Genomic DNA, 42,457 nt, shown 5'->3' on the forward strand with positions numbered 1-42,457 from the left:
AAGTCTTGAAAGACGACCCCGATATGGCGGCGCAATAATGGAACTTTGCTGTCTCTTAATTTTGCGAGATTTACGCCGTTAATCATAATCGTGCCGCTTGTCGGCTTTTCTTCACGGTATATCATTTTCACAAGCGTCGATTTTCCCGCGCCGCTTGGTCCAACGACATACACGAATTCTCCTTGCTTGATGCGGACGTTCACCCCGTTCAGCGCTACTACGCCGTTCGGATACGTCTTGTATACATCTTGCATTTCAATCATGCTTAATCACCTAATCTCGTTTTCTTAGTTGTTATGACTCGAGCCGTTTCGTCTTATTTCGAATCGATCATACAAAATTCCGCAAAGTTTATTATAACATTATCTTTTAAACTTTAATTTTACATTTATATTTCAAAAACATTACATAGAAAAAATCCGGTCCTTGTAAGGTACCGGATTGACAATGATTATTTTTTGGACGCAAGCCATTCCGCCACTTTGTCGGCGTCTTCTCCTTTGATAATGCCAGGCGGCATGCTGCCGCGCCCGTTCTCGATAATTTTTTTAATTTCATCTTTCGAATATTTGCTTCCAACCTTTTGCAAGTTTGGTCCTGCACCGCCTGATAAATCTTTTCCGTGACAAGAAGAACAGTTTTGTTGGAAGATTTGCTCTGCTGCTGCGGCAGTATCCCCTCCGCCATTATTCCCATTGTTGTTATCAGACGCATTGTTGCCGCCACCACAGGCCGCAAGCGCTAACGAAGCACCAAGAAACACAGTGGCAAGTTTCCATTTCATAAACGAACTCCCCCTACTTACTTAGATGATTACGTTCATTGTTATTATAACCGATTTTACAAAAATTACGTGCGCTTAAATCCTTCCCCGAGCACTTCGGCGGCGTTCATCACAATGACAAACGCTGATGGATCAATGGTTTTCACCAATTGTTTCAATTTTGTGAACTCCGCTTGCTGCACCACACACATCAACACCGGGCGTTCATGGTCGGTATAGCCGCCATACCCCGACAGCCTTGTGACGCCGCGGTCAATTTCATGCAAAATCGCGCGGCGCACTTTTTCTTCCTCATTGGTAATAATCATCGCCATTTTTGAGCTGCCGAGCCCGACTTGCACTAAATCGATCGTTTTGCTTGTCACATAAAGGCCGATGAGCGCATACAGCGCTTGTTCAATATCAAAGACAAACGCTGCAGTTGATACGATAAGCCCGTCGATCAACACCACGCACATGCCGAGGGACAATCCGGTGTATTTATGAATGATTTGCGCCGCCAAATCGGTCCCGCCTGTTGACGCTTTGCCGCGAAACACAATGCCGAGGCCAAGCCCGACGCCAATGCCGCCAAACAGCGAACCAAGCAGCGGGTCACGGGTGGCTGGTTCAACATCTTTCGTCAAATAGACAACAAGCGGCAAAAACAATGTGCCGACAAGCGTCTTCACCCCAAATTGCCTGCCAAGCAAAACAACTCCGGCAACGAACAAAGGAATGTTGAGCGCCCATTGCACATAGGCAGGCTGCCAGCCGAACACCGCATGGGCGATCGTGCTGATTCCGCTGACACCGCCGGAGGCGACGCGGTTTGGCAATAAAAAAAGATTAAACGCCACGGCGACTATCGCCGAACCAATCAATATGCACAAATATTCTATGACAAGTTCCGTTTTCGGATGCAATAGCCGATTTTTTCTTCTCATTCGTCCGACCTCCTATGAGAGTATAGCACGCCCATTTTCGTAAGTAAATGGCATCTGATTAAAGCAGCAGCGCAGTAAAGCCTGCTTGCGCAAAAAAGGCGCGTCGTCCGCGAAAACAAACCGCCCTTGCCGGCAAGTCAGTTCATCCAAAATTAAGTCCGGGACTTGGCGTAAAACAAAACGCCTAAAGCGACCTTACGTTCCACGGGTTTCAGGGCGCTAGACTGAAAGAAAATGAGGACTTGCCAAAAAAAGAAGGGCGCCCCAAAAGTGATGGGACACCCTTCTGTGCTACTTGTATATACGAATCGAACAATGTGCGAAAACCTACATATTCCGCTTATGGTCAAACAATCTTTCAAGCTAGTCTCTTTTTTATTTTAGTTTGGAACGCAAGTATGCGTCGATAAATATGTCGATTTCACCATCCATCACAGCTTGTACGTTTCCGACTTCGACGTTCGTGCGATGGTCTTTGACGAGCGAATAAGGATGGAAAACATACGAACGGATTTGGTTCCCCCAGCCGATTTCTTTTTGCTCGCCGCGAATTTCGGCAAGCTCGGCTTGCTGTTCTTCCAATTTCTTTTGATAAAGCTTCGCCTTTAACATGTTCATCGCTTTTTCGCGGTTTTTAATTTGCGAACGTTCCGATTGGCACGTCACGACAATGCCGGTCGGAATGTGGGTGATGCGCACGGCGGAGTCCGTCGTGTTGACGTGCTGCCCTCCGGCGCCGCTGGAACGGTACGTATCAATTCTGATCTCTTCCGGACGGATTTCAATTTCAATGTCATCGTTCATCTCTGGAATCACTTCGCAAGAGACGAACGACGTATGACGGCGGCCGGACGCGTCGAACGGAGAAATCCGGACAAGGCGGTGCACGCCTTTCTCCGATTTTAAATAGCCGTACGCGTTATGCCCTTTAATAAGAAGCGTGACGCTTTTAATCCCCGCTTCTTCGCCAGGCAAATAGTCCAGCGTCTCCACTTTAAATCCTTTTTTCTCCGCCCAGCGCGTATACATCCGCAAAAGCATCGAACCCCAGTCTTGCGACTCGGTGCCGCCCGCGCCAGGATGGAGCTCTAAAATCGCATTGTTTTTATCGTACGGCTCATTCAAGAGAAGCTGAAGCTCAAACTCGCTAAAATCTTTCGCAAGTTTTTTCGCTTCTGTCACCAGCTCTTTTTGCAAGTCTTCATCCGGTTCTTCTTTCACCAATTCGTACGTCACTTCTAAGTTTTCGTACCGCTCCTCGAGCGATTGAAATTCGCTGACTAAGTCTTTTAATTCATTCGCCTCGGTAATGACGGTTTGCGCTGCTTTTTGATCATCCCAAAAGTTCGGCGCCGCCATTTGTTCTTCTAGCTCGCGAATGCGCGCTTGCTTTGCTTCGAGGTCAAAGAGACCCCCTTATTTCCGCTAATCGCTTAGCCATTTTTTCGAGTTCCTGCTTTATTTCGATCAAGTCGATCATGATGCTTCACCTCGTTACTCATTGTACTGGATTTTCAAAGTGAGAATCAATGGGCGCTAAGGCCTTTTCGCGCAAACAAAGCGAGGGGAAATCCCCCGCTTCGCCGCAACCGTTACGCATTCTTGCCGCAACAATGTTTATACTTCTTGCCGCTTCCGCAAATGCAAGGATCGTTGCGGCCGATGCGCACTTTTTTCCGGTACGGTTTCCGCTTCGTTTCCCCTTCTCCTTCTTTCGGATGAACCGCTTCGCCTTTCGCCACTTCTTGGCGTTCGAGATTGCTATGGATTTCTGCTTTCATAATATATTTGGCCACTTCTTCTTCAATGGAAGCGATCATGTTTTCAAACATCGCGTATCCTTCCATTTGGTACTCGCGAAGCGGATCGATTTGTCCGTACGCGCGCAAATGGATGCCTTGGCGCAGTTGCTCCATCGCGTCGATATGGTCCATCCATTTCATATCGACGGCGCGCAGAACGATGACGCGTTCAAATTCGCGCATTTGCTCCGGCGGAATTTGCTGTTCTTTTTCGTCATAGCGCGCTTTCACTTTTTCCCAAATCAACTCGATCATTTCTTCCGGCTCTTTGCCGCGCAAATCGTTAACAGTTACATCGCCTTCCGGCAACAAATTCGCGTTAAGGTAATCGACAATTCCTTTTAAATTCCATTCTTCTGGAAGTTCCTCTTTCGGCGTATAAGTATTGACGACGCGCTCAATGACCGATTGCAGCATTTTTTCAATAATGTCGCGAAGGTTCTCGGCATCGAGCACTTCATAGCGCTGGCGGTAAATGATTTCGCGCTGCTCGCGCAACACGTCGTCGTATTGAAGCAGCTGCTTGCGAGCATCGAAGTTGTTGCCTTCAACCCGTTTTTGCGCCGACTCGACCGCTTTGGTGACCATTTTGCTTTGGATCGGCTGCGAATCATCCATGCCCAGCCGGTCCATCATCGCCATTAAACTTTCCGAACCGAAACGACGCATCAATTCATCTTCGAGCGACAAGTAAAATTGCGAAACACCCGGGTCGCCCTGACGCCCCGCGCGGCCGCGCAACTGGTTGTCAATGCGGCGGCTTTCATGGCGCTCCGTGCCGATGACCGCCAAGCCGCCAAGCTCTTTCACACCTTCGCCAAGCTTAATGTCCGTGCCGCGTCCGGCCATGTTTGTCGCGATCGTCACGGCGCCTTTTTGGCCGGCTTGGGCGATGATTTCCGCTTCTTTCGCGTGGTTTTTCGCATTTAATACATTATGCGGAATGCCGCGTTTTTTCAACATGTTTGAAAGCAGTTCCGACGTTTCAATCGACACCGTCCCGACAAGCACCGGCTGCCCTTTCGCATGGCGCTGTGCGATATCTTCCACCACGGCGCGGAATTTTCCTTCCATCGTCCGGAAAATCAAATCCGGGCGGTCTTCACGAATGACCGGTTTGTTTGTTGGAATGACGACGACTTGCATGTTATAAATGTTGCGGAACTCTTCTTCTTCCGTTTTCGCCGTTCCTGTCATTCCCGCCAATTTTTCATACATGCGGAAATAGTTTTGGAACGTGATCGTCGCAAGCGTCATCGATTCGTTTTGAATTTCCAGCCCTTCTTTCGCCTCGATCGCTTGATGCAGCCCATCACTATAGCGACGCCCTCTCATCAAGCGGCCGGTAAACGGGTCGACGATGACGACTTTTCCGTCTTCGACGACGTAATCGACATCGCGGTGCATCGCCACATGCGCTTTAAGCGCCAGATTAATATGATGGTTCAGCGTTACATGCTTTAAGTCGAATAAGTTGTCGATTCCAAACGCTTTTTCTGCTTTTGTAATCCCTTCTTCAGTCAGCTGCACGCTTTTCGTTTTCTCATCGTACGTGTAATCGACGTCTTTTTTCAACGTGCGCACAAACGCGTTCGCCTGAATATACAACTTCGTCGATTTTTGCGCAGTACCCGAAATGATGAGCGGCGTCCGCGCTTCGTCAATCAAAATCGAGTCCACTTCGTCAATGATCGCATAATGAAGCGGGCGCTGCACGATATGCTCTTTATAAAGCACCATATTATCGCGCAAATAGTCAAAGCCGAACTCGTTGTTCGTTCCGTACGTAATATCGGCATTATACGCCGCCTGCTTCTCTTCGCGCGACATGCCGCTTAAGTTCAAGCCGACACTTAATCCCAAAAACTCGTACAACTTGCCCATTTCCGTCGCGTCGCGGGTCGCCAAATATTCGTTGACCGTCACGACGTGCACGCCTCTTCCAGTTAAGGCGTTTAAATAAACAGGCATCGTCGCCGTTAACGTTTTTCCTTCCCCTGTTTTCATTTCGGCGATATTTCCTTCATGAAGGACGACGCCGCCCATAATTTGCACTTTATATGGATATAATCCAAGGACGCGCTTTGCCCCTTCGCGAACGACGGCAAACGCTTCAACCAACAAATCGTCAAGCGATTCGCCTTGTTGGTAGCGCGCTTTAAATTCCTCCGTCTTTTGACGCAACTCATCATCCGAAAGCTTTGCCATCTCCGGGCCAAGCGCATCGACTTGGTCAGCGATCTTTTCTAAACGGCTAAGCTGGCGTTTGTTTGGATCAAACACCTTTTTCAATACTCCAAGCATAGAAAACGCTCCTTATTCAATAGAATCACTAATTTACATAATATCACGTACGCGGATGGGTGACAACTAAGACGCGGTAAGGGGCGAGGAGGAAAGATGGAAAAGGATAGACTTTTATAGCTGGGGCAACTTCATTGTCAACTTCCAGTTCAGCGAATGGAAGTCTCCGGAAAAAAGAAAAACGCTTTGTACGCTTCTTTTTATTTCCAGCACTCATCATCATTCTTGGGATTGGATTTGTTCAATAGCTCCTTCCACATGCAAAAGGCGTTTGTTGAGCGCGTATATTTGAAATCCTTTTTCTTCTACTTTCTTATCTATATTTTTCAACAAGGCATGCACATCGTCAGCGACTTGATTTTCCAGACGAAATAAAGCTTCTTTCACCTCGCATAATTCCCGTTCCACCCGTTCAAGCCGCCCTTTCACATTCGCCATCTCATTTTCAAGACGATCAAGACGGCCGTTTACCGCTTCCATCTCTTTCTCCAGACGTTCTAACCGAGCTTCCATTGTTGCGAGCCGAACTTCGATTGTTGCGAAACGTTTTTCCATTTGAACGAAGCGCTCATCAACCTGTGCAAAGCGTTTGTTCATTTCAGCAAAACGTTCATCAACTTGTGCAAAACGTTTATCAATCTGCTTAAAACGTTGGTCAATTTCCTCAAAACGTTTATCTATTTGTTCAAAACGCTGGTCAATCTGTTCAAAACGTTTATCCATTTGCTCAAAACGACTGCGAACTTCTAATTGAAATTGTCCAACATTCGTTTCGATCTTGTCCAACTTTACTAAAATCTGTTGTAAAAGAGCCTCCATCGTTTTTCCACTCCTTCTTTAACATTATAACATCCCCCGCCGGCGCTGGCAGGGGATGAATGTCAGTTTGCTTCAATTAAGCCATATTTTCCATCTTTGCGGCGATACACGATGTTCGTACGGTTCGTTTCCGCGTTCGTAAAGATGAAGAAATTATGGCCAAGCAAGTTCATTTGCAAAATCGCCTCTTCGCTGTCCATCGGTTTCAAGCTGAAATGTTTCGTGCGGACAATTTCAAATTCTTCTTCCTCATTTTCCTCCGCCGGAGCGTTAGTTTGCACGGCAAGCACTTGTTTTGCCTCTTTATCGCGGTCGCGCAATTTGCGGTTGACTTTCGTTTTATGCTTGCGAATTTGTCTTTCCAATTTATCCGCTACTAAATCAATGGCTGCATACATGTCGTCATGGCGTTCTTCCGCGCGCAACAGCAATTGCGGCATCGGGATCGTCACTTCGATTTTCCCTTGTTTATCGTTGTATACTTTTAAATTGACGTGAACATGGACATCTTCCGTGTTTTCAAAATATCTTTCCAATTTTCCGATTTTTTTCTCAACATACTTACGCAATGCTGGAGTTACTTCAATGTTTTCCCCGCGAATGTTATAGATCATCGCTGACCACTCCTTTATCAAGGGTATGTATATTATATTCAACAATATCAAACAAAATCCTCCTTCAATCGGGAAAGGGTTTTTGAAAATTTTGTGAAGCGCAAACAGTTTCTCGTTTTTATTTACTACTTATAATGTTAAAACATAGGGAAAATTACTCATCGCGTTTAGCCTTTATCGTTAACAAATATGCCAGCACCGCATGGCAGGGTTGTCCGGCTCCCCCGCCAATACCGCAACAACCGATTTGCGCGAAAAAACACCAAGCCCCGCATCATGGGGCCTGGTGTTTTCATTGTTCCACATATCGTTTTAACAATCGGGTGACGGACAGCTTCCACGCTTGAAACGCAGGGGAAAGATGCTGCTTGACAATACGCTGCTTCATGTTCGTATCGCTGAAATTTCCATCCAATTTATACGCCTCTTCCAGCACATCAGAAAACAGCCGCAAGCCATTGACAATATCCGGCTCTTCGGCGAACAGCTGGCATAAATGTGCGTTCGTTTTGCTAATCTGTGCAAATGCCATAAAAATATCCGCAAGCACGGCATCCCCTTGCGTCCGCTCATAATTAACAAAACTTTCTTCGACATACGCAAACCCTTCCTCGACTGTACCAAGAAGCTCCACGTATTTTTGTACCATTTCGATTTGCGGAGCCGTTAACACGACCATATCTATCACAACCTATCGTTTTTTATCGTAAAACATCCCGTCCATGGCTAAAGGCTGCTCATACGGATTGATGTAATGGTTATTCGCTATTTTCTTCTGGCGCATCATTGTCAAATCGCGCTGAATTTGCTGCTTCAGCTCCCGCAATTGTTGTTCAATCTCCTGATTCCAAAGCACAATTTGCCGGCCAAGCCGCTTTTCTTCCTCGCTAAACGGCGGACAGAGCTCCCGTAACAGTTCTTCCCTTTGTTCAAGCAGCCGTTCGATCGCTGTGATCGTTTCCTCGCGCTTTTCCGCCGGAACAGGCGCGCACACAACATCCCGCAGCTCTTTTGTCATTTGAAATAACGCGGTGACAACGCTCATTACGCCTGCCCGCCTTGCGCATACTGCCGCTGCCGGTTGATTTGAATGACCTGCTTCCACGTATCGCGGAACTCGGTCACATATCCTTCCACTTCATCCAAAATCGTCGCATCGTTTTTCACATTTGCCTCGACAAGCCGGCGGTAAATGTAATCGTACATGAGCATCATCGATTTCGCCACGTCATATTCCATATTGAGCGTGACCATCAGCTCTTGAATGATGTTTTGTGCTTTGATCAAGTTTTCGTTCCGCGCGGGAACATTGTTTTCTTCGATCGCCTTGCGCGCCAGCTTAATAAACTTTAAGCAGCCGTTATACAGCATCAGCGTCAGCTCGCCCGGCGACGCCGTCTGCACCGCGTTCGTTTGGTAGTTTTGATATGGGTTGTTCGTTGCCATTTATCTCACTCCTTTGCCTGTTCTATTGAGAGCCGCCGAAAAAGGCGTTCATTAAATACATGCTTTGCTCGTTTGCCCGCTGAATCGCCTTTTCCATCGCCGTAAACTGCCGCCAATAGCGGTCCTCGATTTGTTTGAGACGGTCTTCAAAACGATCGATCTGCTCGTTAATTTGGATTAAATCGCGGCCGATCGCAAACTGATGGTTTGTCCAAACTGTTTTTCCTGCCTTCTGCTCGACTTTGCCGATTGTATCTTTAATCGTATCCCTTAATCGGCGGGCAATGCCTTTTTCTGAGTAATTCGTGCTGTCGTTATTAAACAAACGATAAATCGCATCGGGATTTTCTTGAATTTTCCTGCGAAGCTTCGTTTCGTCAATCATCAGTTTACCACCATCTAGATAGTTAGACGAAGTGGTAATGCCGATTTCCGCAAGCTGCGAGAACCCGCTCACAACTCCTTGCACACTCGTATAAAGGTCCATTCGCATCTTGCTTAAACCGCTCGATAAAATCGAATCGCCGCGAAGAAGGCCGCTTTTCGCTTTTTCCTCCCAAAGCTCAATTTGCTTTTCTGTCATCGATTCTTTTTGCTCGTCGGTAAGCGGCGGATAATTGCGGTAGCGTTCTTCTTTCAGCTTGGCGTTAATTTTATCGATGACTTCGTTGTATTTATCGACGAAACCTTTAATAGCGTTAAATATTGCGTCGACATCAGTAGACGTCGTAACCGTGGCCGTTCCTAAACTTTTGACCGTATACGTCACGCCGTTAATCGTAAACGTGTTCGATGATCGGGTCGTCTCAAGACCATTAATCGTCACGACTGCGTCTTTTCCTGCTGTCTTGCCGCTCAACTCCTGTCCAGCGCTTGTGTTAGTAAAACCAAGCTGGACAAAAAAGTCGACCGTCGCCTGATCGGCCAGCTTGATACTTGCCTGTGCCCCCGTCTCTTTTTTCATGATTGAAATCCGCCCAGTCTGTTCATCATAAAATGCGCTAACTCCTAAATTCGGATCGCTATTCAACTGGGCGATCACACCATCAAGCGTCGTTCCTTGCTTAATGGTGATCGTCGCTTGTTTCGGACTCCCATCTCCGTTTATCACGTCTAATGTCAACGTCACATCAGCAGTGACCGAAAAACTACTTCTGTCTATCATTTTCGTCGCATCCGACAGCCAAACGGCCGAAGTCGCCACTTGCTCAACTTGGATTGTCGTCGCTACGTTCGCCGCACTCGAACTCGCCGTCGCCGACACGACTGCCTCGTTCGAACTGGTAACTGTCTTTTTCAATATGCTACTTTGTAATATCAAATTATTAAAAATATAGTTATCAAGATCTTGTAACAACGTGTTCATCGAGCGATAATCATCGCGTTGCCATTCAAGAATTTGCTTTTTTTGATACAATTTATCAAGCGGCATCCGCTCCACTTTCATTAAGTCCTTGACGATTTGGTCAATGTCCATGCCGCTTGCCAAACCGCCAATGCGCATGTTGCTTGCCAATTTCACTCACCACCATTAAATTTTTTTATCGACAATTAACCCAACAAATTCCATCATTGCCGCATATATATCCAAAAGCTTTTTTGGAGGAATTTCACGAATGACTTCATTCGTCCGTTCATCAATAATTTGCACGTAATACTCCTTTAATTCGTCATGCAACTCAAACTTGATGGACGTATGGCTTGGCTGCAAAAATTCGTTTAAGCCTTTCACTACCTCTTCCAGCTTTTCTTTCGGGAGATCTTGCTGCGGAGTTTCTGAAGTGCTGGCATAAGGCTGATTCTGCTTTTGCGATTCTATCATGCTGCTTTCCTTTTCGTTGCGAGTATTTTCAAAGAAATAAGAAGGAGAATGGGAAGAGACCCGTTCCACCGTCATCATCGTCCGCTCCTTTGTATAAACACTATCTATGTTTTATATCGGATAAGAATGGGAATTTGTGAAGGGGAAGGAAAAAATAAATTCGGGGATTATGATGCTTTCATTTCACGTGCACAACGCTTGTCAATGTATTAAGGAGAGAACAGCAGAAACTTAAAAACAAATGAAGAATATATGCACAAAACTTTCTTGACAACTCTCAAATATGGATTTTATCCATATTTAATGAGGAAATTTTGAAAATCAATAATCATTCCCGTTCCCTCCATAAAATCTACGCCTAAAATTCCGTCAAAACCATATATTTCTTTAATCATTCCTAATTGCAATAAAAATGACACCAGCTCCTTTCCATCAATTGTGACGTTATTTACTATTTGTTCATAACAAAGCTCGCTGTGTCCACCTACTCCGTACATTCGTTTTGTTCTTCCATTAATAATATCTAATTCTATACCAATTTGTGCGAGTGCATCCGTATCAAAAATGGTCGTAGCGCACCCTGTGTCCAATAACACATCCGTTAAAAGAACAGCTTTTTCACCACGCTTTATTTCAACGGAAACAATAGGCAATCCATTTTCTATTCTTATATTCATACTCTCCCCCGAATTCCTATAAAATATTGTTCTTCTACCTCTATTTCTTCCTTACTTGTATGAAAAATATATAATTCTTTCTCCGGAAAAGTTTTGTGCTGTTGCTTATAACCATTCCATGCATCGGACGCACTATGATACCGATCGATCACTTCCATTTCCTCAATGATCCGTTTGCCATTTTGCGAATAAGCCGAAATAGCCTCCACCAAAACAAATTGATTCGGACATTGCTTACGTAACTCTGACCATTTCATTTGTTTCCCTCCATCTCTTTTTATTCCATTTTATCACTAATCGCCTTTACATATATAAAGCAACAGATGACAGGCAGTATGAGTAAACTTAACGTCAATGCCCAGTTAAAAACAAACTACTCTAAAAACTCCCTGCCTTTTTTCTTTCCCGATTAGGGTTCTGTTCGATATTGAACAAAAATTTTAAACAGTATCCACAAGTAATCAGTAAATTTTCGTACCCCTCCTACCATCTTAAGTACATAACAGGGGAATAAGTTAATGATTGCCACAGAAATTTTTCATATATCGTTTGTTTCACCATCATTTCTAACGCATCTACCCGTTAGCCGCCAAATAAGATATAATAAAATTACAAATATTGTATAAAGGAGAGATTGTAAATGGGAATGGAGAATTTAGAGGAATTTTTAACAAAGAAAAAGGAACAAGCCGAAAAAAATAAAATTGACTGGGAACAGAAAAAACAGCAATGGCTAATGGAAATTACAACATTTTATAAGCAAATTCAATCGTTCCTTACACCACTTCAGGAAAAGGGACTGCTATCTTTTGAATGGGAAGAAGTTAAGAAATATGAAGAATACCTTGGCGAATATACGACAAGGAAATTATATGTAAACTTTCCTGATCAACAAGTAGTAATAGAGCCAATTGGAAAAAATATTATAGGCGCCATGGGAAGAATAGACATGATTGAAAAAAATGGAAATATTATGTTTTTATTAGTAGATAAAGAAGCAGAATCACCAAAAATTATGGTTCATTTTGGCGATGGACTGTCAAAAGGTTTAGAAAAAATTCGTGAAACGAAAAATCCCGAATATGCTTGGAAAATTGCAACTCCTCCCCCAAACATAAAGTTTATTGACTTGAACAAAGATTCCTTTTCTGATGCCTTGTTAGGAGTTATTGCCTAGTGAAGAGACGCATCACATTTTCGGGGGAGAATAAAAACCTTGAAGATATTGTTAATTTTTATAATATATGTAAAAGCGCACTTTTAAAATACAAAGAAAATATCAAAAAAGGGCTAGAAATACCCGAAGAATTCATCGGTTTTACACCAGAGAAATTGGATCAATATTTTAAAGATAAAATTAAGGAGCTGGAAAATCTAACGTGTTTAGACTTATTGGCCGCTGTGGAAGCAAAACTGAGAAATAGACTATCTAACAAGAGTATATAATCGTAAAAAAGATAACCTTAGCAGAATATTCCGATGTATTTACAAAGACAAAGCAGAACGCGCTTCTCTCGATGAAGATATTCTCGAAAACTGGAAAGAGCAACATCCTCAAGTGAAAAAATATATAAGCGATTATAAAAGTGCACTGCAATTGCGCCATTGGTTGGCTCATGGGCGGTATTGGACACCAAAGATGGGAAGAGATTACGACTTGTTAACAATATATACGATATGTAAAAACTTAGTCGATTATTTGCAAATATAAAAAGAGAGTCATTAACAAGGAGAGTCATTAACGAAGGTGGTGTCGAAATAACACATTTGACTTATCATCTTTAGAGAGTTTTGGACGCATCTTTATTGATAGGGTGTTGGACTTCCTGCGAGCTCATACAATGCACTTCCACCTTTTTTAAATGTTCAAAAGCCGTTTCCGTACTTCATCCCCCCATCTATATAGATGCACCTTGAAAAGTTAACTTCTCGATTACGCTGCACACCCCAGGCGTTGCAGCACTTCCTCCGGGCGTTCATGGATGTAGTCCACAAACCGGGCAACGGCTTGGACGATATCGTTTCGATCTTTGTGAAACACATTGGCAATGACGGTATCTTTCAGCCATTTCCACAAGCGTTCGATCGGGTTCAGTTGCGGTGAATACGGAGGAAGGTAAATGAAGTGAAAACACTGTCCTTCTTCCCGCAAAAACTCTCTCACCATTTTGGCGTGATGAATTCGAGCGTTATCCAGCACCAAGACGATGAGCCGGTCCGGGTAACTAACGCTCTTTGAGAACTCGCAGGAAATCTAAAAACGTTGTAGCATTGGCTGCCCCTGCTTGATGAAGAACCGTTTCGCCATCGTGGACGTTGACCGCGCCAAACAGCGATATGTGGGCATGATGGCCGAACGTCGGCACTTGCTTTTGACGGCCAACCTCTGACCATGTCATACGCAACACATGATACGACCGGATATGCGTTTCATCGATGTACAACAGGACGGAATCCGGATCCATTAAGTTTTTTTATCAGGTCCATTTGTTTCTCGAAGTTTTTTTGCCGGTCCGGATCTCCTTTCGCCAACGTGTAGATCGGCCGGGTCCAAGAAAGTCCTTTTCGATGCAAGAGCTTTCGTAATGCTTCGCGGGAAATGGATATGCCGTAATGGTGGGACACATAGGATTGAAGGATGTTCGTATTCCACGCCGAAGCGATGTCCCAGCCCAGCTCCGCGGGTGTCGTGGTCAACACAAGGTGTTTGATCTCTTCCTGTTGTTCTTCGGTGAGAAACGGCTCCCGCCCAGGGGCAAAATCCCGATGAAGCAGGAGTTCAAGGCCGCCTTCGTTAAAAAGCGACACATAATGGGAAACGGTTTGGCGGCACACATTGACCATGGAAGCAACCTCTTTGCCCAAATAGCCTTCCATGACAAGGCGGACTGCCATCACACGTTGGCGGAGATGAGCGTTTTTGATCTTCCGTTCCTGCTTGCGGAGTTTCCGAGGCGTCCATCCGTGATCATGGGTGATTTTCAGCGGTTTCATGTCTGATTCCGCTCCTTTTCCATGCTTTTCCTTAGGAGCAGTATAACCGGAATGGGCACCACTTATGCGAAGGTTAACTTTTCAATGAGCATGTATATAAATCCACTCTTTCCACATTCGAACGGTAGAAGCGCAATCGATTTTTTGTCAAGACCTTAACCGCTTTTATGAAATCCACCAATCCTAGTCCAATATGTTCCATATGTGATTTACCTTTCTAATGGCGTTTGTTTTATAGGAAAATTAATAATTATTTTGAGATCAACAACGATTTCGTGGAAACGACATACATTTTGCCTGGCTGCACTTCCTTGCGGCGGCAAGCCTTTTCATACTCCGAAAACATTTCCGGGTATGCTTGCTTAAATTGCAGAGCGATTCCTTTCCCCATCACGCCAACACAATTTACTGTATTCACCAAAGCTTCTGCTTCATCTTCCAAGAGATTGCCTTGTTTTAGGATGATCATTGTATCACCTCAATAAATTTATCCCTATTGTAATAGTCATCAATCACTTTGTAAAATATTCCTATTTTTAGTTATTGATAAATAGTAATTATCTCCATAGGATATTTTAGAGCAATCTTATTATTCGGAAATTTTTTGAAATTTATCGACTTTCCTTAAAAAATCTATCATTCCGTTACACATAGCTTATATAATGACTAAAACGCTACCCCATAATAAAATTAGTCAAATGGCCACCTAAACCTTTCAAAAACATGAGGGATACATTATAATAAATGTATATCGAACATACGTTCCATAAAGAGGTGAAATAAATGCACGATTTCTTACAGTTAACTCCCGTACAACAAAACATCCTTGTTGCCAGCATTATTGGCGACGGAGAAATTACAAAGCTTTATAAAAATAGTAGGAGGAAAAATCACAGTTATCGGGAGCATTTTGGCATTGACCAAGAAGAATATCGAAAATGGAAAGTTTCATTTTTTAACGACCTTTTATATATCACACGTAAAAGTCAATGCGTCCGCTCATTATCACTGCCATTGTTTACAAAGCTATATCCTCATTTTTATCACGATGACGGCTCTAAGCACATACCGCTTTCTTTGTTACCATATTGTACGCTGCCGCATTTTCTTTCCGTTTTGTATATGGACGATGGCTCACTCTGTATTTCTTCCCAAGTAAATCGGCGAAAGAAACGCATTTATTTAACGCCTCATATTTATCTCTACTTGCAATGTTACCCGCCCCACGAACTGCAACAATTACAGAATCATATTTTTACTCATTTTGGCATCACGTTTCGTTTAAGCAAACGTCCCGATGGTCAAGGCAGTATTTTAAAAACGACATCGGTCAAAGATACGCTCCTCTTTCTTGAAACGATCGCCCCTGTTATTCATGACTGCCCTTCTATGTATTACAAAACCAACTGGAACGAACGATTTAAAGCAGAGAAACGCAAATGGAAAAGCAAGCTTCCGGATTTCGATATTTTCGTAAGCAGCACCGAGCGCGTGAAACCGTATTCCATTGAAGAAATACGGTTATTGAAAGAAATGAAGCAAAAAGGAGCTACGATCCAAGAAATCGCAGACGCTCTGCAAAGAAGCTATTGGTCTGTTGTGTATAAATGGAGAGAGATAAAAGATAAATAAGGTGTTCATGAAAAAAGAGACCCTAGATAACCTAAGGTCTCTTTGCGTTTCGTTATGATTAACGAAGCAATTGCAATACTCCTTGTGGTTGTTGGTTGGCTTGCCATGCCTCAACGTCTTTCGAACGTTGTGTAGACTACATCTTCACCCTCAGCTTTACCTGTTAGGGGCTGGGCGCTTCGGTTCGGCACTTGCCTCCCCTACGGACTTCATCACCATAGCGTTTCGCCTTAGGTGGTATGTCCTAGTCGTTGAACCTTCTCCACCCTTTCGGGACAGGAGCTTGGCTGCTGGTTGCCCATTGTTGCATCTTTCCTTTTTTCAAGCCGTCACGCCTGCCGTTTCCAGCTACGTTGTGGCAAGGAAAGCTTTAGGGGTTCCCAGCAATTCACCCAGTGATCCTCTTAGCCGTTTCCAGCTAAGACGCCCTGCAAATATCCAGCCGTTATCTTAATAACTGCAATACTCCTTGCGGCTGGCTATTTGCTTGAGCCAACATCGCTTGCGCTGCTTGAGTAAGAATGTTGTTCTTTGTGAACTCCATCATTTCTTTGGCCATCGTGCCACCCTCACTTTCGTGTAGGGACAAGACTACATCTTCACCCTCAGCTTTACCTGTTAGGGGCCGGGCGCTTCGGATGATACAGGACGATGGAGGAATCCTGTCCACCCTATGGACTTCATCGCCATAGCTTTTCGCCTTAGGCGGTATGTCCTAGTCGTTGAACCTTCTCCACCCTTTCGGGACAGGAGCTTGGCTGCTGGTTGCCCAATCCTTTGACTTTTTCAGCCATCACGCCTGCCGTTTCCAGCTACGTTGTGGCGTCAAAGGCTCTAAGGGGTTTCCAGCAATTCACCCGGTGATACTCCTAGCCGTTTCCAGCTAGGACGACTGTGCCTGTCGCCATTTAAGCGGCTAAGGCATAATCTACGTCACGGATGCGGGATTCCGCTGCTGTTAAGTTTTCAGCAGATGTTCCTAAGTTATTGATCGTATGTTCCAAACGGTTTTGGTAAGCACCGAGTTTAGCACGTTCTGCAGAAACTTTCTCAATTGCATTGTTAATTGTAGTAATTGCAGCATTAGCAGCCGCTTGGGATGAAATATCAATTCCACCAACTTCAACAGAGGCTCCATCAGTTAATGCCGTCGATACCGAGAAAACGGTAGTAGTACCATCTTCTGCACTTGTAAACGTCTTTCCGTCCGTTGTCGTTGCAACAATCTTACCATTAACATCCTTTAAGGCCTTAGCGGTATCGTCATAAGTATAACTACCCGCTTGCAAGCCATTATTTGTTGCCTCAGTTATACCGGTAGCATTTCCACCGCTAATTGTGACTTTAGTCACGACATCACTGAAAGCAAGAGTGTCATCTGTACCAGCGAGAGTAAATGTTTTTCCATCAGCGCTCGAGGCAACTATCTTTCCAGTAGAATCTACCAGATTGAAGTTTTCATCTACGGTATAAGTCCCATCAGCAAAATCTGCGTCAGTTGTTGTGGTATTATCAGCTATTGTCCCTGCTACTTCAACCTGAACTTTCCCGGCAACACCCAAGTTAAAACCTCTCATATCATTTATCTGTAAAGAAAGGTTTTGGCCTTCATTCGCACCAATATGGAAGATCCCTTTAAAAGAACCGTCTAACAGCTTCTGAGTGTTAAATTCAGTTGTTGCTCCAATACGAGACAACTCTTGAGACAATTGATCCACTTCTTTTTGTAGCTCTGCACGGTCAGTTGCTGTGTTTGTATCATTGGCAGCTTGAACCGCTAACTCACGCATACGTTGAAGAATCGCATGTGTTTCGTTTAACGCGCCTTCAGCAGTTTGGATAAGCGAGATGCCATCTTGCGCATTCTTAGAAGCCATTTCCAAGCCACGGATTTGCCCGCGCATTTTTTCCGAGATCGCAAGACCTGCTGCATCGTCGCCAGCGCGGTTAATGCGCAGACCGGAAGATAGTTTTTCCATGTTTTTCGATACAGCGCTTTGGCCAATAGTTAATTGGCGGTACGTGTTCAACGCCGCAATGTTGTGGTTAATTCTCATATTCCCTTCCTCCTTGAAATTTTTTTATTCCACGTCCTTGTGGAATGATAGATTTGCGGATAGGAAGAAAGTCGGCCGCCTTTCTTCGCTATGCCGCGTTCACTTTTTATATCGGTTTGCTTTTAAAAAGTTTTAATAGGTTGGAAAAAATTTTTTAGATTTTGATGTCGAGAAATTGGGAAAATGGAGAAGGCTGCTGGATTTCTTTAATAATGCGCGCCGGATCGTCTTTATGTTTGTTAATCATTTCGTTTAATGCTTGTTCGGCAATCTCCTTATTATCTTCCACAATGCGCGCGATGACACCTTGTACTGGCACTCCGCCGATGCTGAAGCCCATCACTGTTTCCCCCCTTTCAAATGTTTCAATTGTTCGTTCAACTCTTCTAGCGATGTTTTCGAGGCAAGGGAGGCGGCGCTGTTTTCGGCTTGGATGGCGAGATAAATTTCTTTGCGATGAATTTCGACATGTTTCGGCGCGTTGATGCCAAGCTTCACTTGATCGCCTTGGATGGCAAGGATGGTGATTTCAATGTCATCGCCGATTTGGATCGCTTCGTCTCGTTTGCGTGTGAGCACAAGCACGCTTGCCGCCTCCTTTATTTCGCCACTTTTTCTGGAAAAAGGCGATGTTTTGTTTTATAGTTTGTATTGGTTAAAATAACTTGCTTGCCAAGACGTTGATGAACGTTAATGACAATCGGCGCCTGCAAGTTCGCCGTCGTGTTATCGAACGGGTCGACAACAGTTAAAATGACGTACAAGGCGACATCTTGTTCTCCCGTGATTTGAAGTTGCTCGAGCGTGTTGTCATCGAGCTCGATTTCGTACGTTGGAAAGTATGAAAACGGCTCGATCAAAACAAAGCCAAGTTCGGGAGTTTTTACCGACTGCAAAATGACAAACGGCGTATCCTCAAGCGGCAATAAAACAAATTGCTTTTCGTCCAAAAAACCCGGAATGCCGTGTTCAAAATGAAAAATATCCTTTTCGTTAATCTCAATTTCACCATGATATTTTGTACAAAGCTTCATTATTCCACACCTTTTTGTTAAATGGAAATTTCAAAATTAGTGCCAACAAACCGTAAGTTAACGAAATCGATTTTTAATGAATTGCGTTGTGCAAGATCTATCGTCACTTTTCCCGGTGTATAATTGATAATCGGCTTGTTTATTTTTGTACTATTAATCGGTTTATTGACTTTGACATCAATGTGCACCTTCGCTGGTTCAAAGTTTATTTTTACACTAAAAGGAGATGGAATCCAGCCAATATTGAAGTCGTAGATCGGATCTTCACTGTTTTCTTTTGCCTGCTCGGCGATCGGGTTGCCGCCGTCTTCAATCCTCATTAATTCATCTCCCTGCCGGGACACGCGGGCAATGCCTTCTAGCCAATCTTTATAACCTTGTTGTGCAAATTCTTCAATGCGGCGGAAAATATGTTTCAAATCCATGTCTTCCCATGCTTTTGTTTGGTCAATGGTGAGTTTGGCTGGTGTCGTTTCAATCTTCATTTCCGCCGGCGGTTGCTGCAGGTCAAGCTCTGCCGGCGGCTGTTTGATTTCTTGCACAGGCGGCGTCGTTTGGATCGCGATTTTCGCAAATGTAGACTGTAAACGAATTTGCGGCAGCTGCATATTTTCGCCCTCCTAGAGGAAAAGCTATCTTGCCCTCACAAGATAGCTTAACGCAAAAAGTCAAGAAGCGTCGGCTGAATAATGCGGGCGCCAACACCTAGCGCGGCGCGATGGACGCTTTCTTGCGTTTTTAAATCCATGATGACGCGTTCTATGTCCGCATCCTCATTGTCTGACAACATGCGGTTGGCAATCACTTCTTGCTGATCGATCCTGCTTTCCATTAACTCAATCCGATTCAAACGTGCTCCCAATTCCGCACGAGCGTTTAAGAAATTATTAATATGACTATCAATATAACTAAGGTATTGACTTAAATCTTTTCCTGATGTCGATGGATTGTTCAAAGCTTGTTCCAATAACTTCAAATCGCTGAACAATCCGTTTCCCGGTTGTGGGGAAGCAAAATTTCGGTCGTAACTAAACACTTTTGTCGGATCAACGTTGACTGGGATATAAATCCCTTTTGACAATTCGATTTTGACCTCATTTGAGTTGCTCGACACCGGCAATGCTGATGGCGGCATTTGATTTACCAGATTTAAATCCACTGGCTGCTGCAATGTATCCGTACCGTTAAAAATATATTTATCCCCAACTTTCGTGTTTGCGATCGAGACGAGATGGTTTGTCAGCTGCTGAATCTCTTGCGCAATCGCGGCTCGTTGGCTTCCCTCATACGTATCATTGCTCGCTTGGACGACAAGTTCGCGGATTCGATGCAATGCTTGCGTCGCTTGATCAAGCGCCGCGTCCGAGTTTTCAATCCAGTTGTACGCTTCGGAAAAGTTGCGCTTATATTGCTCCACTTCCGTTAAATTCGTGCGATACATCATCCCTTTCATCGCAACAACCGGATCATCGGAAGGGCGATTAATTTTTTTTCCTGTTGACAGTTGATCTTGATATTTGCCCAATCTCGCATAACTGGCACTCAAGTTTCTAAGCATATTCTCTGTCAACATTCCTTGTGTGACGCGCATTTCATTCACCTACCTTCCCACAATGCCCATGCCGTTAATAATTTTATCGAGCATTTCATCGATGACGGTAATTTGGCGTGCCGCTGCATTGTAAGCGTGCTGAAATTTGATCATATTTGTCATCTCTTCATCTAGTGACACAGAGCTGACTGACTGGCGACGCTCATCTACGGATTGGCGCAATACCTCACTGTTATCTTTTAGGCGGTCAGCTTGTTGCGCATCTACGCCAAGTCTTCCAATCCATCCTTCGTAATTTGACTTGATTGTACCGCTTGCTAGGCGCGGCGGCGTCGGTCCGAGATTATTTAAATTAATAGATATATCTATTAAGTCCACGGTTCCGGAAGATAAAAGTATTTGTCCAACACTGGCTAGATTAAGAGCATTGTTTCCATTTCCCGGTTTACCATCTGTTGATGCCGCGATTTTCGAAAGATCATTAATTGCCGCTGATAACTTAATGTTCTTAGCAGCTCCCGGAACTGTTAATGTTGCTTCATCAAAGAATTCCACATTATTTGTACCGTTAAGTCCATAGCCCTGTTTATGAATAGCGTTAAATACTTTTCCAAACGTATACGCTAGCTTATCCAAATTGTTAATCATTTCTGGATAAATACCTTTTTCATTCCCTGAACCATCTTTATAACCAAATGATTCCATTAATCCACGCAATTTGCCGGTTGGAAAGACTACTTGATTTGTCAATGTAATCGGAATAGAATTTCCTCCTAAATTCACACTATCAACGGCTGGCCCTGGCGTTTCGTTAATTCCATCTCCATCAATATCTTGACCATTTGGGAAAGATAGCGATTGATAAGAAATTCCTTGAACCAAATAAATTATATTGCCGTTGCCATCTTTAATAGGGTTGCCATTGCTATCAACAAGGTAAATATTGTATTTTCCTTCTGCAATTTTTAAAGAGTTTCCGCCACTTGGCACCTTTTCGACCCGCACATTAATAAGTTGGGAAAGTTGATCGACAAGGCGATCGCGTTCATCATATAAGTCGTTCGGCAAGTAGCCAAGCGGCTCGACTTCGCTGATTTGCTGGTTGATTTTGCTGATTTGTTGTGCCAGAGAGTTGATTTCTGTAATCGTGACACCAATTTCATGACCTAAATCATTTTTAATTTGTGATAACGAGTCATATAAATAATGAAACGTTTCCACAACAGCCAATCCACGTTGCCGAACGACGGAACGCGCCCCTTCATTTTCCGGATGCACGCTTAAATCTTCAAGCGCTTGCCAAAATTGATCCATCGCCTTCGCTAAGCCGCTGTCTGACGGCTCGTTCATAATCTCTTCCATTTTTTTTAGGGCGTCCGCCCGCGCTTCCCAGTAGCCAAGTTTGTTATTTTCCCCGCGATATTGCAAATCTAAAAAGCTATCGCGCACCCGCTCAATAGAACCGGCTTCGACCCCCGTCCCCATCTGTCCCGGAATTTGCGGACGGTTCATCGAAGCTGGCGGATATGGCTCGGTCTGTTCAAAATTGACGCGCTGGCGCGAATAACCGGGCGTATTCGCGTTGGCAATATTATGCGCGGTCACATATAACGCCGTTTGCTGAGTAAACATGCCACGTTTGGCCACTTCTAAGCCATGAAACGTCGATCGCATCGCTTTTTCCCCCAATACTAAAAAATTGCTTGTTCACTAAGCTCTTGAATCAAATAACGAACTTCCGCCGTCATAAGCAGATGACGCCACGTTCGGTTTCCGGTAATTCACTTCTTTCGGCTGCGGCATGAGCATATTCAGCATGACATGGACAAATTGCAATGATTGCTTGGCCAGCTGCTCGTTTAATTGGTTCACATTTTTTAATTCCGACAGCACCGCTGATAAGTCATCCCGCAGTTTCTCAAGCATGGCCCGTTCCGTTCCTTCTGTTTGCAAAATGCACGCTGTTAATGTCGGTTCGTCCGTCTCGCCGATCATCGCGTGAACAACACGAATGCGTTCCTGCTCAACACGGCCAATGGCCGCAATATATTTTTGTTCTTCTTTCACAATTCCGTTCAGTGCTTCCGTATCGCCTTTTTTTAGCACTTCCGTTTTTTTGTTTGCCAGCTCCAGCAAACCTTTATGCAGTTTCACATGGTTTTCTAGCACCTCTATTAATTGTTTGGCAGACAATCCAATCTCTCCCTGAAAGTACATAAAAATTAAACCAGTATTACGCGTAATACTGATTTTCTTTTAATTGTCAAAATAAAATCGATATACACTTTTCGCAATTTCCTTCGCGTCAATTTTATATGTCCCGTTTTGCACTTGCTCCTTTAACTTGCGCACTTTTTCTTGATGTTCGACCGTCCATTGGGAAAGCTGCTGCAGTTCTTTCGCCGCTGCGGAAATTTCCACTTTATCTTGTTTAATGTCATTTTTTTTCACTTGCGTCTCTTTATCAAATTGCCGTTTATAAGGATTAATGCCTGGCAGGCCGAATTTGTCAATTCTCATGAAAATCCCCCCTTTTAACATGCCCTGTGCCGTTCGTTGCCGCAACTTCTATCTATATTATCGGCAAACGCAAAAGATTGTTAACAACCATTCAAAATTTATTTTCGTCGTTCCTTTTCGTATAATAAATGCTTTCTGCCTGACGGCGCTTTTTCCTTTCTTCATCTTTTTGCAGCTCTTCTAACTGTTGGTTTAAGTCTTTTAAACAGTTTTCGCACAATTTGCCTTTGCGAATCAACGTGCCACAGCGGGCGCAAGGATATGTTAAATTTGGAAATTGCGCAAGTTTCAGCCGGCCGCTTTGAATAAATTTAATCAGCAGCGATTCCTTTACTCCTGTTGCGTCAACAATTTGCGCCATTGTCGCCATGCGGTTTTCTCTTTTCCGCAAAAAATGGTAAACTTTCTCAAACGCCTCTTCTTCCTCTTTATAGCAATCCTCACAAATATCACGAAACGAAGTTTTAACAAATAAACGTCCGCAGTTTGGGCAATTCGCTAAATTCATTGCTTATCCTCCCCATATTCCTCTCTCCTTTTATTATAAGACATAAGAAACGCTTACGTATAAATATTGATGATTAACCCTTGAATTTCCCCGATTGTGCCTAAAAGGTCGATTCCTTGTTTTTCTTTTTGCAACACCGCATTCGTGAGATCGATAAGCTTTTTATCCACTTCTTTCACCATTTTGTACAAACGCGACCGGCCGCTCCAATTGAAACCATGTTGTTCTGACAATCGCAAACCGTTTTGTACCGCATCATCCAGCAGCTTTTTCACAAGCCGTTTATATTTTCGCAAATCTTCCACCGAACGCGATTCTGCTAATTTTTTTCCTTGTTCTTCGATTTCTTTCGCAAGCTGACGAAATCGTTCGAGCGCGAGTGCTTCGTTTTGCTTTGCCACGACTTCTGCAAACGATACAGACGAGGAAGCAGCTGCCTCTTTTTTGCTTACATTCATCATGTTCGCTTTCGTGATTTTTTGAATTTCCACATGAATCTCCCCTATTGTTGTTCGATGCTTTTAATTAATTTCAAAATTTCCCCAATGACCGCATAAAGCTGTGAAGGAACGCGATTTTCCGGATCAACTAAATGTTTGACAAGCGCTGAATCGTCTTGCATCGGAACGTGTTGTTGCTGCGACAGCTTGATCATTTCGTTTACAGTATGGATTTTCGGTTCCGACAGCTGATCGGCTCCGCTTTGATAACTTTTGAGCGCAGAAAAATGTTGATAACCGTTTTTCATACTTTCCAATCATACCCTTTCCCGCTATTTCTTTCGTTCGCTTCCGTTGTTTCCACCGCTGTTTTTTGCTCTTTTTGTTCATTATTCATTTTTGCAAAAGCAATTCCTTTCACATTGTAGCCGATTTCCTCCAGATTTTCTTTAGCCGCCTCTGTTAATGATTTTAACGTTTCGGCAAGTTCCGCGCTGTCCGTTTTAATGGTTACCGTTAAATCTCTTTCTAACGCCTGTAGCAAAATCCCGATTTTCCCGTATTTTTCCGTGTCGAGTAAAAAGTAAAGGCTGCAATTTTGCCAATCGAGCTTTCCTCCATCATTCCGCGAGTTTAAATAAATGTGGACCGTTTCGATTCGGTCGTTCAATAACATCGGCACTTGATAAAACATCGTTTGCGTATGGTTGCTGGTGTCAAATTTGCTTAGTAGCTGCTGGCCTGTCATATTCGCCAAAGCGTGTTCGGCTTGCTGTGCGATCATGCCATGTTCTCCTTGGCTTAATTTCAACAACAGCGCCTTTATATTTTGCGGTTCTATGGACGGCTGCTTAAACAGGAAGGAGCGAAAAACATCTTTTTCATGGTGAAACCCTAATTGCCGGAATTGTTCAAACGTATTTCTTGCCGAAACTTCCTCACCGTGCGGAGGCTTTAATATTTTCTCTAATTGCGTAAAAATTTGCTGCTTCGGTGCCGCTTCCTGCACATCTACATTGAAATGAAAAGCGGAAACAAAATGTTTTACTTTTACGTCTGCCGGCTGAAAGCGAATCCCTCCAAGCAAATTCTTTACTTCATTCACGATTTTTAAAGCTTCGTTCTGCTTTCCTTCAGCAAGCAGCTGCTTCGCTTCCGCCAATTTCGCGCTTGCTTGAAGCATCTGTTTCTCTGTTTTCATATCGGTAAAAAGCATAAACTCTCCTTGCAAAATAGCGCGGTCTAACGTATGAATCACGGCTTCGACGAATTGTTTTGCTTGCTGGCGCGCCGATGTTTGTCCGCTGTTCAATAAAAACGCCGCGTTTTCCAGCTTCTTATTCATCTCTATTTGCAGCTTTTTAAAATCAAGCGCCGCTTGCGATAGTTTTTCCGTAATCGTCTTCACGATCATATTTTTGGCTGGGGCGGGGAATGCTTGCATCCATTCCTCATTCCAATATGGCAATTCCGTTTGTTGCCCTTCCGCCATTTCTACAGATGCAGAAATGTGGCGTTTTTGAGGGACTTCTTGCTCTTCCATTAAATCTGTTTCGTCTTGAGAATGGACAAACTTTGTGCTATCGTGACCGAAATCGTGGTTGTTCTCCTCGAAAACTTGTAAACTGTTCTCCGCTGAAGTTTGTAAACCGTTCCCCAGCGAAGCTTGTAAACTGTTTTCTATTGAAGATTGCAAGCGCGGCAAAAGATGAAGACGATCTGCCAGCTGCGTTAAAACTTCGCCCAACGGTTCGCCATGTAGCGCTTCATGGATGGACCATAGATGGGATTCGGTCACTTCAAGCTTCTTATTCGCAAGCGCTTTTATCGTTTCCAATTTTTCGTTCAGCGTCCCCATTGCTTTTTCGAAAAAGCGCCTTAATATCGCTTTTTCTTCCTTAGATAGACGAATTCCTTGCGCCAGCAAAATTTGTTCAGCTTTCTCCAGTTCGCTGGCAGGAAATAAACCGGCGGCGGCATCATTTGTTTTCGCTGTTTTCGGCACTGCTTGCACTTGCAACACACCATCTTTTATGCCAACAATCCGCACAACAACTTGATCTTCCTTCGGCATTTCTCCTTGAAAGCGAACGAGCACATCCTGCCCTTTCACCGTTACAATCGCTTCATCGTTGCTTAACTTTTCCTTCATCGTTGCGAAAAACGTTTCTCCCTCTTTCAAAGAAAACGGCATTGGGTCGGTCATGATGAAATCGTTACGAACTTGCATTTCTTTCACGCTCCCGCACTATCTTCGCTATCTTTAATATCGGCATGTTTTCCTACAATATTAACCTCTTGCCAATGTAATCGAAGAAACAGAGGCGGCGCCAGCCTTAAGTAGCACCTTCGCCGCATGCCTTAACGTTGTTCCTGTCGTATAAATGTCGTCGATTAATACAATATGTTTGCCACGCAAAGATGTTTTTTCCGAGAGGCGAAAGACGTTTTCTGTCCGCAGCCGCTCAAGGCGCGATTTTTTTGACTGTTTTTCCAAGTGGCGGCGGCAAAGTGGTTCATAAATGGGAAGAGCAAGCAGTTCGGCGAGCGCCTTTGCTTGGTTAAATCCGCGTTCGTACAGACGCTCATCGCTGAGAGGAATCGGGACGATGCAAAAGGTATTGTCGAAATGGCGGTAAAATTCGCGGCAAAACTCGTCCTGAAACGCTTGGACAATCGCGTAGTCGCCGCGAAATTTCCAAAGCGCGACCACTTCCTTCATAAATTCATTGTACATATACACCGACCGATTTTTCGTTAACACATCTTTCCATTCATCATCCTTTTGCCATTGAACACAATCAGCGCATAATTTCCCTTGGCGATGCGATCGTTCAAGACCGGCGAAAGGCCGGCCGCAAATATCGCAAATTTCTCCATCAATTTTCACAAAAGCGCCGCGGCATTTCACACAAAGGCAATCCGCGTTTTTTAACGTCAAAAAATGTTGCCAGCTCGCGAGCGGATTGTACGGCGCATGACAAATCAAGCAATTCATTGCGTTTTCAACAGCCCCCTTTCCGCCGCCTCCTTATTCATCCTTTCAATCTGCCGCTTTGCCGCAACCATTCCCTTCGTCTTGCCGTAATGGAAAAAGCGGATGTCGCCGTCCGGATATTGGGCGCTGCGGCCGACGCGGCCAGCAATTTGCACGAGCGCGCTTTCCGTGAAAATGTCGTCTTCGGCGCCGAGCACGGCAACATCGATGTTTGGAACGGTCACGCCTCGTTCTAAAATGGTTGTAGTGACAAGAAGCGGTATGCGACCGTCGCGAAACGCCTGCACTTTCTCCGCGCGCTCCGGATCTTCCGCGTGGACTCCTTCGATCCGCTCATCCAATTGTTTTAGTATACGCACAACTTTCTCGAGGACATCAATATGGGGGACGAATAAAAACGCTTGTTTTTCTGTTTCAATGCGGGATTGGACCCATGCCATCACGTTGCGGGGAAGGCTTCCTCGCTTTAGCTGCCTGCGCCAGTTTCCGCACCATTCGAAGGATGGGACTGGGAGAGGAAACCTGTGGTAGCGGGCGGGGATGGTGACGGCTTTCCGTGTGCCGCGCCTGATTTCCCGCTGCCACGCCGGATGCGGAGTCGCGGTTAAATAAATCAGGCTGGACTTTTCTTTGCGCGCTTTTGCGGCGGCGTATTCGAGCATTGGCTCAACGGAGTACGGAAAGGCATCAACTTCATCAATCACCATCACGTCAAAAGCGCGGTAAAACCGTAAAAGTTGATGTGTGGTGGAAATAACAAGCGGGGCGAATTTGCCGCGGTCTTCGCTGCCGCCGTATAAAGCGATCAATGGCACATTCGCAAACGCTTGTTTCAAACGCGGGGCAAGTTCACGCACGACGTCGATCCTCGGTGTAGCGATGCATACGCGTTTTCCCATCTCCAACGCCCGCGCGATTCCTTGAAACAGCACCTCCGTTTTCCCGGCTCCGCACACCGCCCAAATAACCAATTCGCCATTCTGCGCGATCGCGTTCTCGACCGCATCGGCGGCCCGTTGTTGCCCTTCGGATAACGTTCCGTTCCAAGAAAGCGGGGAAAGGTAACGGGATTGCGGAAAAGAAAAGCGGGACACAACGAGCGGCGTGCATTCGCTGACGCGCCCCATCATAATGCATTTGCGGCAATACGTACAAACGGTATGGCAGCGGGCACAAGGAAACGAGGCGAAAAAACGGCCATCCTCGTTTCCGCATCTCATGCAGCGCCATCCATGTTTCGTTTTTACAATTCCTTTTTCATAAGAAAGATAGCCGTGTTCATAATGGGCTTGGATGAGATCGAGAGGAAATGGGAGTTCTTCCAAAAGAAGCTGTCTTCCTTCCACAAATGAAAGGAGTTCCGCGGAGTAATGAAACCCTGGGGTTAGCTGAATCGAAGGCGGGAAATCGATATGGCTGATCGGCTTGGCATCTTTATCATTTTTTGCCAGCGTTTCAGGGATAAGCCTTCCTTTGTCCACGATAAAACGCATATACTTCCTCCATTTCCCTATTATTAGTCACGTTCTCGTTATTGTATAAAATTCATCCAGTAAACTTGGACTACTAAAATAAAACCTCTTTTTGCTAGTTTCTTTTCACATAATTTCCATCTTATATCACATAAACGAGCAACGAGCAGCTTTGAATGATAACGCCAAATCCAGCACTTCGACGTGCAAATTTGGATCTCCACAAAATAAAACAACCGTTGCCGCTTTTCACACAAATTGGGGCTATATCCTCTTTATGGCTTCATGGATGATGCACAAAATGTTGCTGGACCAGAAAAAGTCCAGCGAACTCGGGAACGCCGGAAACGAAAATCGTTTCTATTTCCGGAATCTAATCCTTCGTTCTGTTCCCGTTTTTCTTTGCACATCGAAGCGCTCCTTTTTGGAAAGGGGCAAAAACGATGCTTTTCTTTTTTTACCAAATTTTTAGGAAGTATCGCATTACTATGCGGTGGGTGCAGGAAGCAAAATTTTGGAAAGCCTCGCATCAATAGCGGCATAGGAAGCAGCAAAATTACGGCTGATACCACGTCAGTCCTAACGCGCCTTCGCCAAGGTGGGTAGCGATGACGGGACCGAAATAGCTAATCGTAAACTCGACGTTCGGATAAAGGCTTGATAACCGTTCCTTCCATTGTTCCGCCTCATCTGGGCGGTTGGCATGAATGATCGCCGCTTTTAACGGCACGCCTTTGGCCGCGTCTTCTGCCAATAATTCTTCAATCCGTTTGATCGCTTTTTTGCGCGTGCGAATTTTTTCAAACGGAACGATCACTTTATTTTCAAAACAAAGCAGCGGCTTGATTTGCAGCAGCCCGCCGATAAACGCCTGCGCGCCTGTCAATCTTCCGCCGCGCTGCAAATGCGCCAAATCGTCGACCATAAAGTAGGCGCGCAACGTTTTTTTCATTTCATCGATCCGCGCGATGATTTCCTCCGGCGTTTTTCCGTCAAGCGCCATCTTTGCCGCTTCGATCGCGTAAAAGCCTTGGGCCATGCAGCTGATTTCCGAATCGTACGCGTATACTTTCAGCCCATCGACCATATTTCCTGCCGTCAGCGCGCCTTGGTATGTCCCGCTGATGCCGCTTGAGAGATGGATGCTGATGACCGCATCGTACCCTTCGTCGCGGAGCGATGTAAACAGCTCAACAAACTCGCCAACCGCTGGCTGTGAAGTCGTCGGCAAATTTTTATGCTGCTTTACTTTTTCGTAAAATTGTTCCGCACTGATATCGACTTCCTCGCGGTACGTTTCCCCGCCAAACGCAACGCTCAGCGGAATCATCCGAATCCTCAACCGATCGCGCACATCTTTTGGAATGTACGCGGTGCTATCCGTTACAACTGCTGTTTTCATCGTCCATACCTTCCTTACCGTTTTTGTTACCTATTGTAGCGGAAAATGAAACGAATTTCATTATCATTAACCCGATAAGCACTTGGTCCTTTCCGGCGAAACTAGCGGACTTCGACCCAGCCGTTTTTGATGGCGACAATGACCGCTTGTGTACGGTCGTTCACGTTTAGTTTTTGCAAAATGTTGCTTACATGGTTTTTCACCGTTTTTTCGCTAATGTATAGCGCCTCGCCAATGCCTCGGTTGCTTTTTCCGTCTGCTAATAGCTGCAACACTTCACATTCGCGGCGCGTTAACAGATGAAGCGGCCAGCGGACTTCCCGCTTTCCTTCTTCTTCCTTCTCGCCCTTTCCAGCCGAAAGCCGGCGGTATTCGCGAATTAAATTATGCGTAATCCGCGGATGCAAGTACGATCCGCCTTCCGCGACGATTTTCACCGCTTCAATCAACGTATCCGCGTCCATCTCTTTTAATAAATAACCGGTAGCGCCCGTTTGCAACGCACGCATCACATAGTTTTCATCATCATGAATCGAAAGAACGACGACTTTTGTGTCAGGATATGTTTCAATCAGCTGTTTCGTCGCCTCTACTCCATTGATGTTCGGCATATTAATATCCATGATGACGATATCAGGACGATATTGTTCGACAATCGCAAGCGCTTCACTTCCGTCTGAGCCCTCAGCGACCACCTCAAACTCCTCTTCAAATTCTAAAATCCGCTTCATTCCTTCACGAAACAGTTGATGATCGTCAATAATGGCAATGCGTGTTTTCATGATGCCTCTCCTCCCTTTTTTAGTGTTATTGTGCTTATATGTTCAATGGGATGCGGATAAAAATCGTCGTGCCAGCGCCAATTTTCGACCGGATATTTAACGTTCCTTCCAGCAAGTCAACCCTCTCTCTCATGCCCATTAGCCCAAAGGCGTTTTCTTTTTTAACGGTTGTGTCAAACCCTTTCCCATTATCTTTCACCATCACAAGCAGCTGATTGTTTTTCACTTCCGTTTTCACTTCAATTTCCGTCGCCTCGGCATGTTTCAAGGCATTTTGTACCGCTTCTTGAACGAGGCGAAACACCGCGACTTCGAAACGGGGCGGAAGCCTCATTTCTTCCCCAATATGTACGAATGTGATACCAATTCCCTTATTATATTCTTCGATCGTCTGCAAATATTTTCTTAACGTAGGAATTAAGCCTAGATCGTCAAGCGCCATTGGTCTTAAATCATAAATAATTCTTCGCACTTCGTAAAGAGCAGAACGAACCATTTTTTTAAAATCGCGGATTTCCGAAATAGCCGCTTCAATCCCGCGATCTTTTAACACTTTTTCCATTAAATCGGAACGAATAATGACGTGCGCGAGCATTTGCGCCGGACCGTCGTGGATTTCCCGCGACAGCCGTTTTCGTTCTTCTTCCTGCGCCTCGATGATTTTCAAACCAAATTCTTGCTTTTGTCTCGCCCCTTCAATAAATTCACCGACTTGGCGGAAATCGCTAGTTAAATAATTAAGTACAACCGTAACCTGCCCAACTAAAAGATCGGCACGTTCGATCGTTTCTTTCAGCCCGATTAAACGCCGCTCCAACTCATCCCGCCGTACTCGCAGCTGTTTTTCCCTCTCGCGGACCATCGCCAGCGCCATGTGCAATTCATGCGCTTTTTCATACGCTTCGCGGATTTCATCTTCTGAATGCATTGCGAAATTCCGGCTCACTTCTGAAAGGCGTTGGCGGGAGAGACGGGTTTGCACTTCGAGCTTGTCCGCCTCCACGATCGTCTTTTCGATCGCCGCCTTCACGTCTGCCAATTCCTTAATCATCCATTCATATTCTTGGCGCGACTGTTCGCCAATTCGAAATATTTCGTCTTTGCTATGTTGAACGGTGTCGATCATTTTTTCGACAATTTTATCCAATTCTTTTACGTCCAAGCTTTTATTCGTCGACATACAACATCCTCCGTAAACGCGTTGCTGCGATGTTTTCCCGTTTTGCGCATAGATGCTAAAAAAATTTATTTGAAGGAAAAAAGTTGTCAATTTATAATAAAAAAAGCATCTACTAAAATTCTGCCCTTTGCCTACTAAAATAGTATAACACGTTTTTATAAAAACCTTGCCTATTTTTTATCTAGACTCGTTTTTGGTTGCAGCGGGGTGATTTTTGTTTTGTTGCAAAAATACTATACAGTAAAAGGATACGGCGAAAATGAAATCGTCATCGAAAAATCTCGCTTTATTTGCTACATCAACAGAGCAACTACAGAAGAAGAAGCGATTCAATTTATCCAACAAATAAAAAAAAAGCATTGGGACGCGACTCATAACTGTTCTGCCTACATTATCGGCGAACACGATCAAATCCAAAAAGCGAACGATGACGGCGAACCGAGCGGCACCGCCGGCATTCCGATGCTGGAGGTGCTGAAGAAAAAGGGGCTGAAAGATACCGTCGCCGTCGTCACCCGGTATTTTGGCGGCATTAAACTGGGAGCAGGCGGCCTTGTGCGCGCTTACGGAAAATCGGTGTCGGAAGGGCTGAAAGCAGCCGGCATCGTCGAACGCCGCCTTGCGCGCATCATGCATGTCACCATCGATTACACGTGGCTCGGAAAAGTGGAAAATGAATTGCGCTCTTCTGATTATACTATAAAAGACATCCATTACGCGGAAAATGTGGAGTTGGAAATTTTTGTAGAAGAAACGGAAAAGCAAACGTTCATCGATTGGATGACCGAGCTGACAAACGGAAGAGCGGAAATAAGAGAAGGGGAAACGGAATATCTCGAAACGGACGTCTTTTGAACTAAAACGATAAAAAGGAGTTATTTTATCATGGCAAATGAGAGAAAGATGGTAAATGAACGAAAGCGATACAAAAAGCAAAAAAAGAAAAAGCGAAGAAGACGCATTTTATTTGGGTTATTTATGCTCAGTTTATTGCTGTTAGCCAGTTCTTTAGGATATGCTTCATTTTTAATGCATAAAGCCGAATCGGTGATTAATAAGTCATATGAATTGTTCAGATACGATAATACAAAGCGGCTTGATCCAAAAAAGGACAATTTCTCTGTGTTGTTTATCGGCGTCGACGACAGCCGTTCGCGCAATTTTAAAAAAGATACCAGGTCCGACGCGCTGATTCTTGCCACGTTTAACGCGAAAGACGAATCGGTGAAAATGGTAAGCATTCCGCGCGACTCATACGTATATATCCCGTGCGAGGACAAATATGATAAAATTACGCACGCACACGCTTACGGCGGCGTAAAATGCACCGTTGAATCCATCGAAAATTTATTCGATATTCATATCGATTATTACGTCAAAATGAATTTCTACGCCTTCATGGATGTAGTCGATGCGTTGGGCGGAATCGAAGTCGAAGTTCCTTATGACATTAAGGAAAAAGATTCAGAAGACCATCGCAACGCTATCGTGCTGAAAAAAGGAGTTCAAAAGTTAAACGGTGAAGAAGCGCTCGCCCTTGCGAGAACCCGAAAGAAAGATAACGACATCGAACGCGGAAAACGCCAGCAACAAATTTTAAAAGCCATCTTGGAAAAAGCGAGCAAAGTCAGTTCCATTACAAAATATGACGATGTCATCGAAGCGGTTGGAAACAACATGAAAACGAATTTCACTTTTGATGACATTAAGTCATTAATTTATTATGTCACAAGCAGGAAAAACATCCATATCGAATCGCTCCAATTAAAAGGAACAGACCAAAATGACGGGGTCTATTACTACAAATTAGATGAGGAATCCGTGCAGGAAGTGTCAGACGCGCTTCGAAACCATTTAGAATCATCGAGCGCATAGAACAAAAAGGTCATCTCGAATGCCGACGAGATGACCTTTTTTGGCTTCACTTTCTCATATTTGCGTAGCGAATGCCTCGCACAATTTTCAAAATTGGACGGTAGTTTTTGCCGACTAATCCGATTTTTTCAGCAATTAACTCCAACGCAAGCACGACGATCGTCAATATAATCATCGATACCCATGCGGCAGCTTTGGACAAAATGATAGCCACAAGTCCAAACAAAGCACTCATACCGTAAATAATAAGAACCGTTTGGCGGTGACTGTAACCAAGACGAAGCAGGCAATGATGCAGATGCGACTTATCCGGCGCTGACAATGGCTGCTTTTTAAGAAGACGGCGAATAATCGCAAAAAACGTATCGGAAATTGGCACACCTAAAATAATGACAGGAATAATAAACGAAATCGCTGTAACATTCTTAAACCCAAGCAATGAGAGAACGGAAATCATATATCCTAAAAACAGAGCTCCCGTATCTCCCATGAAAATTTTAGCTGGATGAAAATTATAAATCAAAAATCCTAAAATGCTGCCGAGCAAAATAAACCCCATGCCTGTAACAAACATGTCGCCTTTTAAAATCGCCATCCAAGAAATCGTTATTAACGCAATGGCGGAAACTCCAGCAGCTAATCCATCAAGCCCATCAATTAAATTAATGGCATTGGTAATCCCGACAATCCAAAGAATCGTTAATGGAATGCTTAAAAAGCCGAAATGCAATTGCGATCCAAACGGCAAATTAATGTACTCTACCTGCACTCCGCCAAATACAACGACGACAAAGGCGGCTAACAACTGCCCTGCCAATTTCACTTTTGGCGAAAGCTCAAATAGGTCATCGAGAAAACCGGTAATAATAATAATGACACTTCCTAATAAAATCGGAACTTCAAACACGTTATCTGGATCTAAAAACACAACTCCCACAATAAACGCGATATATATCGCCAATCCGCCTAAACGCGGCATTATTTTCTGATGCACTTTCCGTTGATTTGGACGATCAGTTGCGCCAATTTTAAACGCCAACTTTTTGACAAGCGGTGTTATAAGCACGGAGGTTATAAAACAAATCAACAAGGTAATAAAATAAGCCATAAAAAATCCTCCTTAACTTTATCATAACCACTTATTCTTTTTTATTGTCAACATGATTTTACATTTCCAACAAAACAATGGAAAAAATAACATAAAATCACTATGTATCATGGCCTAATTTTGGACATAGTATAAAAAGACTTTTTAACTTATTCACAATGAGGATTATAACATAGACATACAAACTATTAAACCATTATTTTACGAACTACTATCATAATAATTATTCGAAAAGCGGTGATTTTTATAAGGGAATTTGTGTGAAAAGAAAACGGAAAAAGCGATTTTGTTTTTTGATAGTCCAAGTTTACTTGAAAAGAGAAGTAATTCTCGCACATAAGAAGCGATCCTATTAGCAAAACAAAAACATCACTATCGTTATCCAAGTCCTGATAATTGTGTAAAATTTCGCTCTCGATCTAGCGAATTTAAGTTTTGAGAAAATCAAAGTTTCTTTTTACCAAAAAATCTCGAACTTAATCCTATCGTCTATACTACTAGTTTTTATATCCTAGATTATTGAATGGATGGACAGCGAAAGGGGGAAATTTCTCTATCGATGGTCTCCCTTTTTCAAGTTAAGTAATGGTTACGAAGGGGAATTGATACATTCTATATAATATTTTCACATTTTTGCTTGTCTACCATATCGGTTATGGTACAATAAGAGCGAGGACCATCTTCCGTTTTGTATCGAGTATAGGTCGAGAGTGCGATGGACGGGTTGAGGCCGGGAAAGATATCCACAAATAGGTGGATATCTTTTCTTTTTAAAAAAGCTAATATTCAACGCCACTGAAACGTTGAACATTAGCTTCAAGAGATGATTTATGATTGCTTTACGATGGATATTTTCCATTTGCTTAAATCCGGCTCAGACTTTCGGATGAGCTCTTTCGGAAAAATGAACGTCCACGGTTTTGTCGTATTCGCTTTTACTTCCAAACAGTCAAGAGCGAAGCCTCCGCGCGCGATCACCTCTCCTGCCGCGTCTTCGATTTGAAGCGGAAGCTGTTCAAAATAAATGTTTCGGTCGCTGCCGTTGCGAATTAACACGGTAACGCTCAAGCCATGTTCCTCCGTTAGTTTTGCCTGAAGGCCAAAGAAATTGACTTCCCCCGGTTTTGGCGGTTCGAGTTGATCAACCAGTTGCCGTAGTTTATCTTTTTCTGCTTTAGGAAGCGCTTTTTCCCAGCTTTCCTCCAATTCTAAGCGGTGCTTTTGCCTTAATTCAAAAGCAAGCTTCCATCCTTCTTCCGGAATATTATTTGTCTTTAATGTCGCGTTTTCGAACAAAAAGTTCCATGGACGACTGCTTTTCTCCGGAAGTTCTCCCATCTCTTCTAAATTGAACTCTTTCCTCGCGATGACCGCATCGTCTGCGCTTAACAATAAAAGCGTTGCTTTTCCAATTTTAATCGGCTTGGACAAACTATGGCGCACGAACGCGGATACAACCACACCGTTATCTTCTCTTCTTAAGCTGATGCCAGATAGGGAAATTTGGTTTGGCTTTAACGGCGGCAGTTCATTGTTTAAAAAGCGCAACACATATTGTTGCTCCATTGGCAAGTTCCACGATGGATGCAAGGCTAGCTCCGTATAGACTTCTTCATCACCGGCATCAGCCGTTTCTTGAATGACATCTTGGGCAGAAACGGCGGTATCCCCGCCGCTTTTTTTCTTTTTCTTAAAAAATGGAAGCAATGTTTATTCCTCCTTATCGTCCGAAGTATGCTGCAACGATTGCAGCAATCGTGAAAGATGCAAGCTCATTTCTTTTTCGATCGCCGCATACATCATTGTGAACAATTCAAATCCATCCTTTTGATATAAGCGCATCGGATCTTCCTGCTGATAGTGGCGCATTCCGATTCCTTCTTTCAACAGCGCCATATTTTCCAAATGCTTCATCCAATTTTGATCGATCACAGCCAACATGATATGTTTTAATTTTTCCTGAAGCGATGCGTTGTTTTTCAACATCTCAAGATACTGAATATAAGAATCCACTGTTTCCTTCACTTTTTGCTTCACATCTTCGATATCCTCTAATGCATGTTCAAAAGCAATTCGCTGCGGATAAAGCAGACGATTTAACTCCTCGACCATCGCCGTAACATCCCATTCTTCCGGAATAAGTTCCGGCAGACAGTATTTCTCGACGATGTTGTCGCACGCCGATTGCACCATCGGAACGATAAGCGAAACTCTGTCTTTCTCTTTTAACACTTTATCCCGTATATGGTAAACAACATTTCTCTGCTCGTTAATGACATCATCAAGTTTTAAATTGTATTCCCTAATCGAGAAATTAATTCCTTCTACAATTCGCTGCACTTTATCCACAAACTCATGAATGTTGTCGTTCATAATTCGGCCGGTTTCATCCGTTTTTAATTTCGGCTTTAATTTCTCCGTTTCTTCCTTTGCGAAACGACGGAACATATCGTCTTCGAGGGAAATGAAAAACTGGCTCGACCCCGGATCGCCTTGGCGACCCGCTCTTCCTTTTAATTGGTTATCGATTCTTCGGCTTTCATGCCGTTCTGTTCCAATGACATGCAAACCGCCAAGCTCAGCGACCCCTTCGCCTAACAAAATGTCTGTTCCCCGTCCTGCAATATTCGTGGCAATCGTAATGCGGCCGCGCTGCCCCGCTTGGGCAATAATCGCCGCTTCTTGCTCTGCCGTTTTCGCATTCAGCAGCTCATACGGCAAATTTTCTTGATCTAAATATTTAGCTAACGCCTCTGACTGTAAAATCGAGGTTGTGCCAATTAAAACTGGCTGTCCTTTTTCATGGCGCCGCTTCACCTCTTTCGCGACCGCCACGTATTTGTCATGTCTTGTCATGTATACGTTATCAGGCATATCCACGCGAATTTTCGGCCTGTTCGTCGGAATCGGGATGACATCCATTCCATAAAGTTGCTGAAATTCCCTTTCTTCCGTTTTCGCCGTTCCAGTCATTCCAGATAAAATCGGATACATGCGAAAATAGTTTTGAATCGTAATGGAAGCTTGCGTTTTATTTTCTTCGGTAATTTCCAACCCCTCTTTCGCTTCAATCGCTTGATGGAGCCCGTCGCTTAACGACCGCCCTTCCATCACACGGCCTGTAAACATATCGACAAGCATCACTTTTCCGTCACGAACGATGTAATCCACATCGCGTTTGAAAATCACATGCGCCCGTAGCGCCTGAATAACGTAATGGTATAAAATTTGGTGCTGCAAATCATATAAGTTGTCGATGCCGAACGCTTTTTCGACCTTTTCGATTCCTTTTTCCGTTAAATTGGTTGTTTTCATTTCTTCGTCATATATATAATCAACATCACGTTCAAACCGTTTGACTAAACGCGCCGCGATATAATGAAGCTCTGAGCTTGAACGCGTTTTTCCCGCAATAATCAGAGGCGTTTTCGCTTCATCGATCAAAACGCTGTCAATTTCGTCGATAATGGCGTAGTGATAAGGGCGTTGCACTTTATCGGCAAGATCGTACACCATGTTGTCGCGTAAATAGTCAAATCCGAATTCCGTACCGATTCCGTATGTAATGTCGGCTTGATACGCTTGTTTCTTTTCCGAAGGCGACATCATCGGAAGGTTCAAACCGACGGTAAGACCGAGAAATTCATGAATTTGGCCGATTAAATTTCTATCACGTTTCGCCAAGTAATCGTTAACGGTAATGACATGCACTCCTTTTCCTTCAAGCGCGCGCAAATAGCTTGGGAGCGAAGCGACAAGCGTTTTTCCTTCACCAGTCGCCATTTCGGCGATATTTCCTTCAGCGAGGACAAGCCCCCCCATAAGCTGGACATCGAAATGCCGCATGCCAAGCACCCGTTTCGCCGCTTCCCTCACCACCGCGAATGCTTCCACCTTAATATCGTCAATAGTTTTTCCTAAAGCCAATTGTTCTTTAAAATATTCTGTTTTTGCACGCAATTCTTCATCTGTGAGCTTTTCCATATGTGGTTCCAGCTGATTGATTTGTTCAACAAGCCGTCTATATTTTTTTAACCGGCGTTCACTTGCGTCACCGATTGTTCTTTTCAACAGTGAAAGCATTTTGATTTACTCTCCTTTATAACGAATTCTAGTATAGTATACCAAATTAGCAATCATTACGAAATGTAAGTCTATGATCATATCTTTCTTAATCTTCTATTGTAAAATCATACTTTACATGAAAAAACTGCTTGTCGACAATATTTGTTGAATATTGTAGTATTTTGTCGATAGGGTTTAGCTTGATAAGCCAGTCTACGATTTCCGTAGATGGCTCTTTTTTTGTTTACGGAAACTATTGGCACGATGCCTATGCGGTTCGTGTCAAATGTTTGCAATCGAATGCTTATTTTAACTTAAAATTCGCTGGCAGCGACAATAGTGATCTCTACCATGGTTCGTTCCACCTTTAATGAATGATAATCTTCGTTGGAAAATGTTCTGTTTGTTACTGCATCACATCCGCGAAATCCATCTCCACATTGATATCATTAGACAACAAAGTGACATTACTTTGGAAAAATGCTATACTAACCATTTGAAAGACATTTCACTCTTTTATAATGGAGTAATCAAAGGAGGAGCGGTAGTGGATATTCTCGTCATTATCCCCGCTTATAATGAAGAAGCGACCATAAAAGATACGGTCATGAATTTAATCAAAACGTGTCCATATGATTATATCGTGATTAACGACGGCTCCACCGACAGAACATTGGAGATTTTAAAAGAGAATCAATTTCATTATTTAGATTTGCCGGTTAATTTAGGAATCGGCGGCGCGATGCAAACAGGCTATCGTTACGCTCTCCGAAAAGGATATCAATACGCGATTCAATTAGATGCGGACGGCCAGCATAATCCGAAAGATCTTGAAAACCTTGTTTCCGAAATTAAAAATTCCGGTTATGACATGGTGATCGGTTCTCGATTCGTGCAAAAAACGAACTACAAAGGAAGTATTTTCCGAAGAATGGGGATTCTTTATTTTTGCTATCTACTATATATGATCGCTGGAATCAAAATAACCGATCCAACCTCCGGATATCGAATCGTAAACCGCAAAGTAATAAGAGAATTCGCCAATTATTATCCTGTCGATTATCCTGAAGTGGAAGTCATAGCGAAATTAGCGAAGAAAGGATATAAAATTAAGGAGATCAAAGTAGACATGAATGCGAGACAAGGCGGAAAATCGTCGATTACTCCATTAAAATCATTATATTATATGACAAAAGTAACTTTTATTTCAGTGATCCGTTCTATTTTTTAAAAAGGGAGAAAAGAGTTCATGAGCACAGTGCAAATGATTACGATCGCATTCGCGTCTCTTTTCCTCATTCAAGTCGTTTATTATTCCAGCCGGAATAAATTGAGGGACAAGCAGGCGTTTCTTTGGTTTTTAATGGCTTTTATCGGCATGTTCATCGCAATTTGCCTCGACTTGTTAAATAAAATCGCCGCACTTCTCGGCGTGTCTTACATGCCTACTCTCATCTTTACAATCGCTTTTTTAGTCGTTCTTAATATTCTCATTTACCAATCAGTCACGTTATCCGATCATCAAGAAAAAATAAAAACGCTCGTACAAGAAATCGCTTATATAAAACATGAATTGGAAGACAATCAACGTAAGGGAGAGAAAGATGAATCTTGTTAATTTTTTATTGATTTTGTCCAACACATGTATTCTCGTTATAGGCCAGTTTTTATGGAAATACGGCATGATGAAAACGACGTTTTCATTGAATCCCCTTGCACTTATGAAAATGCTGTTTTCACCGTTCATTTTTTCCGGACTCGTTATGTACGGGGCGGCCACCATTTTATGGCTTTTTATTTTATCCCGCGTTCCATTAAGCGTCGCCTATCCCGTGCAAAGCATCGCGTATGTGCTCGCAGTGTTTGGCGCTTATTTCGTCTTCCATGAGCCACTTTCGCCGACGAAAATCATCGGAGTCATTCTTATTATATTGGGTGTTTCCTTCATCGGAATATCGCCTAACACCCAATAGAAAATGATATTGGAGTGAATTTTATGGTATCGCTAAATCAAAAAAGGAAAATCATCGTTGCCGTGATGCTATTAACAGCGCTCGGCATTCGCCTTTTTGTTTTATGGAAATACGGATTGTCGCTTACCTTGCACAGCGACGACATGGGGTATGTAAGAAGCGGCAAAATTCTTTTAGAGAAAGGCATGCTCGTTTACCATAATACGAACGAACCGACTGTTCATATCATGCCCGGAATGTCGATATTGCTAGCTGCGATTTTTTTTATTTTTGGCACCGGCAACGTCGGATTGTATGCCGCAAAAGCGGTGATGATTTTATTCGGCGTTGCTAGCGTCTATCTTATTTACGCCATCGGAAAAGATATGAACCGGGAATGGGCTGGCATCATCGCCGGATTTTTTACCGCGCTATTTGTTCCGCTTATTGAAACAGACAATTTAATTTTAACCGAACCGCCTTTTTTATTTGGACTTCTTCTTTTTACTCGTTTTGCGATCCAACTTGGTCGAAATCATAACATGTCCGCTTTTTACGGGCTAATGTTCGCCTACTTGTTCTGCCTGTTGTTTCGCGCTACCTTCGCTTTGGTTCCATTTGCGCTTCTTGGCTACTTTTTGCTTATCAAATATCCGCTTCGGCTCGCATGGAAGCAATTAGGGATTGCTGTTCTGCTAGTAATCATCGTACTCGGCCCATGGTGGGTGCGCAACTACGTTCACTATAAAGCATTCATCCCGTTAACCGGCGGCTCTGGAGATCCGCTTTTGTTAGGCACTTATCAAGGATATGGATACCGATATGGCGAGCCTTATAAAGAAGTAATCGAAAAAATAAATGAAGAACACCCTAATATGAATGCTTATGAAAAACAAAAGTTAGAAAAAGAAATCGCCATCGAACGAATAAAGCAATGGTATCGCGCAAACCCGCGGCAATTCATCGAAAGCTACACGACAAAAAAGGCAAGAATACAATGGGAACAACCTTTTTACTGGATTGAAATATTAGGCGTAAAGAAATCCGTCATGAGTTCCTTGCACAAATGGATTGTATCCCTTGCGTTCGCATCGATGGCGCTCACCTTGCTTTTATTAAAACAAAACCGAAAAGAATTGCTGTTTTTCGCTTTTATCATCGCGTACTTTACGATCTTAAACAACGTGTTTTTTGCCTACCCAAGATATAACCTTCCGTTAATGCCGATTTTGTTTTTCTATATCGGCCTGCTCGTTTCAGTCATTGCACATATGTTTTTCCGCAAAAAAACAACCTCCCCTTGATCAATTTCAAGGGGAGGTTTTGTATTATGAAGCTAATAATTGTTCAAACTGCCGCGATGAAATATGAGGATATACCCATTGCCGTTTTAATTCAAAACTCACATTTCGCACCCTAACAAGGTCAAAACAAAGGATTTTTTATTTAGTTTTTCAGAATAACTTTTTGACCAACACGACGAGCGATGGCTATCCTTTTTTTACCATCGCTGGTCGTTCCGTATGACGTTACACGTAAATGCTCTCATCCAGCCCCAACCCCTGCAGAATCCTTCGTTGTTCAGGGGTGAGGGAGCGATCCAGTGAGCGTTGGATGCGTCCATCCGGCAGCTCCAGGAGGACGACGTTCACATATTGAAACAGCTGGAAAATCGCCTGCCCCGTCGGTCGG

Annotated in this window: 48 protein-coding genes and 1 pseudogene (1 of these 49 running past the window's edge); 9 read left to right on the plus strand and 40 right to left on the minus strand. The window is 43.7% G+C overall.

Annotated elements, in window-relative coordinates:
* From ftsE to BM278_RS06170, 14 genes are all read right to left on the minus strand, one after another.
* Positions 1–263: the 5' portion of a cell division ATP-binding protein FtsE gene (gene ftsE, locus BM278_RS06105; RefSeq protein WP_090948477.1), read on the minus strand. The gene continues 424 nt to the left of window position 1, outside the view; the window shows 263 of its 687 coding nt (coding positions 1–263); the start codon lies at positions 261–263; the stop codon falls past the left edge of the window.
* Positions 264–451: 188 nt separating this feature from the next.
* A complete protein-coding gene (cccB, locus tag BM278_RS06110) occupies positions 452–784 on the minus strand; it encodes a cytochrome c551 (protein WP_090948478.1) in 333 nt (110 codons plus the stop codon).
* 65 nt (positions 785–849) lie between these two features.
* Positions 850–1,710 carry a YitT family protein gene (locus tag BM278_RS06115; protein WP_013876236.1) on the minus strand — a complete coding sequence of 287 codons (861 nt, stop codon included), beginning with the start codon at positions 1,708–1,710 and terminating at the stop codon, positions 850–852.
* 375 nt (positions 1,711–2,085) lie between these two features.
* Positions 2,086–3,187 (minus strand): peptide chain release factor 2 gene (prfB, locus tag BM278_RS06120; RefSeq protein WP_143093425.1). Its coding sequence is split into 2 segments (ribosomal slippage): positions 2,086–3,114 and positions 3,116–3,187, totalling 1,101 coding nucleotides; the frame shifts between segments, so codons are not numbered across the junction.
* Positions 3,188–3,302: 115 nt separating this feature from the next.
* Positions 3,303–5,816 (minus strand): preprotein translocase subunit SecA, encoded by a 2,514-nt coding sequence (gene secA, locus BM278_RS06125; protein ID WP_090948479.1) that lies wholly within the window; start codon positions 5,814–5,816, stop codon positions 3,303–3,305.
* A gap of 219 nt (positions 5,817–6,035) precedes the next feature.
* On the minus strand, positions 6,036–6,635 hold the full coding sequence (locus BM278_RS06130) for a hypothetical protein (protein ID WP_090948480.1): 600 nt from the start codon (positions 6,633–6,635) through the stop codon (positions 6,036–6,038).
* A 62-nt stretch (positions 6,636–6,697) separates the two neighbouring features.
* Positions 6,698–7,249 carry a ribosome hibernation-promoting factor, HPF/YfiA family gene (gene hpf, locus BM278_RS06135; RefSeq protein ID WP_090948481.1) on the minus strand — a complete coding sequence of 184 codons (552 nt, stop codon included), beginning with the start codon at positions 7,247–7,249 and terminating at the stop codon, positions 6,698–6,700.
* Positions 7,250–7,541: 292 nt separating this feature from the next.
* Positions 7,542–7,928 carry a DUF8042 domain-containing protein gene (locus tag BM278_RS06140; protein WP_090948482.1) on the minus strand — a complete coding sequence of 129 codons (387 nt, stop codon included), beginning with the start codon at positions 7,926–7,928 and terminating at the stop codon, positions 7,542–7,544.
* A gap of 12 nt (positions 7,929–7,940) precedes the next feature.
* Entirely contained in the window at positions 7,941–8,294 is a 354-nt protein-coding gene (fliT, locus tag BM278_RS06145) for a flagellar protein FliT (protein ID WP_090948483.1), read from the minus strand.
* Complete coding sequence (fliS, locus tag BM278_RS06150; RefSeq protein ID WP_090948484.1) at positions 8,294–8,695, minus strand: flagellar export chaperone FliS; 402 nt, start codon at positions 8,693–8,695, stop codon at positions 8,294–8,296. Before fliS ends, fliT begins: the two co-directional genes overlap by 1 nt.
* Positions 8,696–8,717: 22 nt before the next feature.
* Entirely contained in the window at positions 8,718–10,211 is a 1,494-nt protein-coding gene (locus BM278_RS06155) for a flagellar hook-associated protein 2 (protein ID WP_090948485.1), read from the minus strand.
* Positions 10,212–10,226: 15 nt separating this feature from the next.
* Positions 10,227–10,592 (minus strand): flagellar protein FlaG, encoded by a 366-nt coding sequence (gene flaG / locus BM278_RS06160; RefSeq protein ID WP_090948486.1) that lies wholly within the window; start codon positions 10,590–10,592, stop codon positions 10,227–10,229.
* Positions 10,593–10,807: 215 nt separating this feature from the next.
* Positions 10,808–11,194, minus strand: a complete 387-nt coding sequence (locus tag BM278_RS06165; RefSeq protein ID WP_090948487.1) for a pepsin/retropepsin-like aspartic protease family protein — start codon at positions 11,192–11,194, stop codon at positions 10,808–10,810.
* Positions 11,191–11,451 carry a hypothetical protein gene (locus tag BM278_RS06170; RefSeq protein ID WP_090948488.1) on the minus strand — a complete coding sequence of 87 codons (261 nt, stop codon included), beginning with the start codon at positions 11,449–11,451 and terminating at the stop codon, positions 11,191–11,193. Before BM278_RS06170 ends, BM278_RS06165 begins: the two co-directional genes overlap by 4 nt.
* Before the next feature lie 383 nt (positions 11,452–11,834).
* Here BM278_RS06170 and BM278_RS06175 point away from each other — a divergent pair, with 383 nt between their 5' ends.
* Positions 11,835–12,371: a hypothetical protein gene (locus BM278_RS06175; protein ID WP_090948489.1), complete on the plus strand. Its 537-nt coding sequence runs from the start codon at positions 11,835–11,837 to the stop codon at positions 12,369–12,371.
* Positions 12,371–12,640: a hypothetical protein gene (locus BM278_RS06180; RefSeq protein WP_090948490.1), complete on the plus strand. Its 270-nt coding sequence runs from the start codon at positions 12,371–12,373 to the stop codon at positions 12,638–12,640. Before BM278_RS06175 ends, BM278_RS06180 begins: the two co-directional genes overlap by 1 nt.
* A 487-nt stretch (positions 12,641–13,127) precedes the next feature.
* Here the strand turns inward: BM278_RS06180 and BM278_RS19625 are convergent, their stop codons facing one another.
* The 4 genes from BM278_RS19625 to BM278_RS19185 all read right to left on the minus strand — a co-directional run bounded on the left by BM278_RS19625 (position 13,128) and on the right by BM278_RS19185 (position 14,657).
* Positions 13,128–13,394 carry a transposase gene (locus tag BM278_RS19625; protein WP_143093424.1) on the minus strand — a complete coding sequence of 89 codons (267 nt, stop codon included), beginning with the start codon at positions 13,392–13,394 and terminating at the stop codon, positions 13,128–13,130.
* 25 nt (positions 13,395–13,419) lie between these two features.
* Positions 13,420–13,638: a transposase gene (locus BM278_RS19630; protein WP_425272964.1), complete on the minus strand. Its 219-nt coding sequence runs from the start codon at positions 13,636–13,638 to the stop codon at positions 13,420–13,422.
* Entirely contained in the window at positions 13,625–14,188 is a 564-nt protein-coding gene (locus BM278_RS06195) for a helix-turn-helix domain-containing protein (protein ID WP_090948493.1), read from the minus strand. Before BM278_RS06195 ends, BM278_RS19630 begins: the two co-directional genes overlap by 14 nt.
* Before the next feature lie 250 nt (positions 14,189–14,438).
* Complete coding sequence (locus tag BM278_RS19185) at positions 14,439–14,657, minus strand: macro domain-containing protein (protein WP_244151104.1); 219 nt, start codon at positions 14,655–14,657, stop codon at positions 14,439–14,441.
* 314 nt (positions 14,658–14,971) lie between these two features.
* Here BM278_RS19185 and BM278_RS06205 point away from each other — a divergent pair, with 314 nt between their 5' ends.
* Positions 14,972–15,820 carry a DNA endonuclease gene (locus tag BM278_RS06205; protein WP_090948494.1) on the plus strand — a complete coding sequence of 283 codons (849 nt, stop codon included), beginning with the start codon at positions 14,972–14,974 and terminating at the stop codon, positions 15,818–15,820.
* 445 nt (positions 15,821–16,265) lie between these two features.
* Here BM278_RS06205 and BM278_RS06210 read toward each other — a convergent pair.
* The 19 genes and pseudogenes from BM278_RS06210 to BM278_RS06300 all read right to left on the minus strand — a co-directional run.
* A pseudogene (locus BM278_RS06210) lies at positions 16,266–16,379 on the minus strand (flagellin); the annotation flags it as partial.
* Positions 16,380–16,728: 349 nt separating this feature from the next.
* Complete coding sequence (locus tag BM278_RS06215) at positions 16,729–17,877, minus strand: flagellin N-terminal helical domain-containing protein (RefSeq protein ID WP_090948495.1); 1,149 nt, start codon at positions 17,875–17,877, stop codon at positions 16,729–16,731.
* Positions 17,878–18,031: 154 nt separating this feature from the next.
* Positions 18,032–18,217 carry a hypothetical protein gene (locus tag BM278_RS06220; protein ID WP_090948496.1) on the minus strand — a complete coding sequence of 62 codons (186 nt, stop codon included), beginning with the start codon at positions 18,215–18,217 and terminating at the stop codon, positions 18,032–18,034.
* A complete protein-coding gene (gene csrA, locus BM278_RS06225; RefSeq protein WP_090948497.1) occupies positions 18,217–18,462 on the minus strand; it encodes a carbon storage regulator CsrA in 246 nt (81 codons plus the stop codon). Before csrA ends, BM278_RS06220 begins: the two co-directional genes overlap by 1 nt.
* 14 nt (positions 18,463–18,476) lie before the next feature.
* Entirely contained in the window at positions 18,477–18,911 is a 435-nt protein-coding gene (fliW, locus tag BM278_RS06230) for a flagellar assembly protein FliW (protein ID WP_090948498.1), read from the minus strand.
* A 17-nt stretch (positions 18,912–18,928) separates the two neighbouring features.
* On the minus strand, positions 18,929–19,519 hold the full coding sequence (locus BM278_RS06235; protein WP_090948499.1) for a DUF6470 family protein: 591 nt from the start codon (positions 19,517–19,519) through the stop codon (positions 18,929–18,931).
* A 47-nt stretch (positions 19,520–19,566) separates the two neighbouring features.
* Entirely contained in the window at positions 19,567–20,502 is a 936-nt protein-coding gene (flgL, locus tag BM278_RS06240; protein WP_090948500.1) for a flagellar hook-associated protein FlgL, read from the minus strand.
* A 9-nt stretch (positions 20,503–20,511) separates the two neighbouring features.
* Positions 20,512–22,137 (minus strand): flagellar hook-associated protein FlgK, encoded by a 1,626-nt coding sequence (gene flgK / locus BM278_RS06245; RefSeq protein ID WP_090948501.1) that lies wholly within the window; start codon positions 22,135–22,137, stop codon positions 20,512–20,514.
* A 36-nt stretch (positions 22,138–22,173) separates the two neighbouring features.
* The gene (locus BM278_RS06250; protein ID WP_090948502.1) at positions 22,174–22,656 is read right to left on the minus strand and encodes a flagellar protein FlgN; all 483 of its coding nucleotides are present in this window, start codon (positions 22,654–22,656) and stop codon (positions 22,174–22,176) included.
* 63 nt (positions 22,657–22,719) lie between these two features.
* The gene (gene flgM / locus BM278_RS06255) at positions 22,720–22,983 is read right to left on the minus strand and encodes a flagellar biosynthesis anti-sigma factor FlgM (protein ID WP_042384635.1); all 264 of its coding nucleotides are present in this window, start codon (positions 22,981–22,983) and stop codon (positions 22,720–22,722) included.
* A 91-nt stretch (positions 22,984–23,074) separates the two neighbouring features.
* Complete coding sequence (locus BM278_RS06260) at positions 23,075–23,491, minus strand: TIGR03826 family flagellar region protein (protein ID WP_013876210.1); 417 nt, start codon at positions 23,489–23,491, stop codon at positions 23,075–23,077.
* Positions 23,492–23,544: 53 nt separating this feature from the next.
* A complete protein-coding gene (locus BM278_RS06265) occupies positions 23,545–23,982 on the minus strand; it encodes a YaaR family protein (protein ID WP_090948503.1) in 438 nt (145 codons plus the stop codon).
* 11 nt (positions 23,983–23,993) lie between these two features.
* Positions 23,994–24,239, minus strand: coding sequence for a flagellar biosynthesis protein FlhB (locus tag BM278_RS06270; protein ID WP_090948504.1), 246 nt, complete (start codon positions 24,237–24,239; stop codon positions 23,994–23,996).
* Complete coding sequence (locus BM278_RS06275) at positions 24,236–26,161, minus strand: hypothetical protein (protein WP_090948505.1); 1,926 nt, start codon at positions 26,159–26,161, stop codon at positions 24,236–24,238. Before BM278_RS06275 ends, BM278_RS06270 begins: the two co-directional genes overlap by 4 nt.
* Positions 26,162–26,221: 60 nt before the next feature.
* Positions 26,222–26,929 carry a ComF family protein gene (locus tag BM278_RS06280; protein WP_090948506.1) on the minus strand — a complete coding sequence of 236 codons (708 nt, stop codon included), beginning with the start codon at positions 26,927–26,929 and terminating at the stop codon, positions 26,222–26,224.
* A complete protein-coding gene (locus tag BM278_RS06285; protein ID WP_090948507.1) occupies positions 26,926–28,422 on the minus strand; it encodes an ATP-dependent helicase ComFA in 1,497 nt (498 codons plus the stop codon). Before BM278_RS06285 ends, BM278_RS06280 begins: the two co-directional genes overlap by 4 nt.
* A gap of 535 nt (positions 28,423–28,957) precedes the next feature.
* Positions 28,958–29,803 carry a DegV family protein gene (locus tag BM278_RS06290; protein WP_090948508.1) on the minus strand — a complete coding sequence of 282 codons (846 nt, stop codon included), beginning with the start codon at positions 29,801–29,803 and terminating at the stop codon, positions 28,958–28,960.
* Positions 29,804–29,904: 101 nt separating this feature from the next.
* Positions 29,905–30,585, minus strand: a complete 681-nt coding sequence (locus BM278_RS06295) for a response regulator (protein ID WP_090948509.1) — start codon at positions 30,583–30,585, stop codon at positions 29,905–29,907.
* Positions 30,586–30,619: 34 nt separating this feature from the next.
* Entirely contained in the window at positions 30,620–31,765 is a 1,146-nt protein-coding gene (locus BM278_RS06300) for a sensor histidine kinase (protein WP_090948510.1), read from the minus strand.
* Positions 31,766–31,984: 219 nt separating this feature from the next.
* Between BM278_RS06300 and BM278_RS06305 the strand changes: the two genes are divergently transcribed.
* Both BM278_RS06305 and BM278_RS06310 read left to right on the plus strand, forming a co-directional pair.
* On the plus strand, positions 31,985–32,620 hold the full coding sequence (locus tag BM278_RS06305; protein ID WP_090948523.1) for a YigZ family protein: 636 nt from the start codon (positions 31,985–31,987) through the stop codon (positions 32,618–32,620).
* Between the two features lie 48 nt (positions 32,621–32,668).
* Positions 32,669–33,640: an LCP family protein gene (locus BM278_RS06310; RefSeq protein WP_425272966.1), complete on the plus strand. Its 972-nt coding sequence runs from the start codon at positions 32,669–32,671 to the stop codon at positions 33,638–33,640.
* Positions 33,641–33,686: 46 nt separating this feature from the next.
* On the opposite strand, the gene BM278_RS06315 is transcribed toward BM278_RS06310, so the two are convergent.
* From BM278_RS06315 to secA2, 3 genes are all read right to left on the minus strand, one after another.
* A complete protein-coding gene (locus BM278_RS06315) occupies positions 33,687–34,748 on the minus strand; it encodes a glycosyltransferase family 4 protein (protein ID WP_090948512.1) in 1,062 nt (353 codons plus the stop codon).
* A gap of 828 nt (positions 34,749–35,576) precedes the next feature.
* A complete protein-coding gene (locus BM278_RS06320; protein ID WP_090948513.1) occupies positions 35,577–36,455 on the minus strand; it encodes an accessory Sec system S-layer assembly protein in 879 nt (292 codons plus the stop codon).
* A gap of 3 nt (positions 36,456–36,458) precedes the next feature.
* The gene (secA2, locus tag BM278_RS06325) at positions 36,459–38,831 is read right to left on the minus strand and encodes an accessory Sec system translocase SecA2 (RefSeq protein WP_090948514.1); all 2,373 of its coding nucleotides are present in this window, start codon (positions 38,829–38,831) and stop codon (positions 36,459–36,461) included.
* 529 nt (positions 38,832–39,360) lie between these two features.
* Here secA2 and BM278_RS06330 point away from each other — a divergent pair.
* From BM278_RS06330 to BM278_RS06345, 4 genes are read left to right on the plus strand one after another with little or no spacing between them, the layout of a single operon-like run.
* On the plus strand, positions 39,361–40,044 hold the full coding sequence (locus BM278_RS06330) for a glycosyltransferase (RefSeq protein WP_090948515.1): 684 nt from the start codon (positions 39,361–39,363) through the stop codon (positions 40,042–40,044).
* Positions 40,045–40,062: 18 nt separating this feature from the next.
* Positions 40,063–40,431, plus strand: coding sequence for a DUF2304 domain-containing protein (locus BM278_RS06335; protein ID WP_090948516.1), 369 nt, complete (start codon positions 40,063–40,065; stop codon positions 40,429–40,431).
* Positions 40,418–40,786 carry an EamA family transporter gene (locus BM278_RS06340; protein ID WP_090948517.1) on the plus strand — a complete coding sequence of 123 codons (369 nt, stop codon included), beginning with the start codon at positions 40,418–40,420 and terminating at the stop codon, positions 40,784–40,786. The genes BM278_RS06335 and BM278_RS06340 overlap by 14 nt, the downstream gene beginning before the upstream one ends.
* Before the next feature lie 23 nt (positions 40,787–40,809).
* Complete coding sequence (locus BM278_RS06345; protein ID WP_090948518.1) at positions 40,810–42,069, plus strand: ArnT family glycosyltransferase; 1,260 nt, start codon at positions 40,810–40,812, stop codon at positions 42,067–42,069.
* Positions 42,070–42,457 lie beyond the last annotated feature (388 nt).

This window comes from Parageobacillus thermantarcticus, assembly GCF_900111865.1.
GTDB lineage: Bacteria > Bacillota > Bacilli > Bacillales > Anoxybacillaceae > Parageobacillus > Parageobacillus thermantarcticus.

What these genes read in the sequence shown, in the direction of transcription:
- cccB (WP_090948478.1), bottom strand. Translation starts at nt 784, where the DNA reads ATGAAATGGAAACTTGCCACTGTGTTTCTTGGTGCTTCGTTAGCGCTT.
- BM278_RS06115 (WP_013876236.1), bottom strand. Translation starts at nt 1,710, where the DNA reads ATGAGAAGAAAAAATCGGCTATTGCATCCGAAAACGGAACTTGTCATA.
- secA (WP_090948479.1), bottom strand. Translation starts at nt 5,816, where the DNA reads ATGCTTGGAGTATTGAAAAAGGTGTTTGATCCAAACAAACGCCAGCTT.
- BM278_RS06130 (WP_090948480.1), bottom strand. Translation starts at nt 6,635, where the DNA reads ATGGAGGCTCTTTTACAACAGATTTTAGTAAAGTTGGACAAGATCGAA.
- hpf (WP_090948481.1), bottom strand. Translation starts at nt 7,249, where the DNA reads ATGATCTATAACATTCGCGGGGAAAACATTGAAGTAACTCCAGCATTG.
- BM278_RS06140 (WP_090948482.1), bottom strand. Translation starts at nt 7,928, where the DNA reads ATGGTCGTGTTAACGGCTCCGCAAATCGAAATGGTACAAAAATACGTG.
- fliT (WP_090948483.1), bottom strand. Translation starts at nt 8,294, where the DNA reads ATGAGCGTTGTCACCGCGTTATTTCAAATGACAAAAGAGCTGCGGGAT.
- fliS (WP_090948484.1), bottom strand. Translation starts at nt 8,695, where the DNA reads ATGGCAACGAACAACCCATATCAAAACTACCAAACGAACGCGGTGCAG.
- flaG (WP_090948486.1), bottom strand. Translation starts at nt 10,592, where the DNA reads ATGACGGTGGAACGGGTCTCTTCCCATTCTCCTTCTTATTTCTTTGAA.
- BM278_RS06165 (WP_090948487.1), bottom strand. Translation starts at nt 11,194, where the DNA reads ATGAATATAAGAATAGAAAATGGATTGCCTATTGTTTCCGTTGAAATA.
- BM278_RS06170 (WP_090948488.1), bottom strand. Translation starts at nt 11,451, where the DNA reads ATGAAATGGTCAGAGTTACGTAAGCAATGTCCGAATCAATTTGTTTTG.
- BM278_RS06175 (WP_090948489.1), top strand. Translation starts at nt 11,835, where the DNA reads ATGGGAATGGAGAATTTAGAGGAATTTTTAACAAAGAAAAAGGAACAA.
- BM278_RS06195 (WP_090948493.1), bottom strand. Translation starts at nt 14,188, where the DNA reads ATGAAACCGCTGAAAATCACCCATGATCACGGATGGACGCCTCGGAAA.
- BM278_RS19185 (WP_244151104.1), bottom strand. Translation starts at nt 14,657, where the DNA reads ATGATCATCCTAAAACAAGGCAATCTCTTGGAAGATGAAGCAGAAGCT.
- BM278_RS06205 (WP_090948494.1), top strand. Translation starts at nt 14,972, where the DNA reads ATGCACGATTTCTTACAGTTAACTCCCGTACAACAAAACATCCTTGTT.
- BM278_RS06215 (WP_090948495.1), bottom strand. Translation starts at nt 17,877, where the DNA reads ATGAGAATTAACCACAACATTGCGGCGTTGAACACGTACCGCCAATTA.
- BM278_RS06220 (WP_090948496.1), bottom strand. Translation starts at nt 18,217, where the DNA reads ATGGGCTTCAGCATCGGCGGAGTGCCAGTACAAGGTGTCATCGCGCGC.
- fliW (WP_090948498.1), bottom strand. Translation starts at nt 18,911, where the DNA reads ATGAAGCTTTGTACAAAATATCATGGTGAAATTGAGATTAACGAAAAG.
- BM278_RS06235 (WP_090948499.1), bottom strand. Translation starts at nt 19,519, where the DNA reads ATGCAGCTGCCGCAAATTCGTTTACAGTCTACATTTGCGAAAATCGCG.
- flgL (WP_090948500.1), bottom strand. Translation starts at nt 20,502, where the DNA reads ATGCGCGTCACACAAGGAATGTTGACAGAGAATATGCTTAGAAACTTG.
- flgK (WP_090948501.1), bottom strand. Translation starts at nt 22,137, where the DNA reads ATGCGATCGACGTTTCATGGCTTAGAAGTGGCCAAACGTGGCATGTTT.
- flgM (WP_042384635.1), bottom strand. Translation starts at nt 22,983, where the DNA reads ATGAGAATTGACAAATTCGGCCTGCCAGGCATTAATCCTTATAAACGG.
- BM278_RS06260 (WP_013876210.1), bottom strand. Translation starts at nt 23,491, where the DNA reads ATGAATTTAGCGAATTGCCCAAACTGCGGACGTTTATTTGTTAAAACT.
- BM278_RS06270 (WP_090948504.1), bottom strand. Translation starts at nt 24,239, where the DNA reads ATGAAAAACGGTTATCAACATTTTTCTGCGCTCAAAAGTTATCAAAGC.
- BM278_RS06275 (WP_090948505.1), bottom strand. Translation starts at nt 26,161, where the DNA reads ATGCAAGTTCGTAACGATTTCATCATGACCGACCCAATGCCGTTTTCT.
- BM278_RS06280 (WP_090948506.1), bottom strand. Translation starts at nt 26,929, where the DNA reads ATGAATTGCTTGATTTGTCATGCGCCGTACAATCCGCTCGCGAGCTGG.
- BM278_RS06285 (WP_090948507.1), bottom strand. Translation starts at nt 28,422, where the DNA reads ATGCGTTTTATCGTGGACAAAGGAAGGCTTATCCCTGAAACGCTGGCA.
- BM278_RS06290 (WP_090948508.1), bottom strand. Translation starts at nt 29,803, where the DNA reads ATGAAAACAGCAGTTGTAACGGATAGCACCGCGTACATTCCAAAAGAT.
- BM278_RS06295 (WP_090948509.1), bottom strand. Translation starts at nt 30,585, where the DNA reads ATGAAAACACGCATTGCCATTATTGACGATCATCAACTGTTTCGTGAA.
- BM278_RS06300 (WP_090948510.1), bottom strand. Translation starts at nt 31,765, where the DNA reads ATGTCGACGAATAAAAGCTTGGACGTAAAAGAATTGGATAAAATTGTC.
- BM278_RS06310 (WP_425272966.1), top strand. Translation starts at nt 32,669, where the DNA reads ATGGTAAATGAACGAAAGCGATACAAAAAGCAAAAAAAGAAAAAGCGA.
- BM278_RS06315 (WP_090948512.1), bottom strand. Translation starts at nt 34,748, where the DNA reads ATGGCTTATTTTATTACCTTGTTGATTTGTTTTATAACCTCCGTGCTT.
- secA2 (WP_090948514.1), bottom strand. Translation starts at nt 38,831, where the DNA reads ATGCTTTCACTGTTGAAAAGAACAATCGGTGACGCAAGTGAACGCCGG.
- BM278_RS06335 (WP_090948516.1), top strand. Translation starts at nt 40,063, where the DNA reads ATGAGCACAGTGCAAATGATTACGATCGCATTCGCGTCTCTTTTCCTC.
- BM278_RS06340 (WP_090948517.1), top strand. Translation starts at nt 40,418, where the DNA reads ATGAATCTTGTTAATTTTTTATTGATTTTGTCCAACACATGTATTCTC.
- BM278_RS06345 (WP_090948518.1), top strand. Translation starts at nt 40,810, where the DNA reads ATGGTATCGCTAAATCAAAAAAGGAAAATCATCGTTGCCGTGATGCTA.